This is a genomic window from Streptomyces roseus, assembly GCF_001044425.1.
In the GTDB taxonomy this organism is placed as follows: Bacteria; Actinomycetota; Actinomycetes; order Streptomycetales; family Streptomycetaceae; genus Streptomyces; species Streptomyces roseus.
Genome location: NZ_LFML01000157.1, coordinates 28,024 through 74,313, shown reverse-complemented (window position 1 = coordinate 74,313; position 46,290 = coordinate 28,024). Strand labels below are relative to the sequence as shown.

Annotated in this window: 37 protein-coding genes and 1 pseudogene; 19 read left to right on the top strand and 19 right to left on the bottom strand. The window is 68.7% G+C overall.

Translation table 11 applies throughout. The features are described 5' to 3' along the window. The coding region (locus ACS04_RS32245; protein ID WP_245236658.1) for a leucine zipper domain-containing protein at nt 1–658 on the bottom strand (658 nt) is incomplete at its 3' end. Between the two features lie 114 nt (nt 659–772). On the opposite strand from ACS04_RS32245, the pseudogene ACS04_RS37895 reads away from it, so the two are divergent. From ACS04_RS37895 to ACS04_RS38770, 3 genes and pseudogenes are all read left to right on the top strand, one after another. Next, nucleotides 773–1,096 (top strand): annotated as a pseudogene (locus ACS04_RS37895) (RHS repeat-associated core domain-containing protein); the annotation flags it as partial. Between the two features lie 88 nt (nt 1,097–1,184). Continuing rightward, nucleotides 1,185–1,421, top strand: coding sequence for a hypothetical protein (locus ACS04_RS38775; RefSeq protein ID WP_048480393.1), 237 nt, complete (start codon nt 1,185–1,187; stop codon nt 1,419–1,421). Then, complete coding sequence (locus tag ACS04_RS38770; protein WP_048480392.1) at nt 1,418–1,921, top strand: hypothetical protein; 504 nt, start codon at nt 1,418–1,420, stop codon at nt 1,919–1,921. Before ACS04_RS38775 ends, ACS04_RS38770 begins: the two co-directional genes overlap by 4 nt. Nucleotides 1,922–2,386: 465 nt before the next feature. On the opposite strand, the gene ACS04_RS32230 is transcribed toward ACS04_RS38770, so the two are convergent. The 3 genes from ACS04_RS32230 to ACS04_RS32220 all read right to left on the bottom strand — a co-directional run bounded on the left by ACS04_RS32230 (nt 2,387) and on the right by ACS04_RS32220 (nt 6,812). Further along, the gene (locus ACS04_RS32230) at nt 2,387–2,755 is read right to left on the bottom strand and encodes a hypothetical protein (RefSeq protein ID WP_158977756.1); all 369 of its coding nucleotides are present in this window, start codon (nt 2,753–2,755) and stop codon (nt 2,387–2,389) included. Nucleotides 2,756–3,098: 343 nt separating this feature from the next. Next, on the bottom strand, nt 3,099–4,634 hold the full coding sequence (locus ACS04_RS32225) for an FG-GAP-like repeat-containing protein (protein ID WP_048480390.1): 1,536 nt from the start codon (nt 4,632–4,634) through the stop codon (nt 3,099–3,101). 231 nt (nt 4,635–4,865) lie between these two features. Then, nucleotides 4,866–6,812 (bottom strand): FG-GAP-like repeat-containing protein, encoded by a 1,947-nt coding sequence (locus ACS04_RS32220; RefSeq protein WP_158977753.1) that lies wholly within the window; start codon nt 6,810–6,812, stop codon nt 4,866–4,868. A 616-nt stretch (nt 6,813–7,428) separates the two neighbouring features. On the opposite strand from ACS04_RS32220, the gene ACS04_RS32215 reads away from it, so the two are divergent. Further along, nucleotides 7,429–11,430, top strand: a complete 4,002-nt coding sequence (locus ACS04_RS32215) for a DddA-like double-stranded DNA deaminase toxin (protein WP_245236657.1) — start codon at nt 7,429–7,431, stop codon at nt 11,428–11,430. A 106-nt stretch (nt 11,431–11,536) separates the two neighbouring features. Here the strand turns inward: ACS04_RS32215 and ACS04_RS38490 are convergent, their stop codons facing one another. Further along, nucleotides 11,537–12,025: a hypothetical protein gene (locus ACS04_RS38490; protein ID WP_158977750.1), complete on the bottom strand. Its 489-nt coding sequence runs from the start codon at nt 12,023–12,025 to the stop codon at nt 11,537–11,539. Between the two features lie 611 nt (nt 12,026–12,636). On the opposite strand from ACS04_RS38490, the gene ACS04_RS32205 reads away from it, so the two are divergent. Beyond that, entirely contained in the window at nt 12,637–13,152 is a 516-nt protein-coding gene (locus ACS04_RS32205; protein ID WP_053081076.1) for a barstar family protein, read from the top strand. Nucleotides 13,153–13,383: 231 nt separating this feature from the next. On the opposite strand, the gene ACS04_RS32200 is transcribed toward ACS04_RS32205, so the two are convergent. Both ACS04_RS32200 and ACS04_RS32195 read right to left on the bottom strand, forming a co-directional pair. Continuing rightward, a complete protein-coding gene (locus ACS04_RS32200) occupies nt 13,384–13,599 on the bottom strand; it encodes a hypothetical protein (RefSeq protein WP_048480387.1) in 216 nt (71 codons plus the stop codon). Between the two features lie 83 nt (nt 13,600–13,682). Continuing rightward, nucleotides 13,683–16,778 (bottom strand): RHS repeat-associated core domain-containing protein, encoded by a 3,096-nt coding sequence (locus ACS04_RS32195; RefSeq protein ID WP_245236662.1) that lies wholly within the window; start codon nt 16,776–16,778, stop codon nt 13,683–13,685. 1,141 nt (nt 16,779–17,919) lie between these two features. On the opposite strand from ACS04_RS32195, the gene ACS04_RS32190 reads away from it, so the two are divergent. From ACS04_RS32190 to ACS04_RS39075, 3 genes are all read left to right on the top strand, one after another. Further along, nucleotides 17,920–18,324: a hypothetical protein gene (locus ACS04_RS32190; protein WP_048480386.1), complete on the top strand. Its 405-nt coding sequence runs from the start codon at nt 17,920–17,922 to the stop codon at nt 18,322–18,324. A gap of 121 nt (nt 18,325–18,445) precedes the next feature. After that, entirely contained in the window at nt 18,446–18,838 is a 393-nt protein-coding gene (locus ACS04_RS38765; protein WP_167352615.1) for a hypothetical protein, read from the top strand. 43 nt (nt 18,839–18,881) lie between these two features. Then, a complete protein-coding gene (locus ACS04_RS39075) occupies nt 18,882–19,838 on the top strand; it encodes an RHS repeat domain-containing protein (RefSeq protein ID WP_245236656.1) in 957 nt (318 codons plus the stop codon). A gap of 252 nt (nt 19,839–20,090) precedes the next feature. Here the strand turns inward: ACS04_RS39075 and ACS04_RS32175 are convergent, their stop codons facing one another. From ACS04_RS32175 to ACS04_RS32165, 3 genes are all read right to left on the bottom strand, one after another. Continuing rightward, the gene (locus tag ACS04_RS32175) at nt 20,091–21,392 is read right to left on the bottom strand and encodes a cytochrome P450 family protein (protein WP_078865575.1); all 1,302 of its coding nucleotides are present in this window, start codon (nt 21,390–21,392) and stop codon (nt 20,091–20,093) included. An 81-nt stretch (nt 21,393–21,473) separates the two neighbouring features. Beyond that, nucleotides 21,474–21,656 carry a hypothetical protein gene (locus ACS04_RS32170; protein WP_030873678.1) on the bottom strand — a complete coding sequence of 61 codons (183 nt, stop codon included), beginning with the start codon at nt 21,654–21,656 and terminating at the stop codon, nt 21,474–21,476. After that, nucleotides 21,653–23,575: an alpha/beta hydrolase family protein gene (locus tag ACS04_RS32165; RefSeq protein WP_048480409.1), complete on the bottom strand. Its 1,923-nt coding sequence runs from the start codon at nt 23,573–23,575 to the stop codon at nt 21,653–21,655. Before ACS04_RS32165 ends, ACS04_RS32170 begins: the two co-directional genes overlap by 4 nt. Before the next feature lie 230 nt (nt 23,576–23,805). Here ACS04_RS32165 and ACS04_RS32160 point away from each other — a divergent pair, with 230 nt between their 5' ends. Both ACS04_RS32160 and fxsT read left to right on the top strand, forming a co-directional pair. Then, nucleotides 23,806–25,083 carry an MFS transporter gene (locus tag ACS04_RS32160; protein ID WP_048480385.1) on the top strand — a complete coding sequence of 426 codons (1,278 nt, stop codon included), beginning with the start codon at nt 23,806–23,808 and terminating at the stop codon, nt 25,081–25,083. Between the two features lie 557 nt (nt 25,084–25,640). After that, entirely contained in the window at nt 25,641–28,079 is a 2,439-nt protein-coding gene (gene fxsT, locus ACS04_RS32155; RefSeq protein WP_158977747.1) for an FxSxx-COOH system tetratricopeptide repeat protein, read from the top strand. A 221-nt stretch (nt 28,080–28,300) separates the two neighbouring features. On the opposite strand, the gene ACS04_RS32150 is transcribed toward fxsT, so the two are convergent. Then, complete coding sequence (locus ACS04_RS32150) at nt 28,301–30,337, bottom strand: M4 family metallopeptidase (RefSeq protein ID WP_048480384.1); 2,037 nt, start codon at nt 30,335–30,337, stop codon at nt 28,301–28,303. Between the two features lie 276 nt (nt 30,338–30,613). Further along, entirely contained in the window at nt 30,614–30,847 is a 234-nt protein-coding gene (locus ACS04_RS39850) for an anti-sigma factor (RefSeq protein ID WP_245236655.1), read from the bottom strand. 9 nt (nt 30,848–30,856) lie between these two features. Here ACS04_RS39850 and ACS04_RS40225 point away from each other — a divergent pair, with 9 nt between their 5' ends. From ACS04_RS40225 to ACS04_RS32145, 3 genes are all read left to right on the top strand, one after another. Further along, the gene (locus ACS04_RS40225) at nt 30,857–30,991 is read left to right on the top strand and encodes a hypothetical protein (RefSeq protein ID WP_280921046.1); all 135 of its coding nucleotides are present in this window, start codon (nt 30,857–30,859) and stop codon (nt 30,989–30,991) included. A gap of 195 nt (nt 30,992–31,186) precedes the next feature. After that, nucleotides 31,187–31,318, top strand: a complete 132-nt coding sequence (locus ACS04_RS40220; protein WP_280921045.1) for a hypothetical protein — start codon at nt 31,187–31,189, stop codon at nt 31,316–31,318. Continuing rightward, nucleotides 31,318–31,989 carry a hypothetical protein gene (locus ACS04_RS32145; protein WP_245236654.1) on the top strand — a complete coding sequence of 224 codons (672 nt, stop codon included), beginning with the start codon at nt 31,318–31,320 and terminating at the stop codon, nt 31,987–31,989. Before ACS04_RS40220 ends, ACS04_RS32145 begins: the two co-directional genes overlap by 1 nt. Nucleotides 31,990–32,079: 90 nt before the next feature. Here ACS04_RS32145 and ACS04_RS38755 read toward each other — a convergent pair whose 3' ends face one another. The 7 genes from ACS04_RS38755 to ACS04_RS38485 all read right to left on the bottom strand — a co-directional run bounded on the left by ACS04_RS38755 (nt 32,080) and on the right by ACS04_RS38485 (nt 38,741). After that, nucleotides 32,080–32,562, bottom strand: coding sequence for a hypothetical protein (locus tag ACS04_RS38755; protein ID WP_167352614.1), 483 nt, complete (start codon nt 32,560–32,562; stop codon nt 32,080–32,082). A gap of 104 nt (nt 32,563–32,666) precedes the next feature. Further along, nucleotides 32,667–33,926, bottom strand: a complete 1,260-nt coding sequence (locus ACS04_RS32135) for a DUF7224 domain-containing protein (RefSeq protein WP_048480382.1) — start codon at nt 33,924–33,926, stop codon at nt 32,667–32,669. Between the two features lie 3 nt (nt 33,927–33,929). Next, entirely contained in the window at nt 33,930–34,682 is a 753-nt protein-coding gene (locus ACS04_RS32130; protein ID WP_245236653.1) for an ATP-binding cassette domain-containing protein, read from the bottom strand. 111 nt (nt 34,683–34,793) lie between these two features. Next, on the bottom strand, nt 34,794–35,213 hold the full coding sequence (locus tag ACS04_RS32125) for a hypothetical protein (RefSeq protein WP_078865573.1): 420 nt from the start codon (nt 35,211–35,213) through the stop codon (nt 34,794–34,796). Between the two features lie 86 nt (nt 35,214–35,299). Next, nucleotides 35,300–35,722: a hypothetical protein gene (locus ACS04_RS32120; RefSeq protein WP_048480380.1), complete on the bottom strand. Its 423-nt coding sequence runs from the start codon at nt 35,720–35,722 to the stop codon at nt 35,300–35,302. A 797-nt stretch (nt 35,723–36,519) separates the two neighbouring features. Beyond that, a complete protein-coding gene (locus ACS04_RS32115; protein WP_245236652.1) occupies nt 36,520–37,851 on the bottom strand; it encodes a cytochrome P450 in 1,332 nt (443 codons plus the stop codon). 695 nt (nt 37,852–38,546) lie between these two features. Next, nucleotides 38,547–38,741: a hypothetical protein gene (locus ACS04_RS38485; RefSeq protein ID WP_158977744.1), complete on the bottom strand. Its 195-nt coding sequence runs from the start codon at nt 38,739–38,741 to the stop codon at nt 38,547–38,549. 487 nt (nt 38,742–39,228) lie between these two features. On the opposite strand from ACS04_RS38485, the gene ACS04_RS38480 reads away from it, so the two are divergent. The 6 genes from ACS04_RS38480 (at nt 39,229) to ACS04_RS37875 (ending at nt 45,084) form a co-directional block, all read left to right on the top strand. Then, entirely contained in the window at nt 39,229–39,429 is a 201-nt protein-coding gene (locus ACS04_RS38480; RefSeq protein ID WP_158977741.1) for a hypothetical protein, read from the top strand. A 429-nt stretch (nt 39,430–39,858) separates the two neighbouring features. Then, nucleotides 39,859–41,019: an IS701 family transposase gene (locus ACS04_RS32105; protein WP_048480378.1), complete on the top strand. Its 1,161-nt coding sequence runs from the start codon at nt 39,859–39,861 to the stop codon at nt 41,017–41,019. Nucleotides 41,020–41,246: 227 nt separating this feature from the next. Further along, a protein-coding gene (locus ACS04_RS37880) for an IS5 family transposase (protein ID WP_209441826.1) occupies nt 41,247–42,055 on the top strand; the annotation gives its coding sequence in 2 pieces (ribosomal slippage) (nt 41,247–41,594 and nt 41,597–42,055; 807 coding nt in all). A gap of 299 nt (nt 42,056–42,354) precedes the next feature. Further along, complete coding sequence (locus ACS04_RS35605; RefSeq protein ID WP_053081073.1) at nt 42,355–43,251, top strand: MmyB family transcriptional regulator; 897 nt, start codon at nt 42,355–42,357, stop codon at nt 43,249–43,251. Nucleotides 43,252–43,470: 219 nt separating this feature from the next. Then, on the top strand, nt 43,471–44,877 hold the full coding sequence (locus ACS04_RS32090) for a cytochrome P450 (RefSeq protein WP_245236651.1): 1,407 nt from the start codon (nt 43,471–43,473) through the stop codon (nt 44,875–44,877). Between the two features lie 15 nt (nt 44,878–44,892). Beyond that, nucleotides 44,893–45,084, top strand: a complete 192-nt coding sequence (locus tag ACS04_RS37875; protein ID WP_398025336.1) for a transposase — start codon at nt 44,893–44,895, stop codon at nt 45,082–45,084. Nucleotides 45,085–46,290 lie beyond the last annotated feature (1,206 nt).

Below are 46,290 nucleotides of genomic sequence, written 5' to 3'. Positions count from 1 at the left end.
GGACGCGTTCGACGGTGATGCCCACAGAGGCGAACCAGGCCGTTGCCCGTGTCAGGAAGGCCGCGCAGGTCGGGGCGGTCTCGTCGGGCAGGTCTTCGGTGTAGGCGAGGCGGGTGTGGTCGTCGAGGGCGGTGTGAAGGTAGGCCCAGCCGGCGCCGGTCTTGTTGCGGCGGCCTTCGGCCCGGCCGAGGGTCTTGTGGCCGCCGCCGTCGGGGATCCGGCCCAGCTTTTTGACGTCGATGTGGACGAGCTCGCCGGGGCGGGCCCGTTCGTAGCGGCGGACGGGTTCGCCGGTGGCACGGTCGAGTGCGGCCAGGGGTGGCAGGCCGTGGCGGGTCAGGATGCGGTGGGCGGTCGAGGCTGCGATGCCGCAGCGGGCGGCCAGGCGCAGGGGTCCGATCCGGTGCTCGCGTCGTAGCCGCAGGACGTGTTCCTCGACTGCGGCCGCGGTCCGCCGCGGCTGGCGGTGGGGGCGGCTGGAGCGGTCACTCATTCCGGCGATGCCCAGCGTGCGGTAGCGGGTGGCCCAGCGGGCGGCGGTGGTGTGGCTGACCTGGAAACGCTCCGCGGCCCGCCGCACGGGCCAGCCGTCGTCCACGACACAGCGGGCCAGCCGAAGTCGTCCGGTCTCGGTCAGCGGGGCATTACGGTGGACCACGAGGGCCTCCTCGGAACGATGTAGATGTCGCAATCCACACCGAACCCGGAGGCCCTCACCCATTTCAAGAACCCAGCACGCGTGTCACCAACGTCCCCGGACAACACAGGCGCGCGGTTCTACTCGATGGTGACAGACCTCGTCGGCGCACCGACCGAGCTCATCGGCGAGTCCGGCGACCTCGCCTGGCGGACCCGCAGCACGCTGTGGGGTACGACGACGTGGGCGAGCGGGAGCACGGCGTACACGCCCCTGCGCTTCCCTGGCCAGTACTTCGACCCTGAAACCGGCCTCCATTACAACCTCCACCGGCACTATGACCCCGAGACGGCCCGCTACCTCAGCAACGACCCGCTCGGCCTCGACCCCGCCCCCAATCCGGTGATGTGCGTGCACAACCCGCACACCTGGTCCGACCCCCTCGGCCTCAAACCCTGCAAGATCCGGGTGCCCCCGGTCGCCTCGCGACGAAGGGCGCGCACATCCACATCCCGCTCAAGAAGGGCGAGCACGAGGTCAGCACACCGTGGACAAGGACGGCAACATCCAGGGCGCCCCCATTCGACTGGAGGACGGCTGGGCCTCGGACAAGAGCGTCCGGCGGCCCTTGGACACTGTGAACAACGACCCAAAGCTGCGCGCAGACCTCCTGGCCAAGGCGAAGTCGGCCAAGGAACACATGGACACCCACAACTGGGGCGACTCGCAGAACCGCTCCGCGGAGATGCAGGCCCTGATCGACAAACCGGAGAACTGGCCGTGACCGGCATCGAATTCCTCGCCTCCTTCATCCCGACCGGGCGCCTGCACGGCATCGGCATCGGTTCCACCCTCGCCGAGGTCGACCGGGCTCTGCCGGACCGCCACGTCGATGTCGTCGGCGAGGGCGGCGTCTCGCTGCGCCGCGACTACGGGTTCGTCGAGTTCTACTTCAACCCGGGGCAGGAGTGGGTGATGTCCGGCGGCTCGATCGAGCTGCACCGCCTCGCGAACGCCCCCGAGCTGGCCGCCCGGTGGGCCGCGAGCACGGGCGTCGGGTTCGCCCCGTACACCGCATGGGCCGAGGTACTGCAGGCGCTCTCCAGGACCCCTCCGGTCCCGGAGTTCACCCTCAGCGACCAGGGAGGCTTCCTGGAGTACCGGGCGGAGGAGTCCTGCGTCTCCGTGCTCGTCGTGGACGACGAGGAGGAGGAAAGGGGCTGTCACGTGGGCCACGGGGACGTGTGGAGCGTCAGCCTGTGGGCTCCCGTGCGAGCCCGCTGACCCAAACGACCAGAGTGTGTGAGGTCGGTACCCGCGCCGCTCACCCCGACGCCTCGAACCGCATCGCCACCCGGGGCGACGGGCCCGGTCCGCCCACCTCGGCCGCGGTTCACCAGTGCGGCTCGCGCCACCCAGTGCCAGTTCTCGGGGAGAAAACGGGTGTTCCCCGGCCTGGAGCTGACCGCCACCGTCCCGTCCGGCAGGACGGCCGGGCCGTCCCCACGGAAGGTCGCCGGGCCTCCCGTCGCCGTGCCACCGACGCCGTGCAGGTCGCCGACCGGTTCCAGCTGTGACAGGGCCTCGGCCGGGGCGTGGAGACCTGTGGCGCCGCCTACCGCGACTTCCTGCGCAACTCTTCGCCCAGCGGGACAGCGCCGGGCACGACACGTACGGGCGCCGTCAGGCCGCAGTTTCCAGGAGGTGCCGCAGCTTCGTCTTCTCGGTCCGGTCGGAGATCCAGACCATTCAGGCCGTCCCGCAGTAGCGCATTCCCAGGACTCCGATGGTGCCGCGGAAGGTCAAGACGAACTCCTGCGCTCGGTCGGTGAGGTGTTGGGTTGCCTCGTCGACTTGCCGGTGCCACCTGTCGCGCTCCTCGGTGAGCGTGGCCCGGAGTGTGTCGGTGACCCCGTCGGGAATCTGAACCTCCCGCAGCTTGATTGCGGCAGTCAGGACCGACAGGGCGTTCGTGGTGATCTTCTCTTGTGCCTGCATCTTCGTCTGGAAGCGCCGGTTGCGGATCTCCAGCAGCGGCGAGATGTAGCGGCCGGTGAAGATGGTCGTCGCCATCGACATGAGTGCGGCACTTCCCCATGCGGGGATCCAGTCGAGCATGGCGCCGAATCTGGCGAGGCGGATCAACCGGCTCAGGCGTACCGGCAGATCCGCGCAGCGGTGCCGCGGTCGATCGCTGCGGTGACCGCACGCCGCAGGGCGTACCGTGGGAGCCCGGTGGGCCCGGGTGCGCAGAGGTGACGCTGCGCTTGGGCGACGATGTCCACCTGAGGGACCGGCCGTCGCCGCTCAGCGCCCGACACGCTCCATCCACGTATGCCTCCCACCTCAAAGCAGGACTTCGATTGCCCCGTCTTTGCGCTTTCGCCGTGCCAAACGTGCCCTGTGTCCGCGCCGAACCGACGTGATGCGGCTTGTCCTGGGCACCTGCCGAACGTCCGTGTCAAAGGAGGGCGCCAATGTAGGTCCAGCCGTCGGAACCGGAAGCGTCGCCTCCGTTGAACAGGTAGGCGTGCGTGGCGCCGTCGGTCGTGGCGTTGAGGTAGTCGGCGTGGGTGTCGCCGTTGACGTCGGCGAGTTGTACATGCTCGTGGTGGGTGGTGACGCCGGAGGCGGTGCGCCCCAGGTTCTGCCAGCCGCCGTGGCGGTCACCGCCGCGGTTGAGGTAGGTGGTCAGGCTGCCGTCAGGGTTGACGGTGTTGTAGTCGGCTCGTCCGTCGCCGTCGAGGTCCGCGAGCCGGACCCGGCTGCGGTCTTGGGTGGTGCCGGTGGCGACTTGGCCCAGGCCCACCCAGCCGGTCGGCCCAGCCGGGTCGCCGCCGCGGTTGAGGTGGACCGTCAGGGCGCCGTTGTCGGCGATGGTGACGTAGTCGGTCCGGCCGTCGCCGTCCCAGTCCGCGAAGCGGACCTGCTCGTGGCGCGTCGTGGTACCCCACGCCATTTGGCCGACGTGCTGCCAGCCGTTCGGGCCGGCCACGTCGCCGCCCTTGTTGAGATAGACGGTGACTCCTCCGCCGGGCGCGATCAGGAGGTAGTCGGTCTTGCCGTCCCCGTCGAAGTCGGCGAACCGCACCCGGGCACGGTCGGTGGTCACGCCGGTGGCGATGCGGCCCACGTCCTGCCAACCGCCGGCACGGTTGAGGCGTGCGCGCACTTCGCCGCCGTCGGCGATGGTGAGCTGGTCGGTGCGGCCGTCGCCGTCGAAGTCGGCCCACCTCACGGCTCCGGTGCCGCCCGATTCGGTCCCCGCGCGCGGCGCAGGCGTGCGGCGGGTCCAGCCAGCGGTGACTGCCTCTTCGATGGCCGCGTTGTAGGTGGTGGCCAGCTTGCGATAGCCGGCGTCGTTGGGGTGCAGCCCGTCGGGGAGCTCGGCGGCTACGTCCAGCCGAGGCGGTGCTACGTACCTGAAGTGCTGCCCGGCAGCCTGCCGGGACGCCTGCTGCCCCTGGAGCACGGAGTTGAATGCTTGGATCTGGGCTTCCAGGCCGGGGGTGTCGGTGAGAAGTCCCAGGACGAGGACCGTGGTGCCGGGCCGCTGTGCCTGAAGGCGGTCGACGAGATCGAGCAGTCGGCGGGCGGCGTCTTCCGGGTCGGCGGCGTGCCACTTCAGGTCGTTGATGCCCAGGTGCAGCAGGATCACGTCGGGCCGTGCCGCGTCCTGCCACCGGTCGATCTCGGCTCGGACCTGGTCGATTGTCCAGCCGCTGTGCCCCTCGTTGTCGGGGTCACCGACAGCACCGAAAGATCCGGAGCCCACGAAATCGGGGGTGTAGCGGGTCTGGCCGGCCATCAGCCCCCACAGCGGGGCGCGGTATCCGGCTTCGGTCGAGCTGTAAGCGCCTGCGGTGATGGAGTCACCCAGCGGCATGATCCTGAGCAGCGGCGGGGCGGCAACGGGCGCAGCTGCCGCCGGTGAGCCCGAGGCGGCGAGGGTGAGGGCGGTGACGAAGGAGAGGGAGGCGAGCGCCGTACGTTTCAACGGTGGAGACTTTCGGATTCGGGGTGGTGATGTGCGAGTGCCGGTGACGGCCTGCGCGCGGCGGCCCGGAGAGTTGGCGCGCCGCAGAAGGGCCCCTGAGGCAGAGCCGCCCGGGGCCATCGGAGCGAAGTCCGTCGGCCTCGGGCGGCTGTCTGCCCTCACGGGCTGGGATGGGGCGATGCCGCCCGGACCCGGCATGCTGAGGGCACCGGGACCACTTGCGAGTGGGACTCAGGTGCCGCTGGCGACCGTGCCGATGCCGGTCCAGCCGTTGGGGCCGGACTTGTCGCCGCCGTTCCACAGCCAGACGGAGGCGCTGCCGCCGCTTCCGGCGACGAGGTAGTCGGCGTGGGTGTCGGCGTTGAAGTCGACGAACTGGACCTTCGTGTGGTCGGTGGTGACGCCGCTGGCGATCTGGCCGACGACGCTCCAGCCGTTGTTCGGGACGACGTCACCGCCGCGGTTGAGGTAGAGGTCGATCTTGCCATCGGGCTTGACGATGAAGTAGTCGGCCTTGCCGTCGCCGTCGTTGTCGGCGAAACGGACCCGGGTGCGGTCACTGGTGGAACCAGTGGTGACCTTGCCGGGAGACGGCCAGCCTTGGCCGCCGGCAGTGTCACCGCCGCGGTTCAGGTAGGCGGTGACGCCGCCGCCGTTGTCGAAGACGAGGTAGTCGGTGCGACCGTCGCCGTCCCAGTCCGCGAACCGGACCTTGCTGGCATCGTTCGTCATGCCGGAGGCGACCTTGCCCAGGTGCTTCCAGCCGTTGCCGGGGTCGCCGCCCTGGTTGAGGTAGACCTCGACAGAGCCGTCAGTGTTGATCAGGATGTAGTCGGCCTTGCCGTCGCCGTCGAAGTCGGCGAAACGGACCCGGTTGCGGTCGTTGGTCAGACCGGTGGCCACGCGGCCGATGCCCTGCCAACCGTTGGCGCCGGCCGGGTTGCCGCCGCGGTTGAGCCAGACGGAGACCTCTCCGTTGTCGGCGACGCTGATGTAGTCCGGCTTGCCGTCGCCGTCGAAGTCGGCCCAGCGGATCCGGTCGTTGCCGCCGGCCTCGTGGGCCGCGGTCGAACGGCGGGAGGTCAGCGAGCCGATCCACGAGCCCAGGTCGTCGGTGCGGACGTTGTAGGCACCGGTGGTGGTGTTCGCGGCGTCGAGACAACCGCTCTGGCCGGAACGGGCGGTGATGCCAACGAGGGCGGGCTTGCCGTTCAGCATTCGGACGGCCGGGCCGCCCGCGTCGCCCTGGCAGATGGTCGCGTCGGCCGGGGCCTTGGGCGCGAGGAGGAAGCCGGTAGCGTCGGCGGCGCCGGTGGTGAAGGTCGCGGAGTGGAGCGTGGACGGTACCCAGTCGGTCCTCGTGCGGCCGAAGCCCGCGACGGTGACGTCCTGGCCGGTCGTCGGCGCGGTGGAAGACAGCGCGACCGGCGTGACGGTGAAGGCGGGTTTGTCCAGACGGGCCATGACGAGGTCGCGGTCGGCGCGGGGGACGAGCTCAACGATGTCGGTGGTGTGGCCGGCGGAGGTGGTCATGTCGGTACGGCCGACGGTGAGGCTCGTCCTCTCCTTCGGCGCCCCCGCGGTCACCGTGCTGGTGTCGGCGGGGTTGTCGGCGAAGCAGTGCTTGGCGGTGACAACCCAGCGCGGGTCGACCAGGGTTGCGGTGCAGGCACGCTTCCCGTCACCGATGGTGATTTTGCCCGTGAAGGCGAGCGTCTGGTCACCGGTGGGGGCCGGCGGGTTGGCGTTGGGGCCAGTGACCCGCAGCTCGATCAGGCTTGATTTGACGCGGTCCGCTGTGGCTTCGCCGTAGCCGGTGAAGTCATTGGCCGGGGCGTCGACGACGGTCTTGGCGCCGTCGGCCTCGATCGTGGTCCTGACCGGGTAGGCCGAAGTCCAGATCCCATACGCCGACGGCAGCTCCAGCGAGAGGTACGCGGGCCTCGTCTTGACGTCGAAGCAGTAGTCCTTCAGACCCGAGCGAGTGTTGACCATCATGTCCTGCGTGCCGTCACAGGCCTGCAGCACCAGGTTGCCGTCACCACGCTTGAGCGTGATCGATTTCTCCGCCTGGATCCTCGCCGCGTCGGGGTAGGCGAAATCCTCCACCGCGTACGCCATCGCGTCCACACCGGGCAGCGAGGCTGCGGTCGCAGGGGGCGCCGCTGCGATGGACAAGGTGATGCATGCGAGCGCTGACGGCACACTGACCACCAGGTTTCTACGCGCGCGCGGTATAGCCATTACGGGCCTTCCAGAAAAGCGGGAGACAAGACACGCAGGTCCCATCGAATTTTCCTCAAAAGTCAATCACATGGATGATCGATCTTTAGCCACTTCAACCCATGATCAAGATCTCAAAGAAATCCCGCCTTGCCGTACAACCGTTTTCACTACTGACGAATAGTCAGCTACGGCCGGTGGACGGAGCCTCGGCGCCGCCCTCTTGTGCCCCGTTCACAGCTCGACGAGGAGGAACAGACCTGCGGTTTTCGCTCTGCAACCGTGCAGCGTCGGCACATGCGGCGGGCACTCATCGCCACTGTACGATCATGCGGATCGAGTTCTCCTCGAACGGCCAGATGGGCAAATTTCAGCCATGTGACAGGTACCCATTTTCGACAGAGCCTCTGTCGTGGGTGAATTTCGCGCCGTTCCGGAGCATTGAAGTACTAAATTTCAAAGGGGGCGCCGCGTGAGACGGCGAATACCCTCCTGGACCTCTCGTTCGGGAGCATTGGAAAGGTTCTCCGCGCGTCGGCGCGGCCTGAGGGGGATGCTCGCGGCGGGGCTTGTGTCCGGCCTGCTGGGTGCTCCCGCGGCGGCGGTCGAGGCTCCGACCCTGTCGCCGCGGGAGGTTCGGGCTCAGATCGTCAGCTTCTGGCGGACCGGCGGGCCGGGGCTGAAGGAGGCCGCCCAGCAAGCGCTGCTGGGAGGACCGGAGGAGATCCGGAAGTTCCTGGACGAGGCACCGTCCATCGAGTACGACGACGACAGGGTCGACACCGCCCGCATGGCCATGGTCGGCGGCCCGGGGGTGCGGCAGGCTGCCAAGGAGGCGATGCTCAAGTCGCCTGCCGACCTGAAAACCTTCCTCGTCTACGGATTCCGCGGTCCGCTGGACGAAGACCGCAAGGTCGACATTGCGCGGATGGTCGCCTACGGCGGCCCGGGAGTGCGCGACGCGGGCAAGGCGGCCCTGCTGGGCACCTATGCCGACCGCGAGGAGTTCCTGAACTCCGGCCAGTACGCGGCGCAACAGGACGACAACCGGGTGGATGTGGCCCGGATGACGAACACGGGCGGCACGAATGTCAAGGCGGCAGCCAAGGCCGCGCTGAAGGGCACGCCAGAGGACATCGTCGAGTTCCTGGAAGTCGGGCAGTTCACCGCCCGCAGCCGCGACCAGGTCCATGCCTCGATCGCGGAGCTCACCGAGCAGGCCCAGCAGGCCGGCAAGCAGGCCGAGGACGCCACGAAGCAGGCCCAAGAGGCTTCCGCCAAGGCGATCACGGCCGCGGAGCTCGCCAAAACCGCGGCGCAGAACGCGGCCAGGGAAACGCAGGCCGCCAAGGCCGACTCCGACCGCGCCGCAGTCAAGGCGAAGCAGGCCGCCGACGCCGCGCGTGCTGCCGCTTCCGCCGCTCAGGAGGCGATCGGTTCGGCGAACGCCGCGAATCGCGCCGCGCGCCGGGCCGCACTCGCCGCCGCCCAGACCGCCTCAGCCGCTGCCTCCGCCGCCGACGCGGCGAACACGGCCTACAACGCAGCCATCGCCGCGGCAGGAAACGCGGCCGACGCCGACAAGGCACGCGGGGCTGCGGCGACAGCGAGGGCTGCGGCGCAGTTGGCGAAGGACTCCGCCGCCGCGGCCGAGAAGGCCGGGATCGCCTCCGCGGCCGCTGGTGTGGCAGCGGGGGCCGCCAAGGGCGCCTCCGACCATGCCGACGCGGCTGCTGCCGCAGCCGAAGACGCCAACGCGTATGCCGACGAGGCAGGGCTGCACTCGGATGAGGCCCGTCAGGCTGCGACCGAGGCACGTCGTCACGCGACGGCCGCACGTGGTGCTGCCGACCGCTCCTCTGCTTTGGCGCGCCGCGCTGCCACGGTCGCCTACGAGGCTCGCGATGCGGCGAGATCTGCCGCCACTCACGCGGAGAATGCTGCGAACTTTGCCGATGAAGCCGTCCGGCAGGCAGGCAACGCCTCGACGTACGCGGCTCAGGCTCAGAAGAACGCCGATGCGGCCAAGACGGCAGCGGAAGCGGCCTCGGCCGCGGTGAAGAAGGCCCGGGAGATCTTCAGCCTCGCCAACCAGGGCGAGGCCGACGATCTGACGACCCGCACCGAAGCTGCTGTGGAGCGCGCCCGGTCCGCAAAAGCGGCCAGCGACCGGGCCATTTCGGCCTCCGCCGCCTCCCAGGTTCAGGCCTTGAGCCTCCAGAACACGGCCAACCTGCTGGCGCAGCAGGCAAGCCGACCTGACGTCGATGTCGCCACAACCGCAAAACAGGGCCGCGAGCTGGCCATGCAGGCGATCAAGCTCCTGGGTCCGTGGCACCAGGAAGCGGCCACCCGCGCGCTTGCCGGCACCGACCAGGACGTCCTGGACTACGTGCGCACCCGCTGGAAGGACGCGAACCAGCAGGACGTCCGCCAGCGCGTCGTCAACCTCAGCACCCAGAGCCCCTACGCCTCCGTACGTGCGGCCGCGATCGAGGCCCTCAAGGGCACGCCCGAGCAGATCCAGGGCTTCTACACCACCGGTCAGTACGCCGTCGGCCTGGACGACATGAAGGTCGACGTCGCACGTCTGACCAGCACCGGCGGCCCTGGTGTCAAGGACGCGGCCAAGGCCGCACTCACCGACGGCACCGGTAAGGCCCTAGCGGTCTTCCTACAGTCGACCCAGTACGCCACGCGTGTCGACGACGAGAAGGTCGCGACCGCCCGCCTCGCCACCACCGGCGGAGACGAGGTCAAGGCAGCCGCCAAGATCGCCCTCGCCGGACCGCCGGACCTGCTGCACGACTTCGTCACGACCGGCCAGTACATGGCCCAGCGCAAGGACGACCTCGCCGACCACCACAAGAACGAGATCGAAGTCCTCCTCGCGGAGGGCGACGAGGTCGCCGCGAAGGCACAGGAGAACCGCTGGAAGGCTGCCGAGGCCGCCGCGCTGGCCAAGAAGGCCGAGGCCGAGGCCCACGATGCCGCTGCCCAAGCGACGCAGTCCAAGAACGACGCTGCAGGGTTCGCTGCTTCTGCCAAAGCTTCCGCCGAGAGGGCTGCCACAAGCGCAACAGCGGCTGCGAACTCCGCCTCCAGCGCACGCAGCGCCGCCAATCGGGCGGAGGCCGACGCCTCCGCAGCGGAAAGCTCCGCGGCCCAGGCCGAGTTCTCCGCCGACTACGCCCGCCAGTCCGCGCGCGAGGCGAATAAATCGGCCGACGAGGCGCGCACTTCCGCGACCGCTGCAGGCAAGAGCAAGGACCAGGCCGAGGCCGAGGCCAAGCAGGCCTGGACCGCGGTTCTGGCCCTGCGGGAAAAGGAAGAGGCCGAAGCCCGCCGCCAGGCCGAGGAGGATCGCAAGCGGCAGCAGCAAGCGAAGCCCAAGCGGATCTGCGTCCCGCACCCCACCCGCGAGACCATGGCACCGATCATGGCCTGCGCGCTGGATCCGGAGCACTCCGAGATCCGCATGCCCGAGATCGACCCCACCCTTCGCGAGATCGTGTGGGAGGTCACGGGCCTCAACGACATCAAGGCCTGCGTCACCACACCCACGCTCGTCGGCTGCACCATGGCTGCCGCCGGCGTCCTGCCGGTCGGCAAGCTGAAGCTGTTGACCAAAGTCGACGACGCCATCGATGGCATCCGGGGCATGCGGGCCGGACGCCGCGCAACCGAGTGCCTTGTGGAAGCAGCCAAGCACAGCTTCCCCGCCGGCACCAAGGTGCTCATGGCCGACGGCACCCGCCAGGTCATCGAGCGGATCCAGGTCGGCGAGCTCGTCACCGCCACCGACCCTGCCACCGGGACCACCACGGCCCGGCCGGTCACCCGCACGATCGCCACACCCGACGACCGCGACTTCACCGACGTCACACTGTCCGACGGCTCCGGACTGACCTCCACGGACCACCACCCGTACTGGGTGGAGAACCGCAAGCGCTGGGTCGACGCCGCCGACCTCCGGGTCGGCGACGCCCTGCGCACCCCGGTCGGCACCGCCATCTCCGTCGGCAGGGTCAGTCACTGGAAGGGCATCCAGCCCGCCTACGACCTGACCGTCGACACCACCCACACCTACTACGTCAACACCGGCACCGCAGACGTCCTCGTCCACAACACCGATGGCGCGCTCTGTGAAAAGTGGGTGCTCGACGCGTGGGCCGACCTGCCGGACACGGACAAAACCGTCGGATACGCCTTCGTCGACGGCAAGCGTTTCTGGAAGGATCCCGTGTGGAGCGGCAAGAGCGGCCTCTCGGACGAGATCAATGCAATTCTGCGGGATTCACCGCACTTCGAACTCGAAAAGGGTGGAGTCTGGGCGGCCGACCATGTGGAGACGAAGCTTGCTCTCTACATGCGGCAGGGCAAGGCCCCCAACAAGATGGACGTCGTGATAAATACCAACTACGTCTGCCCGAAAGACGGAGGGAATCAGGGCTGCCAACAGGCCGTGCCCGCGCTCCTCTGCGTAGGACAGACACTGATCGTCCACTACCCCGACATGCCGGAGCCGATGGAGTTGAAGGGTCTCGCAACCGGGAAGGATTGCGAAAGATAGCCATCGGGTAGGCGAAGGCGCTGCTCTGCAAACGCAGAGCAGCGCCTTTCCTTCGACATGGATGATGCACCACAGCGGACCGATGAGGGTCCTGCCGGGCATCCTGCTATCCGATAGGCAGCGCGTCCCAGTCCATGTCGGCCCACCGCCCACCCAAAAATATCGGCCGACTGTACGCGCGGTCACCGTTCGGACGAAGATGCAAAAGAATGCCGAGATCGCGGAAGCTGGGCTGCCCGTTGGAGGTGAAGAGAAGTTCATGCCCGAGGTCTGCCATACGATCGATCCACGGATCGAGCTCGGACGGCGGTCGCCCCGTGAGACCCTCGCCGCCAAAAGTCACCTGAGGGCCACTCAGGGGATCGACCGCCACGGCAACCAAGCTCATGTCCGTGCGGTCCGAATAATATGCGGTAATTCCCAGCTCCCGGAATCTTGCCAAGATGGACGCTCCGTTCGACTGGAGTCCCACATTGGATCCGAGCGCCGAAGCCACCTCATTGGGACTCATCCCAAAATCAAGCGGCCCGACAGTCCGCAACGGATACAATTCCCAATTCTGACGATTCTGAGACAACGGCTTCTCGAACCACATATTCCCTCGCAGTAATTCACCGGTAGCCTAAATGATTGCATACCATGCGAAGCCGGCGCACCGGTTGACACCTTCGCGGAGCCCCCGTCATCGTCTTCGACCCGTCGCCCGCGGCTACGCCGCCCGCCTCACCGGCGGGCCTTCCCCGGTGGCGTAGGAAGCCAAGCCGGCCGACTCGGGGACAAGTACACGTCGATGGGCGACCCCGACCCCTGCTGACCAGCGCGGCGGTGACGCAGGTCTAAGCGATTGGCGATCTCGAAGAGGGCGCCCTCGGCCCTGCCGAGCTGGTCCTTGGGCGGGGCGCGGCGCTCCTCGAGAACGCGGCCCGGGTCAAGTGGATGTTCTGAGCGCTGATGCCTGGTTTCGTGGATCCGTCGCCAGCCCGAGATGCGGCATTCACTTTCGTCCGTCCGGCCGGCCCACGCCGACCACCACGCACACGCGGCGCCTCAACCAGAACCAGGCTCCCTGCCTCGCACCGCACGCGTCCTTACCTGCACCCTGAGGCACCCGCCGAAGGGCTCTGACGGCCCGGGCGGATCCGGGGCGCACACAGGTGGGGGCGGTTGGATGATCCGCGTCGGCGGACTGGAAAGGAAGGGACTGATGTGACCGCGTTCGATGTGGCCAAGCCGGAGTCGCCCTGGATCATCTTCGGGCCTCGCGAGGCGGTTGCATTCAAAGAGCAGACGGCGACTCTGCGTGCTGCGGGTGGCCGGGTCTACGAAGTGCAGGCCCGCGACCTCGTCGACGGGGCGGCCGTGTGTAACGCTTTCGCCCGCGCGGTCGGATACCCCGGCTCTTTCGGCTGGAACTGGGATGCCCTGGTCGACCGTCTTGACGACCTCGGCGACGCCCTTACGGGCGGAGTCGGGATCGTCATGGTCGTCCGAGGCGCCGATGCGCTCCTCGGGGCGGACCACCTCAGGCTGTTCATGACGATGCTCTGCATCGGGGCGGACCGCGCGAACAGCGAGGTGGATCCTGACGGCGACCTCAGGGACGAGCCGGTGGTGATCGAGCACCCCGACCTGGTCGTGGGTGTGGAGGGAGATTTCCTCACGGTCACCTTGAACCTCGACGTCTGGCGGCCCAGGCGGATCGGGCGTCCGAAGGTCTTTTGACCGACGACCGGTACCGGGTCGAGCCGGTCGCCGCGCTCGGGCAGGGGCTCGGTCTGCGAGCGTGGCTATCGGCGTTTCCTGCGGTTCAGGACGATGGGGATGACGACACAGGCGATCGCCGCGATGAAGAGGACGATTCCGAGAGTTCCGCCCGGGGTCCATCGGTGTGCGGCCAGGTACATGCCTTGATCCCTTCATCACATCGGATTCGGCTCATCGGAGCGGGGTGTGTCACGAGGGGCGTCGGGAGCGGAACGCGAGCCAGACGACGAGGCATACGGCATCGACGATCACGGCGACCAGAAGGACGGGGAAGGCGGCCGGCCAACCGCCCTTCGTGGCGAGAAGGGCCGCCAGCACGTAGAGGACGACGGAGCCGGCGATGACCATCCCGGCGTTTCTGCGGATGGCGGACTGAGAACCGTAGCCGCCGATGATGCGTTGCATGTCTTTCGTCCCTCCGTGCTGACCGCGTGTCGGTCGGACCGGGGCGGCCGGCGTAGCCCGGCCGCCCCTCAGGTGATCACGTGCTACTTGAGGCTGCTTTCCACCGAGTTGCCCACCCAGTCGCCGGCTGCCGCGCTTCCGTAGGCGCAGCCCGCCTCGACGGCGACCGCTCCGGCGCCGGCCGTGGGCGCTCCTGCGAAACCGGCGACGAACTGGCATGCGGATTCGATGACGATGCCGGTGGCGAGGCCCGCGACCTGGCCCCAGAGTGCGTCCGTGTCGCCTTCCAGGCCGCTGGAGACCGCGTCGGAGACTTCCTTGGCGTCGTCGACGGCGTCCGTCAGGCTGTAGAGGCCGTTCGGGTCGATGCGGTTGACGGGGTCGCCCTCGGCGTAGAGGTAGGGGTTCTTCTCCTGGCCGGAGGGGTCGGGCTGGGTGAAGCGGCCGATGTTGGGGTCGTAGTAACGGGCCTTGAAGTGGTAGAGGCCGGTGGGGTCCTGGTAGCCGCCGGCGAACCGGTAGGGCTGGGACACCCGCTCGGTCGTCTGCGCGCGTTGGACACCGCGGGGGCTGTAGGCGTAGCTGTTGACCTTGGTGCCCGTCTCGTCGGTGAGTGCGACGACGGAGCCCAGCGCGTCGGTCAGGTAGTAGTAGGACTTGCCCCCGGTCGTCATGGAGTTCAAGGTGCCCCCGGGCTCCCGGTTGAATCCCATGTCCACGCCGGCCGTGGTCTTGGCCGACAGGCCGAGCGGCCCGTTGTGGAAGAAGGTGTCACCGAGCTTGATGCGTTCGCTCTGGTCGGTGGAGCCGTACTGGCCGTCGTAGACCTTGCCGCCGACCGTGAGGGAGGTCAGTTGGGAGTGGTCGGTCCACTTCTCGGCGGTACGTGTGCCTTCCGGTGTGGAAGCGCCCGCCGTCTCGTTGCCGATCTTGTCGTAGGACCAGTTGGCGGCGGAGCCGTCCTTGGCCGTGATCTGCTGTGCGTCGTTGATAGTGTAGGTCGTACCGCGGGGGCAGCCGGGGTCCACCCCCTGTGAGGTGAGGTTGCCCGCGAGGTCGTAGCAGTACTGCCAGGAGGAGCCCAGGGTGGTGCCCTTCTCCTCCTTGGCGTAGGAGAAGCGGCCAGCCGCGTCGTAGGTGTAGGTCGTTTTCACACCGGTGGCGGCGTCCGTGCTCGTACGGATCTTGCCGCCGTCCTTCGTCCCGTTGAGGTAGGTGTAGGTCAGGTCGACGAGGGTGCCCTTGGGGGACGTGGCCTTGATCTTCTCGGGGCGGCTGGATTTGTCCGGGGTGACTTCCTGCACGGTCCCGCCCGGATACAGCGTCTTCTTGCGGAAGTCGTTCTCGTTGTACTCGTACGTGGTGACCTTGCCGGTCGGGTCCTTCAGCTGTTTGAGCTTGTTGACCTCGTTCCAGGTGTAGTCGGTGATGCCCGAGGGGTCCTGGTAGTAGTCGACGTTGCCGGCGGGGGTGTACGCGAGTTTGGTCTGCGAGCCGTTCTGCAGGGTGCGGACGGTCTCGCGGGACAACGGGTCGAAGTCGTACTTGGTGACCCCGGTGCCGTCGGAACGCTGTTTGAGGTTGCCGTCTCCGTCGTACTCGTAGGTGACGGTGGCGTAATTGGAGCTGTCGACCTTCTTGATGCGGTCGCGGTGGTCGTAGGTGTACGTGGTGGTGACGCCGCGGCCGTCCTGCGCGGAGACGGGGCGGCCGAGGTCGTCGTAGCGGTATGTGGTGACGCCCAGAGGAGCGGGCGGGGTGACGCGGTCGAGGTCGCCCCGCGCGTCGTAGTGGAACGACGTGGACACCGACGCGCTGTCGCTCGTCTTCGTCGTGACCTTGCAACGCTGGCCTTCGAAGCCGCCACAGGTCGCGGAGGCGGGGTTGTAGTCGAAGCTCTGATTGCCGCCGCCCGTACCGGTGACGGCGACGGACTTGGTGTTGCCCGCCGTGTCGTACGTGTAGTCGGTCTTCTCGTTGTCCGCGCTGGTCGATGTCTTGGGCACGTCGGTGCCGGCGATCGTCTGGTAGCCGGCCGAGGACGTCGCGCCGGTCGGCAGCTTGGCCGAGGTGAGGTTGTTGCGGGTGTCCCAGCCGAAGTCGGTCACGTTGGCACCCGTGCCTCCGACGCCCATCGCGTCACTGGCGGTGTCGATGTTGTGGTTCGCGTCGAACGACTTGGACCGCTCGTGCTTGAGGGCGTCGGTGACCTTGGTGACATCGCCGTCGGCGTCGTGTGCGTAGGCGGTGGCGTGCCGCTCGGGGTCGGTGACCGTCGTGGTCCCGGCATCCCACGGGCCTGCGGTGTAAGCGTAGGTGTACGTGGGGCCGGTGTGCCCGGAGGCACCGGTCTCCGTGGCGCGCAGCATGGAGGTGACACGGTTCTGGTCGTCATAGGTGAAGACCGTGACCCGCCCCTCCGGGGTGGTGATCTTCACCAGGCGGCGGGAGGAGTCGTACCCGAACGTCGTGGATTTACCTTCGGTGTCCGTCGTCTTGGCGAGGTCGCCGGCCGGGTTCAGGTCGAAGACCGAGGTACGGCCGGTATGGTCCTTGGCCTGCCACTGCGAGGCGTCCGTCTGGAGAAGGTCGATCCAGCGGCCCGAGCGGGTTTCGGTGAGCTTGAAGCCCTTGTTCTCGCCGCTTTCGTCGTGCTGCGAGACGGTGATGGAACCGTTGTTGCGATCGGTGACCTTGGTCAGGGTGCCGTTCGCGTCGTAGGTGTCCTTGACCCCGCTCTTACGGTTGGTCAGCGTGTAAGTGCCGTCAGTGTTCTTCTTCAGGTCCTTCGAGTAGCCCGCCGGGGTCTTGAAGGAACCGTCGCTGTTCTTCTCGAACCGCACCGTGTCACCGGTCGCGTCGTAGACGACCACCTCATTGGTGAACACGTGCGCGTAGCGCTCGTACTCCTGCCACCAGCGTTGCGAGACCCGGCCCCACGGTGCGTCGAAGGAGTTGTAGGTCCGCGCGAGCCTGAGCTTCTGGCCGACGCCCGCGACCTCGAAGTCGGTGGCGGCCAGCATCAGGTTGCCGGTCGAGTAGTCGACGCGGGCCACGAGCGCATCGGTGATCCGGAAATCGGAGATCTGATGCCACGGCACCGCGCCCTGTCCCTCGGGGACGAATACGAGAGGCGCCGCCTGCGAAGCAGCGGCGCCCGAGGGAGCGCTCATCTGCATCTGCGCTGCCTCGGCGGGCCGGGACGGACCTCGGGTGGCGTGCGAGCGCCGCTTCTGCGCCTCGCGCCAGCCCGCGCGGTCGCCGGACGGTTGTGCTTCCGGCACGTTGGCGACCGGCTTGTTCTCCCCCACCTTGACGGGTGGGACGTCCAGGGCGTCGGCCTTCTTGCCCCACGCCGAGGAGGCGGGGGCCGGCTCGGCGACGGGAACCGCGAAGGCGGGCAGCGCCGAGGACCCGAGGGCCAGCACGACCAGGGCGGCCGTCAACGGGTAGCCGGATCGAAAACCGGCACGTCGAAGCGACGTGCCGGAGGCACGCGAAACCATCTATTTCCCCCCACAGGAAGGCGGCCCCAACAGCCACCAGAGCCACATACGCTTCCAGACGGCGCCGGCCATGCCCGTGAAACTGTTCGACATTCGTACTGGAATCAGACAAAATCTGGGACCGGCCGGAGGTCAGGGCGCGCCCGGCGGGGCAGTGGTCAAGGCTCGATGCGGTAATTCGGGGCCTGCGGTTCTCGGCCGGAACCTTTCCCTTCATTTCGGCTTGGGAGTGGCCGGTTCGGGGGCTCGCCGTTGCTGTGAAACCTGTGCGGCCGGGATCGGGATCTGCCTGGGTTCGGCCGCCGTCGAGGGCCGGCCCTGCACCGGCCCCACCGCGCGCACAGCGTCCACAGCGGCGCGACCGGAGCCGCTTCCGGGGCGCCGACGGCGACGCGTCACCGGCAGGCTGGTGTGGCGCCGGGGCGTCAACCGTTCCGCGACCTCGACCCCGCCCTCGAAGCCTGCAGCGCCCCCGATACCCGGCCAGGCGCACCACGACCATTGGACGGACCGTTACATCTCCGCAAAAACCAGGGCCACCACCCCAGCCGGGCAACCCGCAGGTCCTCCCATCGGGCAGCCCCGACCAACACGGCAGACAGCGGCAGCCCGCACCCGCCAACCAGCCTGAACACACCCAGACCAGCACACCGACCCGAGCGCTACATCACTGACCTGTCATAGCCACACGGGCAACCGGTGGGTGAAGCGGCTGTCCAGTTCGGGATGCGGTGGGCATCGCCGCTGGTCACGCGGTACCTGAGTTAGTCTCTCTGGGCGCGGAAGCTGAAGTCACGCGTAGACGGGGGAAAGCGTGTCCTATTCGGAGCGCTGGCAGGAGCTGTTCGCAGCAGCTGACGGCGGGCCCGCGATGAGGCTCGCCTCAGCGGCCCCCGACTCAGGGAGCGGCGGGGGTGGGGCCGGAGGCCTTGAGCACAGTCATGGCCCCTGGACCAGCGCCTCCGGCACCGCCGGCGACCTGCGCACCAGCACGGAACCCAGCCGCGCTGCGCTCGGCCCTGGCCACGAGGGCATCGAGGCGGGAGCCGCGGGGCTCAGCTCCGTCGCGGCCCTCAAGAGCGTGCTGACGTCCTGGGATGAACGCCTTCAGGCGGTGCGGGACGAGTGCAAGCAGCTCAAGGGGACCTTGCTGACGGTCGCCAAGGAGATGGGTGAGACGGACACCGCCATCGAGACTTCCTTCAAGGGACAGCGATGACCGGCACCTTCACCTGGCAGCAACCGCGCGACCTCAAGACCTCCGAGTTCACGGAGGCGGGAGACAAGTGGCACGAGGTCTCGAACCGCTCGGACCCGACCGGGCACGGGTTGACAGCGCGATGTCCGCGAAGCTCCGCGAGACCCAGAAGAGCGATTCGGCGGCCGCGGCCCTCGGCAAGCTTCAGCGCCTGAGCCGCAACTTCCAGTACCTGCACACCGAATGTGGGCTCATCCGTACCGCCCTCAATGGGCTCGCCAGTGATCTCGCCGAGCCCCAGAACCTGTTGAAGCAGGCCCTCGCGGACGCCGCCGCCCTGAACTTCACCGTCCACGAGGACGGTTCGGTCAGCTACCCGGCCACCGAGGTTGCGGACCTGACCGGGGCGAAGAAGGAGGCCCCGGCAGCACGGTCCAGGGCAGCTCCCGCCTCGCGCTGGAACCGCCGGCCTCGGCGCGCAGGGGCGGTCGCCGCTCTACCCTGGCTACTCGGGCTTCAAGCCACTGAACCCTAACGCGGCCAAGGCACAGGATGTGGCCGACCGCATCGCCCGGGCCATGCGGTCTGCCCATGAGATAGATTCCCGGTACGCCAAGACCCTCAGCGGCCTGAAGGCAGAGAAGGGCCTTGATGTCACCGAGTCCACGCTGAAAGACGTCTTCCGGGACACCTCCGACGTCCGCTCCACCGCCGCCACGTACCTCGGCAAAGGCATCCCACGGGATAAAAACCCCGCCGAGCGAAACCAGTGGTGGGACGCCGGCGCGGCGCCGGACGGAGGCATCCAGGAGCTCCTGCGCTACGGGTACCCGGACCGCACTTCCGTCACCGACCCCTCCGGAGCCACGACGCACTTCGCGTACGACGACTCCGGCCATCTCGTCGCGACGCGGGACGCCCTCGGTCACGTCACCCTCATCCGCTGCGACCGGGCCGGCCTGCAGATCGAGGTGACCGACGCACGTCCGCATGGTCCCGAAACCCGACGGAACCTACAAAACAGCATTCCCCATGGTGAAATGACGGTGGAAACACACATGCGGATGTCCCTCACGCCTCCTTCGGCGGAACTGCCGGCCGATCTGCTGGACGTCGAACTCTCCGAGGACTACGAGTCGCTGGCCATGGACGCGTGCCAGCTGCTTTCCGACACCGACGCCCGGTTCATCGTCTCGGGGTTCGGCCAGGAGGAGTGGCCGGTCGACATCTCGTACGATCTCTCCTCGGTGATCGAGCAGCTCCCCGCGGCGATCGACGCCCTGCGCTCCGGCAGCCCCGCCGAGATCGACCTCTACGGGCAGGGGATCGAGCGCCGCCTGACCTTCGTGCCCGCGAAGGAGACGACGGAGATCCGATGCGCCTCGGGCACGGCGTGGCGTCCGGATCCCGATCGGGAGGTCCTCTCACGTTCGGAAGCGCTGGAGCTCCTCACGGGTTTGGCCCGTGATTTCGGGGCGGCCCTGCGGCGGGCCGCTCCCGCGGTGGCGCAGCGCACGCCTTTCGCGACCTGGTAGCCGCGGCCCCGGTGGTGAGCAGGCGGAGCCGGCCGCGATCGATAGTCGGCCCTCGACCGTCCACTCCAGGTGAGTGGTGGCGCCGGTCGGGTGGGTGAGGGATGTGGGGTCCCGGGCGGGGGCCTGATCGGCGGGTCGGCGTCGCTCGGCGGCCGTTCGCCTGACGTGCGTCTGGCGCGGTTCCACCTTGCGCACCCCGTGTCCCGTTCTCCTTGGCCGACCCGGCCCGGGCGGCGACGCCGAGAGCGGGGGTCAGCGGTGCAGGGTTACGGGCAGTGCCTCCAAGCCGCGCAGCATCATCGTGTTGCGCCAGCGCAGGTCGCCCTCCTGGCAGGCCAGGGTCGTTCCGGGGAAGCGGGCGAGGAGCGCGGTAAGCGCGATCTCGGTCTCCAGCTTGCCGAGCAGGGCCCCGAGGCAGCGGTGGATGCCACCGCCGAAGGCGAGATGGCCGGCGTCCCGGCGGTCGAGGATGAGGCGGTCGGGGTCCTGGAAGCGCGCCGGGTCGCGGTTGGCCGCGCCGAGGGACAGCAGCACGAACTCGTCCTGCGGGATCACCACCCCGCCGACGTCCACCGGCTCGGTGGTGAAGCGGGTGGTGGCCATACAGATGGGAGAGTCGTAGCGCAGGAACTCCTCGACGGCCCCGGGCATCCGGGTGGGATCGGCGCGCAGCCAGGCGGCCTGGCCGGGCTCGCGCAGCAGCGCGAGGCAGGAGGTGCTCAGCAGGTTCACGGTGGTCTCGTGCCCGCCGATCAGCAGCAGGGCGACCATGCCCACGATCTCGTCGTCCGTCAGCTCCCCGCGCTCGCGGGCCGCCAGCAGCTCCGTGAGCAGATCGGCGGGACGCTCATCGCGGCGGATGCGGCGGTCGGCGATGGCCAGGACGTACGCGCCCATCTCCTGGACGGCTCGGCGGAACGCCGCGTGGTCGCCCTCCTGGGTGACGATGGTGGTCGACCACTTCCGGTAGAGGTCGCGGTCCTCGGGCGGGAAGCCGAGCAGTTCGCAGACGACGAGGATCGGCAGCGGGAAGGCGAAGTCACGTACCAGGTCCACCGCGGCGGTGGTGGTGCGGGTCGTGTGGCGCGCGGCTGCCGCGTCCAGCCCGTCGAGGAGTTCGAGGGTGATGCGCTCGACCATCGGCCGCATCGCCTCGACCCGCTTGCGGCTGAACGCCGCCTGGACCACGCGGCGCAGGCGGGTGTGGTCGGGCGGATCGCTGCTGAGCATATGGGTGATGTCGGTGCCCATGTTGACGCCCTCGACCCGGCTGTCGGCCAGGGCCTGGGCGCGCCGCGCATCCTGCGCGAAGCGGGGGTCGGAGAGCGCGGCCCGGACATCGGCGTAGCGCGGGATGATCCACAGCCGCAGGCCGCCGTCGCCGTGCAGCACGGAGACCGGCGCCGATTCCCGCATCCTGGCCAGGGTCGGGTACGGGTCGCTGAGGAACGTCGGCGGGTTCCGGCGCGGTTCCGTCGTCGTCTCGGGCGTGTCCGGCCGGTGCTTATGCGGCCGGGGACTGTTCGTCCGGGGTGCTGCCGTAGCTGTGGTCATGATGTTCTCCTGTGCTCACCGGCGCGGCCGGCGCCGCGGCGGGGTGCCGTGCGTGGCACCCCGCTGCGGCGCTGATGGGGCTCACTGCAGAGGGGACTTCTTCTCCGTGTCCTTCTTCGTGCGGGTGGTGCAGGCCGGCGCCGGGTCGTTCGGGCGGACCGGGACCGCCTTGTCCAGGGCGGCCTGGGTGTCCGGGTGAATGATGAGCCCGCGCTCCCGCTCGGTGGCGCTGATGGGGTCGACGCGCAGTCCGTGACGCTTCATGGTGTTGACCTTTCTTCGGTTTCTTCGATGTGGTGGACGGGGTGGTGCGAGCCGGTCCGCCCGCTGTCGCGGGGGTCGGCGGTTCTGGGGGAGGCGCGCAGCGCGTCGTCGGCGTAGCGCACCATGGCGGACCAGGCGGCGGCATAGCCGGCCGGGTCACGGCCCACGTCGTGTCCGCCGTCGAGCCACCGGACGCGATGCGGGACGTCGTGGCGCCGCAGCGCGGCGAGGTAGCGTTCGATCTGTTCCGGAGGGCACTTCTCGTCGTCCGCCGAGGCGGCGAGGAAGAGCGGGCCGCGCACGCGGCCCACATAGGTCATCGGGCAGGCCGCGCGATAGCGGTGCGGCACCTGCTCGGGGGTGCCGCCGAAGAGGCGGTCGTCGACCTCTCGCAGCGCCGGCGTCGTCGCCCGGTACGCCGCCGTGTAGTCGGCCACCGGGGCAACGGCCAGCCCCACGTCCCACAGCCGGGGCTGGACGCCCATCGCCAGCAGCGTCAGGTAGCCGCCCCAGGAGTAGCCGCACAGGCCGGTACGGCCGGGCTCCGCGACTCCCGCGTCGATGAGGTGGCCGCGCACCGCGGCGAGGTCTTCGAGCTGGGCGAGGCCGACCCGGTGGCCGAAGTCGTCACGCCAGCGGGGGCCGTAGCCCGTCGAGCCGCGGTAGTTGGTGCGCACCACGGCGAATCCGGCCCGGACCAGGGCCTCGGTCCGGCCGTCATAGGCGTCCCGGTCGTGGGTGTGGGGCCCGCCGTGGACGAGGAAGACCGTCGGCCAGGGGCGGTGGTCCGCGCTGCGGCCGGGCGGGGTGGCGACAAAGCTGTGGATCTGCCCGTACGGCCGACGTGTCCACAGCTCGCGACGCCCGGATCCGGTCGTTCCGCCGGGCGCCGTGCCGCGTGACGCCGTCGTGGAGCGGCCGGAGTGGCCGGAACGGCCGGAGTTGTCGGGACGTTCCGGGGGTTCCGGGTGGCAGATCAGTGGCCGGGGCGGTTCGCCGTCGCGGCTCCACAGGAAGTGGACCGTACGGTCGGGTGCGCAGGAGAAGTCGATGATCGTGCCCTCGGGCGTGGGAAGCACCGTCGTCGTACCTCGGTCGAGGTCGGCGCGGAGCAGGCGACTGCGTCCCGCCCGGTCCTGCTGGACCAGCGCCGTGCGGCCGGGCCCGTACCAGCAGGCGGTGATCTCCGTATCGAAGTCGAGGGCGGAGCCGGGGCCATGCGTACGGATCCCCTCGCCCTGCCGCCAGAAGGCCAGGGTGTAGCGGCCCGCGCGTTCGAGGACGAGCAGCAGTTCCGGCCGTGCGGTGGTGAGGTCCGGGCGGAAGCCCAGCGCCCACACCGCGCCGCCGTCGCCGTCCCCCGCTGCGCCGGGGAGGGCGTCCACGAGGACGCCGGAGGCCGGTGACCACAGCCGGACCGCGGCCGGTCCGGCCGGGTACCCCGCGGTGGCCAGCAGCCGGCCGCCGGGGGCCAGGCCCACCACTGCCGCATAGCCTGGCTCTTCGGCCACCAGGCGGGCGCGCTCGTCCGGTCGGCCGAGGTAGTACCGCGTGCCGTCCGCGACCCCGACGCCGACGGCGGCGAGGCCGCTGCGGGGGTCGAAGGCCAGGCCGTGCATCCGCCCGGCGGGTACGCCGTCGAGCGCCGGGCGCGGGTGCCCGCCCTCGAACGGCCCGCGCAGCCAACGGCCTTGACCGCCGGGAGCGGAGTCGAACCACCACAGGCCGCGGCCGTCCGGCTCGATGGCGGCGGTCTCCACACCCAGCGGCGCGGTGGTCGCCTGGCGGCGCTGATCTGTCGTCAGGTCCCAGGCCACGATCTGCGGGAGACCGTCCACGTACCGGGTCTCGACCGCTCGCCGGCCGTCGCCGACGGCGAAGGACGGGACGTGCACCGCAGTTCCGATACCGCCGCTCATCGCCATCCCTCCCTTCGTCGGTGTCCGCTTCCGCCGCCGGTGGCCTTGGCTGTGGTGGCCTCCGACGTCCATCACACTGCCGGACGGGCCGGCTGCGCGGCAGGGAAGAAAGCGCAGCGGCACCGACAGTGACCACTGCCGGTTCTTCCCTGGCACCGGACGGTGGGCGGGCGACAGGGTGCGGGGGCGACCACATGGCCCGGACCCACCGAGGAGAAGGAGGCGACCCGATGACGATCGCGGCGACCCAGCCCGGCACAGCCCCCGTCCCACCCGCCGGAGCGCCGAAAGGCGCACCGGGTGGCAGGCCGGACCGTGCGCTGACGGCGGTCTACGTCGCGGGCGCGGTGACGGCGTTGGGCACCCAGATGACCATGCTCGCGCTGCCCTGGCTGGTGCTGGAGACCACCGGCTCGGCCACCCGGGCGGGCCTGGTCTTCGCCGGCCAGGTGCTGCCCATGGCGCTGCTCGGCTTCGCGGGCGGAGAGGTCATCCAGCGCCTGGGCGCCCGCCGGACCATGGTCATCTCCGATCTCGCCCGCGCTCCGGTGGTGGCGCTGATCCCGCTGCTGCAGCACCTGGGCGCGCTCGATCTGGCCGTCCTCATGGCAATCGTCGTGACGCTCGGGGCGCTGGCCGTTCCGTACCACGCGGCACAGCGGGTGCTGGCGATGGAACTGCTGAGCCCGCACGCCCGCTCTCTGGCCCGCGCCAACAGCGCGCTGGCAGGTGTGACGAACGGATCTGCGTTCGTTGGACCAGCGCTCGCGGGCGCGCTGATCCCGCTGGTGGGGACCACATCGGTGATATGGCTGGACGCGGCCTCGTTCGCCTTCTCCGGATTGCTGCTGCTGCGCCGCGTCCCGGCAGGGAGTGGCGGGTCCGGAGGGGCCGCGACCGGGCCCCGCGGCCTGTGGGCGGGGGTGCGGCATCTGTGCGGCGACTGGTTCCTGAGCCGGGCGATGCTGTCCACCGTGGTGTTCGGGCTGATGCTGCGAACCCAGATGATCACCATGCCGGTGCTGGCGTTCACCCGGTTCGAGGGGAACGCCAGGGCCGGCGGCCTGCTGGTCGCCGCCTATGGCGCCGGTGGCCTGGTGGGCTCGGTGGCCGCCTATGTGCTGGCGGCACGGGTCGCCCCCGTACGACTCGCCTGTACGGCCCTGGTCTGCGTCGCTCTGCCCCTGTGGACGCTCCTGGTGCCCATGCCGGTCAGCGCGCTCGTCGTCGCCGTCGGCCTGTCATCGGCCGCTGCGCCCCTGGCGAACGCGCCGCTGATGGGCCTGCTCTCCGCCCGGTTGCCGGACGGCTTCGGCCCCAAGGTGTTGCAGGCCGTGGTCACGATCAGCACCCTGGCCGGGCCTGCGGGCTTCCTGGCCGCGGGCGCCGTACTGGACCGGGCCGGTGTCGCGGCGGCCCTGTGGGGCGTCGCCGCGCTCGCGACGTTCGCCAGCGGCAATCTGATCCTGGCCCTGCGCCGCCTCCGGGCCACCGAGGACCTGAACTGACCTGGTCTTCCGAGGAGACCCCGGTGGACTTCGAAGGTGGGGCCACGAGAGCGGTATCCCACACGCAGGCATGGGTGCTGCTGCCCACGGGTTGCGCCAGGGGAATCCGCCAGGCCTCACAGCGGACTGACATGCCGGTGCTCAAAGTGAACCTGACCCGGGATCACGGCAATCCGGCAGCGCTGGTCCGGGCCGCTGTGAGCACCGCCCGGCACGGCACGTGCCACCGGCCACGGGTCCCCGACACGGGTCTGCGAGGTGATGCTCCGGCACTCTCGCGTAGGCCTGCCGACCGCGACTCGTCCTGTTGCCTGTCCTTGCGCACGGGCCGTGCCAAACAGCGGATGGTGCGGTTGCAGCAGCAGGCTCGGCATCCGGCCGCTGAACGGAGCAACACCGCCGACCCCGTCGTGGCCACCCGCAACCTTCCATGGACGTGATGCAGGCGGGAACATGTCGGTGGACGGGGGTGGCAGACCATGGGGCGTCGTCGGTTTGGGAGGGCCGGGTCGGCGGTAGCGGGAGCAGCCGCAGTGGTCGCGGCTGTGCTGGGGCCGGTGACCAACTACGCCAGTGACGCGGTGCCTGGCTGGGCGGCGCAGGCGTGGGTGATCTGGCCGGTGTTCGCCGTGCTGGTGGCGGTCGGCACCGGGCTGTTGCTGTGGGGCCGGCATCTGGATACCGCGGCGGGGCCCCCGGCGCGGCCGGCACCGGTGAGCCGCCTGGCCCGGGGCCGGCAGGCTTCGTTACGCCCCCCGTATGTTGAGCGTGTGCGCGGGCGTGAGGGCGAACTCGCCGTGCTGGCAGGCATGCTCGACCGGCCACAAGGCCGGTTCGCGGTGCTGTGTGCGGCCGGCGGGATGGGCAAGACAACGGTGGCCGCGCGACTGGCCGCCCAGGCCGAGGCGGCGGGCCGGCAGGTGTTCTGGGTGCGCTGGCGCGACGGTGCCGAGCTGGCGCAGCAGATGGTGCAGGTGGCGCTGGCCTGCGGCCTTCCGGAGGCGGAGCTGGAGGCCGCGCGAGCGGGGCAGGCGAGCCTGCCGGATGTGGTCTGGCGACAGTTGGGCCGAGTACGGAAGTGGCTGCTGGTGGTGGACAACGCCGACGAGCCGCAGGAGATCGGCCCGGCAGGGGAGCCGGTGGCCGACTATCGCGGCTGGATCCGTCCTGGCGGTCGGGGCCTGCTGGTGGTGACCAGCCGGGATGGCAGCCAGCAGACCTGGGGTCCGTGCGCACGGCTGCTGCCGCTGGAGCCGCTGCCGGTGCGGCCCGCGGGGGAGGTCCTGCTGGATGCTGCCCCCGCAGCCGGCACCGCCGAGCAGGCCCGGGAGCTGGCGGCGCGACTGGGCGGGCTGCCACTCGCGTTGCACGCGGCCGGCGCCTATCTGGCCGGACCCACCAGCCGCTACCGCACCTTTGCCGCCTACCGCGATGCCCTGGAAGTGGAACCGGGGTTCTTGTGGGGAGCGGCGCACCCGAATGCCTCCCGCCCGCAGTTCGCCCGCGCCGTGGTGCGGCACACCTGGGAGGTTTCCTTGGATCAGCTCGCCGGGGAGGGCAACGCTTTGGCCCGCCCCGTGTTGCGACTGCTGGCCCTGCTGGCTCAGGCCCCCGTCCCCCTGTCCCTGATCACCCCGGACCTGCTGTCCGTCGTCACCGGACACGACGTCACCGCGGTGGCCCTGGATGCAGCGTTCGCCGGCCTGCACCGCTACGGTCTCCTCGGCCTGCCCCACTCCCCCGGCAGCATTAGCCCGGCGTCGGGCAGCGGTGAGGAGGCGCAGGTGGTGCTGCATCCCCTGATCCGAGAGATCAACGCTGTCGCCCTCACGGCCGAGACCTCCGATCTCGCCGTGTGGCACCAGGCCCTTGCGGAGCGGCTGACCACGGCCGTGCACGAGGCCGAGCAGCGCGGGCGCGCTGGTTGGCCCGCAGCCGTGCTCCTCGCCCCCCACCTGCCGCTGCTGCTCGACTGTGCGGACCCGCGCACTGCCCCACACCACCGCACCACTCTCAACGACCTGGCGCAGGTGCTGCAGGAGGCCGGCGCTTTCGGTGCGGCGCGCCTGCTGCACGAACGGGTCCTCGACGTCGAGACCCGCATGCTGGGCCCCGAGCACCCCGACACCTTGACCAGCCGCAATGACCTGGGCAATGCCCTGTTCGGAATGGGAGAGCCGGCTGAGGCAATACGCCTGCTCCGGCAGATCCTGGAGGACCGCACCCGAATCCTGGGCCCCGTGCACCCCGATACCTTGACCAGCCGCAACGACCTCGCCTGCGCTCTGGACGGGACGGGTGAGCATGCCGAGGCCCTGGGTCTGCTGCGGCAGACCCTCAACGACCGCAGCCGCGTCCTGGGTCCCGAGCATCCGCATACCCTGGCCAGCCGGGACAGCCTCGGTCTCGCACTGGACGGGATGGGCGAGCACGCACAAGCAGTACGCATGCACCGGCGCACCCTTGCCGACCGCATCCGTGTCCTGGGCCCCGAGCACCCCCTCACCCTGCTCAGCCGGCACAACCTCGCCGGCGCCCTGACCAGGGCGGGTGAGCAGATGGAAGCGGAACAGCTGCTGCGCCGGGCGCTCAACGACCACGCCCGCATTCTGGGCGACGAGCATCCGCACACCCTGGCCAGCCGGGACAGCCTCGGGCTCGCCCTGGACGGGATGGGCGAGCACGCACAAGCAGTGCGCCTGCTGCGGCAGAACCTGGAGGACCGCACCCGCATCCTGAGCCCCGAGCACCCCGACACCCTCGCCAGTCGCCACAACCTCGCTCTCGCTCTGACCCGTGCAGGTGAGCAGGCCGAGGCGATGGACCTGCTGCGCCGAACCCTCGATGACCGCGCTCGCGTCCTGGGCGTCGAGCACCCTCATACCTTGAGCACCCGCAACGCGCTGGAGACAGCGCCGGCCATGTCCACCCCACGGACACAGAGCCGGTGGGGGAACTGGCGGCGGCGCAGGAACGCGGCAGCCGGGAGCAGTTGAGGACGCGGCGACACACTCGAGGTCACACGACTCGACCGGCTCTCCCGCCCCGCGCCGCGACGGGTTCGGCTCCGCACGGGCCCTCGGCCGGGTCGGCGGGCGTCGACCGTAGGGGCCACCGGGATGTGCGACCTGGAGCCGGGTCGGCCGCACCTCTCATGCGAACGCGCCCGGAGCCTGGCGAGGCTCCGGGCGCGTGCGGCACGCTGTGGGACGGTTGATCAGAAGGTGAGCTTGAAGTCGTTGATCGTGCCGGTGTCAGCGGCTCCCTTGTCCTGGACCTTCAGCTTCCAGGTGCCGTTGGCCGCGACGGCCGAGGCGTTGACCGTGTAGGTCTTGTTCAGGTTCGCCGTGGAGTCCGACGAGGAGCTCTGCAGGCGGAACGTGGTCCCGTTCGGGGCCACGAGGTCGATCTGCAGGTCACCGATGTAGGTGTGGGTGATCTTCACACCGACCTGGAGCGTGCTCGGGGCGTTGCCGGTGATCCCGGTGACGGCGACCGAGGAGGTGACCGCCGGGCCCGGGGAGTCCGGGATGGCGACCTGGGCCGTGCTCTCGAAGACCTTGCCGGTGCCGGGGTTGCCGCCGGAGCGGGCGCCCACGTTGACCGCGGCCCAGGCGTCGGTGACGTTCTTGACCTCGGCGCTGCCGGCCCCGTACAGCTCGGTCGCCGCGGCGATCGTGCCGGCGCGGGCGCCCGCGTAGTTCGTGGTGGAGTTGAACTTGGTGGTGAGCGCCTTGTACCAGATGAGCTGGGCCTTGTCCCGGCCGATGCCGGTGACGGGCAGCCCGTCGGAGGTGGGCGAGTTGTAGCTCACGCCGTTGATCACCTTGGCGCCGGAGCCCTCGGAGGCCAGGTAGAACCAGTGGTTGGCCGGGCCCGAGGAGTAGTGGACGTCGAGGTTGCCGACGCCGGAGTACCAGGCGTCGGCGGAGCCGCCGTCCTTGCTCGGCTTGTCCATGTAGCGCAGCGGGGTGCCGTTGCCGTTGATGTCGATCTTCTCGCCGATGAGGTAGTCGCCGGGGTCGCTCGCGTTGTTGGCGTAGAACTCGACGGACGTGCCCATGATGTCGGAGGTGGCCTCGTTCAGGCCGCCCGACTCGTTGCTGTACTCCAGGCCCGCGGTGGCGGCGGTGACGCCGTGCGACATCTCGTGGCCGGCGACGTCCAGCGAGGTCAGCGGGTCGTTGTTGGCGGTACCGTCGCCGTAGGTCATGCAGAAGCAGCTGTCGTCCCAGAACGCGTTGACGTACGCGTTGCCGTAGTGGACGCGGGAGTAGGCGGCGACGCCGTCGCCGCGGATCCCGGAGCGGCCGAAGACGTTCTTGTAGAAGTCCCAGGTGACCCCGGCGCCGTAGGCGGCGTCGGCGCCCGCCGTGGCGGCGTTGGAGTTCGCGCCGTTGCCCCAGGTGTCGCTGGACTGGGTGAAGAGCAAACCGGTGCCGGACGTACCGTGGTTCAGGTTGTACGTCTTGTGGCCGCCGCGGGCGGCGTCGTTCATGGTGAAGGTGGAGCCGGACTGCGAGGTGCCCAGGGTGACCTGGCCGCTGTAGTGGGTGTTGCCGACACCGGTCTCGATGCCCTGCCACTGGTGCAGCTTCGCGCCCGTCTTGGCGTCCGTGATGACGTGGAGCTGGTTGGGGGTGCCGTCGTCCTGGAGGCCGCCGACGACGGTCTCGTAGGCCAGGGTCGGGACACCGTTCGCCATCCACACGATCTTGCGGGGCGCGGAGTCGGCCTTGTCGGCCTTGGAGCCGACGGCCTTCGCGGCGTCGAGGGCCTTGGCGGAGGCGGCCGCGGGAGCGTCGGCCGGGGCGGCGGTGGACACGCCCTGCAGCTGGGCGTTGGACGCCTTGCTGACGCTCTGGGTCTTCTCGGCCGCGCTGCGGCTGACGACCAGGTCGCCGCCGAGGACGGGCAGGCCCTCGTAGGTCCGCTCGTAGCGGGTGTGGGTGGTACCGTCCTGGTCCTTGACCACATCGTGGACCAGGAGCTTCTCCTGCGGGCCGAGGCCGAGCTCCTTGGCCGTGGCGGCGGTGGTGCTCTGGGCCTTGGCTATGAGCTCGGCGCGCTGGGACGGGGTGAGCTGCGCGGGCAGCGCTCCCGGGTTGCGTACCGACTGGCCCTTGGCGGCGGCGTTGGCGGAACCTTCGGGCTGCGCCGAGGCGGTGCCGGCCTGGACGCCGACGGTGAGCAGGGCTGCGGCGGCGAGCAGTGCGCCGGTGGCGGTGGCGTTCCGCCGGTGCGTGGACTTCACGCGGACTCCTTCTGCGTGTGGGGGGTGGAACCGGGCAGCCGTGATGGGGCCGCCCGGGGCAGAGCGTGCGGAGCTGATCGTGTTGGGGATGGGGAGAGGTTGCCAGCGATCTTCATGATCGCCATGGACACGACAGCAATTGGCCGAAACGAGTCCGAATTTCGCCCTCACGCGTCCGCTGAGCGGACATCCCCGGTGGGGACAAGATGCTGGAAAAGCCGGCGAACTCACCCATTCCGGGCGCCATTTGACCAGATCGTGGTACTTACCGGCGTCTTACATGATCAGGTAAAGCGTTCGGCATCGAGCGTCAAACAATCTTGTCCTGCTCATGACTTGACAGGGCCGCGGGCGCCTGGTGAGGCGGCGAAGGGCCATCAGGCAGGAGCTCGGTGGTGGGCTGGGGCGGGAGCCTCCGGCGGGTTCCAGCGTGAGTCCGACGGCGGCGGCGGCGGGGTCGCCGGTCAGGACGGCGGTGCCGTCGTGGTCGATGAGCCCGGCCGGGCGCATGGTGTCGTGGTGGTCCGACCACAGCTGATATATCTCGCCCGCCGCGGGTGCGCTTGGGCGGTCGGGATCACGGTCGCGAGCATCGGCGTCGGCGCCGGGGTCACCGGTATCGGCATCGGCTGCGGCGCCTGGCTCGTGCTCTAGGGCCTGTCCTCCGTCACATTGACCCGCCCACCACACCCTTCGGCGCAGCAACGACAAGCCAGTCAACGGCCACGACAACCCGTCCTTCCTCGACCTGCTCAACCAACTGCCGCCCGAGCCGCCGGCCCCCGCACTGGACGGCCAGCACGCCACTACGCCGCTCGCGAGCCTGCGCGCGCATGGAAGGAATCGTGGGTGGAGGGCGGCTTCCTCTACCAGCGCTGGGAGGAGGAGGCCCTCAAGGCCCGGCACGGCAGCTGGCACGAGGCCGCCACCTGGATCAAGACCGACCCTCCCTGCTCGGCGGACTCAGCCTCATCGTCCTGATGCTGGACCCCGCCAGCGACATCCTCTCCGGCGCTTTCAAGGGCCTGTCCGACCTCCCCGCCACCCACGGCGGCGACGGAGCGACCTATGGGGCACGGTCGACCACCCCGTCCGCATCTTCCTCGCCAACCAGGCCGCCCACCTCTCCGTCACCCGGCCGCCCTGTACGCGTCTGGCAGCTGACCGGACTGCTCTGCCTGGTCGGCGGGTTCCTCGGCAACGCCGGAGCCTCCATCGCCCGGCTGCTGTTCGGCATCGGCACCCTAGCCATGATCTGGTCCGCCGCCCCGGCCGGGGGCCGCTCCACTGCCACAGGGCTCGCCGCCCTCGTGTGGGCGCTCGCCAGCATCTTCGCCCTGCGCGGCCTGACCCTGCGCCCCATCGTCCACAACCACCCGCCGCAGTACCAGCTCAACCCCGATCCACCTGCACGCCACACGCCCCTCCCCTACCCCGGCCGGAGACGACCTCTGCCCCGGCAACCCCCACCCGCTCCAGCGCTGACAGCACCCCGCCCCGCCCACCATCCGCGGACCCAAGGGAATCCCATGAAGCCGCAGCCGCCGAAGACCGAGCTCTGGGCCAGCACCCTTAACGGAAGCCACGACGGCCTTCCCGCCAAGGTCACCGCCACCCACGATGACACCCGGCCCCGAGCCGTACGTCTATAAGTGCAGTTGCGGCGAGTCCCGCTCCTTCCCCACCAAGAACGACGTGTTCGACACCGCCTGTTTCTCGGGCACACCCATCCCAACGACTTCTTAGATGGTGATGCGTGGCGGCTTGAAGGTGCTGAACGTCGCCCCTGCAACCAGGACCGCGACGCCCGCCAAGAGGGCGGGGATGCTGGTTGCGGGGTGCAGAATGACGGCCCATGGCTGCGCTCCGCGACCACCGCTCTTCCATCCTCCGACGGCGAGGACTAGGGGTATTGCGGTGAGGACCGGGGCTGCGATCCGGGCGCCGGTGAGGGGGTTCAGGATGAGCGCCAAGCCGAGGTAGAAGGCGGTGTTTCGGCCGATCGCCAAGGCTACGGCGTCAACGCCCGCGAAGTGTCCCAGAACGCTCATGCATAGGGCGAGGGTTGCGCAGACGGCGGCGAGGGAGGCATCGAAGCGGTGGACGGCCCGCACGGCGACGGTTTCAGTTACCCCCCGGGCGCGGCCGGTGAAGGCGAGCCATGTCACGGCGGGGATGACGGTGATAAGCGCGGCGAGGAGGAAGTGTCCGGCCCCACCGACCATCGCGGGAACGGGGATGCGGCTCTGTCCGAATGCCAGGCCCCCGCCGGCCGTCGCAGCGGTGACGGAGGCGAGGGTGGGGACGTTGCGCGATGCGGCCCACCAATTCACCGGCCTGCTCCTTCAGGGTTTGGGGCCGGTTTCTGATCGCAGCCGGTGAGCGCGGCCCTGTTCGCTTCGTACCAGGCGTGCTGACGGTCGGAGGGCAACGTGAGGACTTTCTGGGCGAGCCTCGCGTCGTCGGGAGACACCTGGCCCTGAATCGGAGCTGGGGGAGCCTGGGTGGTTATGGCAGTCAGCCATGCGGTGAGCGGTCCTCGGGCGGGGAACGCCGGGTATTTGTGGCTAGTTCTGGCGCATTCGGGGATGGGGGGCAGGAGGGTGTTGGTGAGGTTGGCGGCGATGCCCTTTTCGCGGATCGGCCCTTTGCCTCCGAAGCGGGCCTGTCCGGGCTTGAGGTCCCGGTTTTGGGTGAGGGAGGAGAGCACGGGAAGCCCGGCGTCCTTCAGGCGGCTGCTGTAAGTGCGGGTGGTCTCCACGATCCGGGTGCGTCCCGGGGTCTCGGGCCACAGGCACACTTCTGGGAAGCCGGCTGTGTCGCAGATCAGAGCGTCGGGGTTCCGGTCGACGACCGGGTCATAGCCCATGTCCACCACCAGCAGCACGGAGGCCACGGACGCGGCAGCCAGGGCGGCCAGAGGCTTCCAGAGGTCGGCCCGGGCGATCGCGAGGAGGCATGCGGTAATGATCCCGCCAGTGAACAGGAGCGGGGCCCACACGGCCACGGGGTCGATGACCGATCCGACCGAGCAGCAGCTGTCGTAGGCGCCGGCGACCAGGTGGCGGGGCCAGGGGGTGTCCCAGGATCCGGGGAACGCGGTCAGGCAGAATCCGGCGACCATCGCCAACGGTGCGGCCGCAAGGTGCGGAAGACGGCCGCCCAGGAGGTATCCGGCCAGCGTGGCGGCCGCCATCAGCAGCGCGTACACCGCGAACATGCCCAGGTGAGAGAAGGACGGTAGAGTTCCCGCGGCCGAGACCGCGACACCGACCGCTATAAGCATGCCGGCGACGCCCATCGCCCACACCGGGACCAGCAGCGGCAGCGCGATGGCGAGCCTGCTGCGGGAAGGAGCCTGCCCGAAGACGTTGCCCCGGCGCAGACGTCCGCTCTCCCACGCTCCGCTCGCCGCGCACGCTGCTGTGGCGAACGGAATCGTGTAGGAGGCGTTGCCGAGGACGGACGGCCCGTAACCAGCAACGGTGCCCATGGTGATCGGCTCCGACAGGAGCAGCAGGACGTAGCCGGCGAGAAAGACGAGCATGACTCCGGCGGAGGAGGACCGCAGGAGAGTGGCGATACGCATCGGTCAGATCTCCCGTCCGACGAGCATCACATAAGCGGCTTCGGCCTGCTCGCGTCCTCTTGCGGCGGCCGGTGCCAGGGCGTGGAAATCGGCAGGGCTGCCCTGGAAACAGATCTTGCCGTGTGCAAGGACGGCCACATGCGTATACAGGTCTGCGAGGTCTTCGGTCTGGTGCGTGGATACGATCACCTGCACACTGCCGACGAGTTCGTCTACGAGCTCACGGAACACCAGACGCTGTGTGGGGTCAAGGCCCGCGGTCGGCTCATCCATCAAGATCAGCTCGCTGCGGTGGGTCAGTGCTCCCGCGATTCCCATGCGACGGAGCTGCCCGCCGGACACCTGGTGACTCTTACGCTCTGCGAGGCGGGTGAGGTCGACGCGGCGCAGCGCGTCCTCGGACGCTTTCCACGCCAAATCTCTCGGCATGCCCTTGAGCCATCCAGCGTAGGCGACCTGTTCGCGTACGGTAAGCCCGGGCATGGGGGTGATCTGCTGGGGGATCCATGCCACGCGTTTGCGGTAGGCGGCCAGATGGCGGCCCTTTGCGGTGCCTCCGTCGAAGGTGACCGACCCGGAATAGGGGGGCAGGTGGGAGGCGGCGATGGCCATCAGTGTGGATTTGCCTGCCCCGTTCGGGCCGAGGAGGACCGTTGCCCGAGCATCAATCCGGAGACTGAAGTCATTGAAGACGGGGGTCTTCCGCCCGTATCGGAACGAAACATGTTTAAAAAAGAGAGGCATGGAGGAACGCACAATCCGCCACCCCACCGTCGGTGGGACGGCTTTGGTTGTGGGACAGTGGACGGGAGAGGGTCCCGGTGCTGAATCCACCGGGACCCTTGCACTACTTGTTCAACAACCGTACTACCAGGCGACCTTCACGTAGTCGACGGAGATGAACGTGCCGTGGGACACGTCCGTCAGCGCGAAGTAGTAGTTGCCCGCGTCGTTCGGGTCGCCGTAGTCAACCCACCCGCAGTAGTTCGTCCGGGTCCCCTTGGAACGGTCCGGAGCGGAAGAGATGTCCTTCCACAGCTGTAACCCGGCGTAGTTGAACCCGCCACCGCCGTCCGCGTAGCAGCCCGAGAAGTAGATACCCGTGTAGTCCGAGGTGTCGTTGTTGTCCCACCAGCGGCGCGACTCGTTGCCCGCCCGCCATGAGTTGATGTGCGACTCGAACTGGCCCTCCGCCGTCACGCTAGCGTGCGCCGGAATCACCGACACCGCACTCAGCAGCGCGGCGCCGGCCATCGCCCCTGACCACGACTTCAAACCGATCTTCATCTGATCCCTCTTTCGTGTTTCTGGCACCGCCTCTACCGGGCGGAACCCTCACGGGCCGGAGGTCCGACCCTTGGTCTGGCTCACGGCTACCAGGCGACCTTGACGTAGTCGATGTTGATGTAGTCCCCGTTGCCCACGCCCGTCAGCGCGAAGTAGTAGTTGCCCGCGTCATTTGGGTCGCCGTAGTCAACCCACCCGCAGTAGTTGTTCCGAGTGCCCTTGCTGCGGTCCGGGGCGCTGGAGATGTCCTTCCACAGGGTCAGTGACGCGTAGTCGTAGCCGTGGTGGTCGTCATCCGACCTACATCCCTGGAAGTAGATGCCGGTGTAGTCCGAGGTGTCGTTGTTGTCCCACCAACGGCGGGACTCCGTCGGAACCGTCCACCACGAGATGTGAGACTCGAACTGGCCCTCCGCGGCGACGCCGGCGTTCGCCGGCGTGATGCCGCCGATCCCAAGGAGCGCAACACCTGCCATCAGACCGGCCAGTTTCTTGCGCCGTGTACTCATCGGTTTCACCTTCCCTTACTCGTTGGCCCTGGGTGAGGGCATGACGGAGGGAAGAGACGTTGTGTCGAGACCTCCTCCACCCCGCTGAGGCGAACCGCACGCTAGCGGCGGAACACCCCATTCTGCGAATATTTGTTGGGATATGGCTCAAATGCACGCCCTTCTCTGTCCCGCACGGGACAGGCCACATCCGTGGACGGTCATTCATTGCGCCCCACCCAATCTGCCGCAGCTTTCGCGGCACGCACCCCGAGCACACAGTTTCCGTGGCATTCCGGCGCGGTCTGTGCCCGCACCTGAGGCGCGGCCCCCAGTAACGTCGCGGCCGCCAGAGCCGGCCGCTGCGGGCGTCAGCATGCGGAACATCTCTATGTGAACTTTTTCCCTCCCGTAGATAGGGTGAGTGCACGGAACAAACCGCACAGGTCGCGGTGTTCAAAGCGGACTTCAGTTCAGCCGACGAAGCAGCCCGATGCCGTCAGTGCGCCCGTACGTCGGCCTGCCATCGCTCAGGCTGCCTGTGCGCTCCCCGCAGAAGCGCCACGCACTAGAAGTAGGCAAATCCAGCAGTCCGTCCAGTCACGAGCGTGCTGACCGCAACGAGTTTCATCATGTCGTTTTCCGGCTGAGCTGCAAGCAAGCGGAAACTTAGTTTCCGGTCGGGGGCGGTTCGACCGTGCCCAACCAGCCGGATGTGCAGGGAACAGCGCTTCCAGTAGCACATCACAGGTAGAAAGCGATGGGGCCCGGCCCCTCACCTCGGGACCGGGCCCTGCGCCTGCGTGGTAGGCATAACGTCAGCGCGGCTGCACGATCATCGGCATAGCGGTGGGGTGAGCCATGGACGCTGTCGACTCCCGAGGCGCCTTGACGCCTGGTACGGGGCGCAGCTTCCAGCGCTGCAGGACCGTGGCCAGGGCGATCGTGGCCTCCATCCAGGCGAAGCGATCACCTATGCATTTGCGGTTGCCGGCTCCGAAGGGCACCTCGTGCTCACGAGGACGCGCCTGGCGCTGTTCCGGCAGCCAACGATCCGGGTCGAAAAGATCCGGCTCAGGGTACAGATCCGGATTGCGGTGCAGGGCGTACAGACTGAGCAGCACCTCGGTCTCAGCGGGCAGCGAGTATCCGCCGATGGTGACAGGCTCAGTCGCCCGGCGCATCAGGGTCACAACACCGTGAAGCCGCAGGGCTTCGTCGAGCACGCGGGTGACGCTGGGCAAGTGGGCCACGTCCGCGAACGAGATGGTGTCCCGCACACCGAGCACCCTGTCAATCTCGGCCAGCACCTCCTGTTCGATATCGGGCCGGTGTGCCAGGTGATGCAGCGCCCAAGCGAGGGTTGATGCGGTGGTCTCGGAGCCGGCGAAGAGCATGGTGGTCAGCTCATCGCGGACCTCCTCGTCCGTCAGGCCGATGCCCGCATCGTCGCGAGCTGACAGCAACAGCGACAGCAGGTCGGTCCGGGTTCCGGGCGCCGCCGCGCGGGTGGCGGTGATGACATCGTCGATCACCGCGCGCATTCGTGCTGCTGAGGTGTCGAATTTCTTCCAAATGGGCCAGTCGTCGGTGAACTTCGGTGCGAGGGCACGACGCAGCATGTTTTGCAGGATGACCGGGAGGTCCTCCCGGACAGCCTGGACGGCAGGGCGACCGATATCCGCGGAGAAGAGGGTGGCGGCCAAAGACTCGATGGCGAAGTCGCCCATCACTTGGTGGACGTCGATACGCTGGCCGGCAGTCCAAGAGTCGGTAAGAGTGCGTGCGTGAGCACTCATGACGTAGGCGTAATCTTGCAGGCGTTCCTTGTAGAACACCGGCTGGATCAGGCGCCGGTTGCGCATGTGCTGGGCTCCGTCGGAGTTTGCCAGCCCGTTGCCGACCAGAGGTCGTACACGCTCGAATAGGCGGCCCTTCCTGAATGACTTCGCCTTCTTGACCAGGACCTCGTTGACGGTGGAAGCGCTGGTCACCACCACCACCGGCATGCTGCCGATGTCGAGTCTCAGCACCTCACCTTCCGCATGCAGTGACCTGAGTACCGCGAGCGGATCGCGCGCCAGGCGGGGAATGTGACCGAGGCCAGGAACACGGCCTTTAGCCGGGGGAATCACTGACAATTGAGACACGATCGAGGGTCCTTTCACGCTTCCGGTCGTTGTCTCCGGCCCGGCAACAGGTCGAGAACTGTGCTGAGAAGAAATCAACAGCGGAATAGGATTTTTCTGCACCAACAGGTTGTTGGCGCACCGTCACGGCCGCGCGGCGCACGGTTCGGCCGCCTGGTACGGGAGGTGTTGCTCCTCCGCCGCTAGGGCCGGCTCGCTCACGCCCCGCTGTAGCGCGGGCACGGCCACCCTTCCGTACACATGATTCTCATCTCAGCTGAAGGTACATACGAGCGGAAACTTCCTTTTCGGCGAGGGCGGCGCGTCCCACCTCGGCCACACAAGTGTGGTGGCAACTCGCCATGACGCAGGACGCTAACAAGATCAATGTGGCAGCGACGTGTCGGGTGCCGACGAGCGCGGTACGGGGATCAAGCCGCCGAGCGGTGCCGAGGTCCGCAGGGCTCGCTCGGCCTCCTGCCGCCGGCCGCCGCGCCGCCCGACCTGACAGTTCGCCCAGCCAATCTCTGGACACATTGCGCGGGCAGGCAGCACCTCCAGTACGGCCGCCATCCACTCCGTACGCCCGGTACCGGGAATGGCTTCGCTCAAGCGGTCCACGATCGTCTTGCGCGTCAGGGGCTCTCGGGAGCTGACCCGTGTCCGGGCCGCTTGGTGCAGCACGTATCGCCGGGCGTACCCAACTCCGCTTACCGTCAACGGTCCTGACCTCGGGTGTGCCGCGCGGCCAGTGCGGCCATCCGCGTAGAGGCGTGCTCCAGCACCATGGGCAGCACCAGCTGGCGCCGCGAGGGGACTCGCGGGTGCTTGCGCTGCCACCGCCAGTTCAGCGCCCCCACTACCGCCGCGCCCAGCGCGGCCGCAGCTGCCAGCCGTTTAAGACCGGTCATCCTCACCACCCTGCGGACCGCGCCGGTTGCGATGTTGATCAGGACGCTGGCCTGCCGCTAGAGGTCGGACATCGGGCCCTCGGTCACCCTCACGCCAAGGCCGACCAGTTGGCGTCTGACAGGCCGCTGTCGAGCAGATCCCGGTTGGTCCCGATGATGACCACCGGGGCGATCACCCCGGCACATCGCGCACCGTAGTGCGGGCGTTGACCGGCCGGTGCTGTCGACTCTGGTGGCAGGCTGTCGAGTGCCAAGGAAGACCTGGACGTGGTGCTGGGCTGCCTCCGGGGGAGCGATGCGCAGGCCGCCGAGACGCTTCCTGGGCCCGGCGTGGTGCGATATCGGGCGTTCGAGCAGGAGTTCGACGGCCACCGCGCCCTCCCGTTCACTCTCAACCGAGTCGAGCAACCGGGTCCTGTCTCAGACGCGGCGCGGCTCCCTGACCCAGGACCGCTTCCCCGACCTCGTCGCGGCCGCCACCGCACCGATGCCCGCAGGGCTTGTCCTGGACGGCGAGTTCCTGGTCTGGGATGCGAAGGCCGGACAACTCTGCTTTGAGGGTTTGCAGCGCAGGGCCGTCGGCCGCCCCCACTCCACGCGGTCTCTCGCCGCCCGTCTTCCCGCCTTCCACATGGCGTCCGACGTGTTGTTGCAGCAGGACGGCATCGAGACCCTCGCCGTGCCGTGAGCGCCGCAGACATATGCAGATATTGTTCGCCGTCCGCGCCCTGACTGCTCTGGGGATGCTTTGTCCGATGGCCCCCGACCTTGCCACTGCCCGCGAACGGCTGGAGAGCACTGGACCGATGTGTCCGGCGTCGAAGGCAACCTGGTCAAAGCCCAATGTCAGCGCTACGTCACCCGAGCTCAAGCGTGGACCAAGGTCAGACGCAGGGACACCGCCGAGGCCGTGATCAATCACCGGCAGCCTGGGCATCCCGCGCGGACCCCCGATCACACCGTCCGCCCAGACCAGTGGCTGCCGTCTGGTCTCCCTCATCGCTCACCACGAGCGGCCGCTCCAATTACGAACAAGGGCAGTTGCGGCTCCCGTCCCGCTTTAGTACTGCAACGGTGCTTGCCGTGACGGTTGGGCAGGTCGGTCGTTAGTCAGTTCATGGGTGGGGAAGTTGCTGAGGCCCGGTTGTGGGCTGGTGAACTGAAGGCTTTGCATGAGCGTTTCGTGCACCGTTTCTCCAGGTCGGAGCCGCGGGAGTCGGCTCTTGCCTATATGCGGGGGCTGATAGCTCCGTTGGAGCGGAAGAACGGGTGGACGCTTGCCGAGGAGGCTGGGCATGCGGGTCCGGACCGGATCCATCGGCTGCTGAACCGGATCGACTGGGACGCCGATGAGGTCCTGGACGATGTGCGGGACTATGTCGTCGATCACCTCGGCGACCCGGAAGCGGTGCTGATCGTGGACGACACGGGGTTCCTGAAGAAGGGTGTCCGCTCGGCCGGGGTCCAGCGCCAGTACTCAGGAACCGCCGGGCGGACGGAGAACTGTCAGATCGGGGTGTTCCTCGCCTATGCCGGAGGCCGGGGTCGCACGTTGATCGACCGCCGTCTGTATCTGCCCATCTCGTGGATGGAAGACCAGGAGCGGTGCCGGGCCGCCGGCATCTGCGAAACGATCGGCTTCGAGACGAAGGTGGTCATGGCCAAGGCCATGGTCCGCCGAGCGATCGCGGACCGGATTCCGTTCCGGTGGGTGACCGCGGATGCCGCCTACGGCTTCTCCAAGGGCTGGCGCACGGAGCTCGAGCAGGCCGACGTCTTCCATGTCATGGCCACCACCCGGCACGACACCGTCGTCACCCGCTGGGCGATTGACCACCCCGTCCACGACCTGTTCCCCGCCCTGCCCCGGCAGAAGTGGAAGCGCCGCTCCTGCGGCGACGGGGCTCACGGCCCGCGGGTTTATGACTGGGCGAGGGTCGAGGTCCGGCCCTGGCACCGCAAGGACCGCCGGCACTGGGTCATCGCCCGCCGAAGTGTCCGCAGGCCCGAGGAAATCTCGTATTACATCGCCTACTGCCCGGCCGAGACCACACTGGATGAGCTGATCCGTATCGCGGGAAGCCGGTGGGCGGTCGAGGAATGCTTCCAGAGCGCGAAGCAGGAGTGCGGCCTGGACGACTACCAGGTCCGCCGCTACGACGGCTGGCACCGCCACACGACCCTGGCCATGGCCGCCCACGCCTGCCTCACCGTCCTGCGGGCCCGCGAACTCGACACCGGGAAAGCAGAAACGGATCCTCCCAGCTCATACCCCTGAGCCTGCCCGAACTCCGACGCCTGATCAGCCGACTCACCCGACCTCGCCAAAGCCTCGATCACGTTCTGCGCTGGTCACACTGGCGACGCAGACGACAACACCAAGCCCCCGTCAGCCACTACAAACGACGCGGCCACACACCACCAGAAACTGCCCAACCGTCACGGCAAGCACCGTGGCAGTATTAGACATCGTTTCTTTTGGTGTGATCGTTCGTTGAACCGTGCATGACGGATCTGGTTGAGCGGCTGGTACCGGAGGAGTTGTGGGTGTTGTTCCGGCGGGTGGTGCCACCGACGGAGGTGATACGTCCGCAAGGTGGCGGCCGGCGGCGAGCGGGTGACCGCGAAGCCTTGGCGGCGATCATCTTCGTGGCGACCTCAGGCTGTACCTGGCGGCAGCTCCCGCCGGTCTTCGGCCCGAGCTGGCAGACGGTCTACCGACGCTTCGCCCAGTGGAGCCGGGCCCGGGTCTGGGCAAGGCTCCACCGCGTCATCCTCGATGAACTCGGCGCCCGCGGAGACCTGGACTGGTCGCGCTGCGCGATCGACTCAGTCAGCCTGAGGGCCGCAAAGGGGGGCCACTGACCGGACCGAATCCGACCGACCGCGGCAAGTCGGGATCGAAGATCCACCTGATCACCGATCGAAACGGACTACCTCTCGCCCTGGGTATCTCGGGCGCCAACATGCACGACAGCCTCGGTCTTGAACCGCTCGTGCGGGGCATCCCGCCGATCCGGTCCCGGCGAGGACCTCGCCGGCGGCGGCCCGGAAAGCTTCACGCAGACAAGGGCTACGACTACGACCATCTGCGCCGATGGCTCCGCAGTCGCGGCATCCGCCACCGCATCGCCCGCAAAGGCATCGAGTCCTCACAACGACTGGGTCGCCACCGGTGGGTCGTCGAACGGACCGTGTCCTGGCTCGCCGGCTGCCGTCGCCTCCACCGCCGTTACGAGCGCAAGGCCGAGCACTTCCTCGCCTTCGTCGGCATAGCTGCAGCCCTCATCTGCCACCGCCGCCTCACCAAATGAAACGATGTCTTTAGGGCGAGCACGGCTGCCGCACGGTGCACTCATCCTCGCGAACGCAAACGAGCGGAATAGACCTTTCGACTTAACCACCCGGTGTCGGTGTGCCGCAGGATCGATCGGTTGGCCCGCCACCCTGGCCCGCTACGACCGGCTGGCCGAATTCGACACCCGAGGTGACGGCTTAGAGTGGCTCAGTGCGACGCGAAATAGGAGACCTGGCAACCATCCCCACCGGCCGATTCACCGAGGTGCCAGGGTTAAGCGAGCCCTGCCAGGGCGAAGGAGACAGCAGCAGCGCTGTGACGCACCGCAGCCGGCTGACGGAGGAGACGGCCGCCCTGGTACGGGAGCTTCTTGAAGATCTCCGGAAGGGTCAGAGTCTGAGTCAGGAGGCCTTGGGGGAGCGTCTCGGCATCAATCAGCGTTCCTACCGGAACTGGTTGCGTCGCGCATCGGCTCTGAAGGCCGCGGAGGTTGCGCGGCTCGTCAAGGCACTGAACATGAGCCCAGCGAACCGGGACACCCTCTACCGGCTCACGAACCAGCTCCCACCCGGACCTGACCCCAACGAGGCGCGGCTGGCCTCCGAACGGTTTCAGTACCGCGACATGATCTGCCACTACCAAGAGATGATCGACAAGTTAGATCATCCCTCCGTGGTCTACACCTACTGCTGGGACGTAGTCGCTACGAACCGGGCCTACCGCGATGTTTTCGGCGGCGTACGTCCCCACGCGACGGCCCACCCGAGCAGGAACACGCAGTGGTTCATCTACTTCCACCCGGACGCACCGACGCTTCTGGGTGGTGGCGATCAGCGTGCCTACCGTGAGCACTGGCTTCTGCCGTCCTTGGCTCATTTTTTGGCCACCCTGCAGCAACGGCCCGACGACCCAAGCCTGCTGGCGCTGCAGCGTGAAATCGAGCGACGACCGAATCTACGGGCGGCATACAGACTGGCACCACGATGGATCGCCAGGAACGGCGACATCGCCATCAACTACTCGCCCCGCCCATTGTGGGATCCGCGTGTGGGCAGCGTACTCAACGCGCACATCCTCACCGAGGCTCACCAGGGGTATCGGGCACTACACCGAGCAACCTTCATTCTCCGCAGCCCGCAGCGCGAGACAGCGGCTACGGCACACCAGCAGGGTGCCCTGTTTGACCTGCATTCAGCCGAGTACGCACGGTAGAGCCGACGTATGTTGCGCCACCCGATGATCGAAGGCGATTGGCGGCCGCGGTCCGAATCGAGGTGCCTTCAAGTCATCCGTGGTGCCCCGCTATGCTGCTCACGCTCCTGATCTTGCGTCAGGTGCCTCGATGCTGGTCGGCGATCCACGGCCAGCACACGCCATGAGCGCCCCCGGCCGGCCTTCGTGACGGGGGCGACTCCCATGTTCGGAGGCCCAGTGTCCCTTCGTCAGCCCATACCCGGCTCGGCGCCGCCGCCCGGCTGCCCCGCGCACACCACAGGCACCGGCCAGATCGGTGACTATCGCGCTTCAGAGCTTCGGCGGTTGCACGAACTGGACGACCCGCTGCGGGCATACGAGGAACTGCGCGCCCAGTACGGTCCCGTTGCTCCCGTGCTTCTACACGGCGATCTGCCTGCATGGATCGTTCTTGGCTACCGGGAAATATTGGAAGTGATGCGCAACCCTGCCACCTTCTCCAAGGACTCGCGCCGCTGGACCGCATTTCGAGAGCGTAAGGTGGCGGCCGAATCGCCGCTCATGCCGATGATCGGCTGGCAGCCCCTGTGTGTGTTCGCCGACGGCCGCGAGCATAGCCGCCTTCGTGAGGCCGTGGTCGATGGACTGGCCCAGTTCAACCGCCGCGGTATGCGTCGCTACGTCGCCCGCTACACCCAGGAGCTCGTCTCCACGTTCGGTCCGCTTGGTACGGCTGACCTGGTCAGAGACTATGCCGAGCCGCTGCCCATGCTGGTCGTCAGCCATCTGCTTGGAGTGAGGCCTGAGGACGGCCCTACCTTGGTGGAACCGACTCTGGACCTGATGCGAGGCAGCCCGACGGCGGCTGAGAGCAACCAAGTTGTCACCCAGGTCCTGCAAGACATGGTGGCGCGCAAGAAGATGGAGCCCGGCAGCGACCTGGCGTCGCGACTGATCGCGCACGAGTCCGGCCTCACCGAAGCCGAGATCGTGGAACACCTGCGCCTCACGCTCATCGCCGCCCACCAGGGCACGGTCAATCTACTCGCCCACACCCTGCGGCTCCTGCTCACCGACCAGCGTTTCCGTGGGAGCCTCTCAGGGGGCACCATGACGCTGCCTGACGCACTGGAGCAGGTCATGTGGGATACGCCGAGCATCGGCGTCGTCCCGGGCCCCTGGGCCACAAGAGATGTGGTCCTCGGCGGCCAGGAGATCCGAGAGGGCGACATGCTTCTCCTGTGCATCGCGGCCGGCAACCGCGATCCCGAGCAGCGCCCTGACCTGAGCCAGCCGCTGTACGGCAATCGTTCTCACCTTGCGCTGGGGAGCGGCCCTCACGAATGCCCTGGGGGCGACATCGGACGGGCAATCGCCGACACCGGTATCGAGGAACTCACCGCTCTCATTCCGGACATAAACCTGACGATTCCTGGCGATGCCATACCCATTACGGCCGGCTGGCTCGCCAGTCGGCCGGCCTCGCTGCCGGTGCACTTCACCCCCCGCCCCGCAGCGGCATCTGCCACCCGGACCAGCACACAGGCCTCTCCGGCGCCGCACAGCACTGATCAGGCCGACCAGTCGTCGCCACAGCAAGGGCGACCGTGGTCCCGCATGAGATCAGCATTCATCAAGAGCTGACCAGCGTTTTCGGGCATCAAGCCGGGCCGTCCGCGGGTATGTACGCGGCGGCGGTGGATGGACAGCGTACGGTGGCGGACCCGGTACGGCGCTCCCTGGCGGGACGTGCCCGAACTCTACGGGCCATGGGACCGGGTCTACTGCCTCCCTGCTGGCAGCGAGACGGGACGTGGGCCCGGTCCTTGCCCAGCTCCAGGCCAGAGCTGACGCCAAGGGTCTGATCACCTGGGACGTGAACGTTGGCCCCACCGTGTGCCGGGCCCACCAGCACGCCGCCGGAGCGGCGAAAAGGGGGACCTCCAGAAGGAGCCCCCTGACGGCGTCCTCGTCGAACCGGCCGACCACGGCCTCGGGTGCTCCCGCGGCGGACTGGCCAGCAAGATTCACTTCGCGGTCGAGCAGAGAAGCCGCTGCCGGTGGTGGTCACGGCAGGGCTGCGGGGCCATTCCCCGCAGTACGAAACCGTCCTGGAGGCGATCTGGGTGCCCGTGTCGGGCGCGGAAGCCGCGGCAGCGGCCGGACCGTGTGCCGGCCTGAGCGACCTGCGCGACCTGCGCGACCTGCGCGACCTGCGGCGCACTGCCGCGATGCGGATGGCGAACGACCCGAACCACCAGCGTTTCTCCATCAGGCGCGGCTGGCTCATCGCCTTTGCGATCGCGTCCGCCGTAAAGCGCCTGTTGCGGACCTCGGGGCCAGTCGCTGGGGGCGTCGAGGAACGGGGCGCCCGCCGGGGTATTACTGCTCTTGGGCGTGCCCTGCCCGGCAGCGTGTCGGCCGGACCGGTGGGCTGCGCCCACCCCGGGCGCTCACCGCTTGCGACGCCGAGGCGGTCCAGGTCGATGCCGGCCTGGCGGGAGATGGCTTCGGCCTGCCGCAGCAGGTGGCGTACAGCCGGGTGTCGGCAGGGCGCTGCACCCGCTCTGCGGCTCTGCCGGATTCCATCACCTGCCAGGCGGAAATGCATGTCGAACTCCACCCCCAACTCCGCCAGGAGCACGGCGACCGATCCAGGCACAGGAATAGCCATGCTCTCAACGTCGGCGATATGCGTGTCCCAGTCCCGCTCAAACGCCTGCCCCTCCCCCGCCTGCACAAGCTCGTCGCCGCGGATCACGTCCCGGTGATTCTCCTCGCGCCTCCAGCCTCCGGAGCAGACCGCACGTAGTGCCCCCCATGGCCGGGAAGATCGGCTGCCGCCCTCGTCCTACACCTAGCCTGCGACACCGACCGGCCGCCTGAGCCCGAGGCGCCCGGGTACCTTACGCGCGTCTGCGGACGTTCTTTGGCCACCGCACCGGGTTGGCACCGAGCGCCCGTTCAAGCGGTCCGTGATTCGGGAGGACTTGTCAGCCTCCGGACCGGGCACTCGCTGCGCATCGGCCTCGCCTCCCCCGGCCGCAAGGGCCTGGC

What these genes read in the sequence shown, in the direction of transcription:
- ACS04_RS38480 (WP_158977741.1), top strand. Translation starts at nt 39,229, where the DNA reads ATGCCCGCAGGGCTTGTCCTGGACGGCGAGTTCCTGGTCTGGGATGCG.
- ACS04_RS38490 (WP_158977750.1), bottom strand. Translation starts at nt 12,025, where the DNA reads ATGTGGTTCGAGAAGCCGTTGTCTCAGAATCGTCAGAATTGGGAATTG.
- ACS04_RS38765 (WP_167352615.1), top strand. Translation starts at nt 18,446, where the DNA reads ATGTCCGCGAAGCTCCGCGAGACCCAGAAGAGCGATTCGGCGGCCGCG.
- ACS04_RS38485 (WP_158977744.1), bottom strand. Translation starts at nt 38,741, where the DNA reads ATGACCGGTCTTAAACGGCTGGCAGCTGCGGCCGCGCTGGGCGCGGCG.
- ACS04_RS32125 (WP_078865573.1), bottom strand. Translation starts at nt 35,213, where the DNA reads ATGAAGATCGGTTTGAAGTCGTGGTCAGGGGCGATGGCCGGCGCCGCG.
- ACS04_RS32170 (WP_030873678.1), bottom strand. Translation starts at nt 21,656, where the DNA reads ATGAAGCGTCACGGACTGCGCGTCGACCCCATCAGCGCCACCGAGCGG.
- ACS04_RS32175 (WP_078865575.1), bottom strand. Translation starts at nt 21,392, where the DNA reads ATGACCACAGCTACGGCAGCACCCCGGACGAACAGTCCCCGGCCGCAT.
- ACS04_RS32120 (WP_048480380.1), bottom strand. Translation starts at nt 35,722, where the DNA reads ATGAGTACACGGCGCAAGAAACTGGCCGGTCTGATGGCAGGTGTTGCG.
- ACS04_RS32200 (WP_048480387.1), bottom strand. Translation starts at nt 13,599, where the DNA reads ATGCAACGCATCATCGGCGGCTACGGTTCTCAGTCCGCCATCCGCAGA.
- ACS04_RS32230 (WP_158977756.1), bottom strand. Translation starts at nt 2,755, where the DNA reads ATGCTCGACTGGATCCCCGCATGGGGAAGTGCCGCACTCATGTCGATG.
- ACS04_RS38755 (WP_167352614.1), bottom strand. Translation starts at nt 32,562, where the DNA reads ATGGTCGGTGGGGCCGGACACTTCCTCCTCGCCGCGCTTATCACCGTC.
- ACS04_RS32160 (WP_048480385.1), top strand. Translation starts at nt 23,806, where the DNA reads ATGACGATCGCGGCGACCCAGCCCGGCACAGCCCCCGTCCCACCCGCC.
- ACS04_RS32165 (WP_048480409.1), bottom strand. Translation starts at nt 23,575, where the DNA reads ATGAGCGGCGGTATCGGAACTGCGGTGCACGTCCCGTCCTTCGCCGTC.
- ACS04_RS32135 (WP_048480382.1), bottom strand. Translation starts at nt 33,926, where the DNA reads ATGCGTATCGCCACTCTCCTGCGGTCCTCCTCCGCCGGAGTCATGCTC.
- ACS04_RS39850 (WP_245236655.1), bottom strand. Translation starts at nt 30,847, where the DNA reads ATGCGCCCGGCCGGGCTCATCGACCACGACGGCACCGCCGTCCTGACC.
- ACS04_RS39075 (WP_245236656.1), top strand. Translation starts at nt 18,882, where the DNA reads ATGCGGTCTGCCCATGAGATAGATTCCCGGTACGCCAAGACCCTCAGC.
- ACS04_RS32195 (WP_245236662.1), bottom strand. Translation starts at nt 16,778, where the DNA reads ATGCAGATGAGCGCTCCCTCGGGCGCCGCTGCTTCGCAGGCGGCGCCT.
- ACS04_RS32145 (WP_245236654.1), top strand. Translation starts at nt 31,318, where the DNA reads ATGCTGGACCCCGCCAGCGACATCCTCTCCGGCGCTTTCAAGGGCCTG.
- ACS04_RS32105 (WP_048480378.1), top strand. Translation starts at nt 39,859, where the DNA reads ATGGGTGGGGAAGTTGCTGAGGCCCGGTTGTGGGCTGGTGAACTGAAG.